A 55,127-nucleotide genomic window follows, 5' to 3' on the forward strand; every position below is an offset into this window, starting at 1 on the left:
ATGACGCCGACCCGTTTGCCGGTGAAGTCGAACCCGTCGCGCGGCCACGCGCTGGTATGGATCGTCTCGCCCTCGTAGGCGTCGAGACCCGCGAAGTCGGGTGTCGATGACGTCGAGAGGCATCCCGCGGCGGTGATCAGGTACTTGGCGGTGACGTATTCACCGGCGTCGGTGCCGACCGTCCACCGTAACGCCTCCTCGTCCCAGACCGCTGATTCGACACGTACTCCGAAACGAAAGTGCTTCTTGACATCGAGTTTCTCGGCGACGAAGTCGATGTAACGCAGGATCTCCGGCTGAGCAGGATAGCGTTCTGTCCACTCCCACTCGTCGATGATGTCCTGGGAGAACGTGAACGCGTATTCCATGCTGATGCAGTCGCATCGTGCGCCGGGATACGTGTTCCAGAACCACGTACCACCGACGGTTTCTGCGGCCTCGTATCCACGGACCGACAGGCCGAGAGACTTGAGCTTGTGCGTCATGTAGACGCCGGAGAAGCCGGCGCCGATGACGACGGCATCGAAATCGCTTGTGCTCACGGAACACTCCTTTCAGGCGACAACGGATGTGAGATGGGCGCGAACGGATTCGCCGACGTACGCGATACCGGCGTCGGCTCCGGGGAGGATGTTGACGAACTGGAAGAAGCCATGCATCTGTCCGTCGAACACTCTCACCTCCACGGGCACGCCCGCGGCGGTGAGTTTCTCGGCATAGGCCTGACCTTCGTCGCGTAGAACATCGTGTTCGGCCAGCAACACCACTGCTGGTGCCACTCCTGACAGGTCCTCTGCGTGCAAGGGTGACACGTCCCAGTTGCGGCGTACTCCGGCATCGGGTGTGTAGAGATCCCAGAACCAGATCATCGACGTCTTGTCGAGCATCAACTGGTTGGCGGGGTCGGCGTACGAGCTGTTGTCGAAATCGTGGTCGGTGACGGGGTAGACCAACACCTGTAGCGAGACGGCCGGGCCGTTCTCTCGCACTGCTCGCTGCGCGACGACGGCTGCAAGGTTGCCGCCGGAACTGTCGCCGCCGACCAGTAGCGGCAACGCAGAATCGGAGCGAGAAGCGGTCCACTGCAGAACATCCCATGCGTCGTCGGCTGCAGTCGGGTAGATGTTTTCGGGAGCGAGTCGGTAGTCGGGAAGCACTACGGTGCACCCGGTCTCGACCGCGAGGCGTCTGGCAAGTGTGTCGAACTGATCCGGTGTGCCGACGACCCAGCCACCGCCATGGAAGTAGACGAACACCCCGCGTGGGCTGTCGTCAGGTGTCAGGACGCGAACCGGAATTGCATGTCCATCCGCCGCCTCCACCGTCAGGTTCTCGACCGACGCCATCTCGGGCCCTGGACCGTAGAGGTCGATGAATGTGTCGTTCATCGAGCGGACCTCGTCGGGGGTCATCTCGTGGAGCGCTTTACCGCCTCCTTCGGCGGCTTGGGCGAGGAACGCGGCGGTGGCGTCGTCGAGTGCCATGACAGGACTCCTTCGGAGTGTTCTAATTACGGACGGCATCCGTTCAGGTGATACACCTCACTCTAAACGCTGATAATCATTCGCCGCAACCATCTGTTGTCACGGCTTTTTCTGCTGCGACTTTGTCCTCAAATGTGATCTGGACAACTGGACGTTTTGGTTCTACTGTGACAGCGATCACGAGTTCATGCGCATCATTGCCATGAAATAGGAGGAGCCATGAAGTTCACCACGGGTCCCGGCAGGCTGGTCCTGTTCGGGCTGACCGGAGCCATGCTGTCGATGGCAGCATGTAGTGGGTCAGGCCCATCCGGTGCAACAGCCTCGGGGGAGATGCCCGCCGAGATCACCGTGCTCTCCACGACGGACAAGACCGGAACGCTCGCGTACGTCGGAGGTTCCCAGCTCGAAGGTATCGAACTCGCCGTCCAAGAGATCAACGAGCAGAAGTTCCTCGGCGACTCCACGCTGAAGCTCGACAGTCGCGACACCGCAGGCGACGCCCAGACAGCCGCGAGTCAGGTGACCGAAGGGATTGCGAACCCGAACGTCGCCGCCATCCTCGGCACCGTGTCCGGTGCGCAGTCCGTGGCGGTGGCGCCGATAGCAGAGTCGTCGAAGACTCCTGTCGTGTTCACCCAGTCCGGTAGTGCCGGTGTCGTCATCGGCGACTACACGTTCCGATCGACCGCACCCCAGGAGACATACTTCCCCAAGGCGATCGATCATCTGAAGACCCTCGGCGCCAAGCGAATCAGCGTGCTCTACAACGCAGGCCAGCCGACACTGGCGGAGATCGCCGAGAATCAACTCCCCGCGTTGCAGGAGAGTGAGGATCTCGAGATCCTCTCGAGCACCAGCGTGCAGTCGACCACCCAGGACTTCGCGTCGACCATCACCAAGATCGTCGGCGAAAAGCCGGATGCCGTGGTGTTCCTCCTCGTCGGTGCGCAGAATTCCACCGCGATGTCGCAGCTGCGCCAAGCAGGCTTCGACGGCCCAGCCGTCGGAAATCCCGCCGCAGGCGCCGGAAACCTCGCGCCCGCAGGGCCTGCAGGCGCGGGAATGTTCTGGGCGACGGACTTCAACTACCTTCAGACCGCACCGTCTTCGGTCTCCTTCGTCGAGGCTTACAACGCCAAATACGGCAAGAACCCGCTCAACTACGCAGCCGAAGGCTACGACGCGGCATGGATGATCGCCAGGGCCATCAAGGAATCGGGCGGCGCCTCGCGTGAGGACATCAAGAACGGTCTCGACGCCGTGGCCACGGCCGGATTCGACGGCGCCGTCGGACCGGTGACGTTCGAAGGCAACGACCAGCGAGTGGCGGGAGTTGTCGTCGAGTGGGACGGGACCGCAGAAGGGTTGCTGGCGGAATGACGGTCACCGAACGTTCACGGAAGAGGTGATCTGAAACCATGGGCCAGACACTCATCGATGCGGCGATACTCGGATCGATCTACGTACTGTTCTGTCTCGGCATGTCCCTCGTGTGGGGCACCGTCGGCATCCTCAACTTCGCGCACGGCGCGATCTTCATGTTCGCGGGGTTCGTCGGATACCTGGTGGTCAAGGACCAACAGCTGCCGATGATCGGCGTCATTGCGGTGTCGGTGTTCGTGGGTGCGTTGTTGTCCACAGCCATCGAAGTGCTTGCTTTCCAACCGATTCTGCGGAGGGCAAAGACTCATCGGATCGCAGAGCTGCAAATTCTGATCGGCGGCATCGGCGTTGCTGCCATCCCGCTCGCGATCGCCCAGTACGTCACCAAGTCCGAACCGTTCGGATTCTCCAACAGTTCGTATGCAGTGAAGGTGTTCTCGCTCTTCGGTCTTCGCATCTCGAACACCGGTTTGATCATCGTGCTGTCCGCCGTGATTCTCACGGTCGGGATGGCGATATGGCTGCGCAAGTCCATGGCAGGACTTGCGCTCCGTGCCATCGGTGTCGATGCCGAAACGGCAGCGTTGATGGGAGTCGACCGTCGAAAGCTCTCCCTGTCCACAATGGCCTTTGCCGGTGGTCTTGCCGGTCTCGCGGGCGCCTTGCTCACGTTCAATCTCGGCGCCATCACTCCGGAAAGCGGTGAGACACTGCTGATCAAGGCATTTGCGGTCATCATCCTCGGTGGCGTCGGGAGCACGGCCGGTGTCGCTGCCGGCGCCTACATTCTGGCGTTGTCGGAGACTCTGGTGTTGCGATTCACCGGTGGTGGCTGGGTCGACGCCGTGTGCTTCGGCATGATCTTCCTCGTCCTGCTGCTTCGCCCGCAGGGTCTCTTCGGCCGCAAGGAGGTGCGAAGGGTATGAGTCAGTTCTATTTCACGCATATCGTTCTGTTCCAGAGCACGTTCACCGTTCTTCTTCTGGCTCTGAGCATCCAGGTCCAGCTTCGCATGGGCGTGTTCTCGTTCGCAGGCGCCGGGTTCTACGGTCTCGGTTCCTACGGCGCCGCGATCTTCGTGATCCGGTACGGGTTCAGCTCGTTCGCCGCGATTGCTGCCATCATGATCGTCTGCGGAGTGATCGGGTTTCTGCTGGCATTGCTGGTTCAGCGTCTCAACGGTCTCTACCTGGCGATGGCCACGGTCTCCTTCGATCTGATCATCACGGTCGTCGCGCACAACGGTGGCTCGCTCACCGGCGCGTCGGTCGGACTGTTCGGCGCACTGGCGTTCCCCCAGTTGACCATCGGGCACATCATCGCGATCACGGTGCTCGTCGTCGCGCTTCTGGCGCTGAGCGAACGAGGTCGTCTCGGTCGTAGAATCGACGCGGTCCGTGAAGATCCGGAATTGGCCGCATCCATGGGTGTCAACGTTTCTCGCTATCGAATCAGCTCCTTCGTGATCAGTGGATTGATCGGCGCACTTGGTGGCGCGATCAACGTATTACTGCGCACGACCGTGGCGCCGGAGAGCATCGGATTCCCCTTGGTGGTTCTCGGGTTGACGATCATCATCGTCGGCGGCGGGCGCTCGTGGCTCGGCATCGTCCTCGGCGCGATCATCTTCACATGGCTGCCGTACTACCTCGAGATCGTCGGGCAGTACCAGGCCATCGTCTACGGCATCATCGTCGCGATCGCTGCCGTCTACGTACCGGGCGGGATCTACGGAACCGCCCTTGATCTGGTTCGGAAGTCCAAGGCCAAAAGACTCGCAGGGGTTGCTCGTAAGAAGGAACCCGACGACACGGTCGAGGAACTCGCTCTAGCCGAGATAGGGGATAAACCGTGACTACCGACGCAGTGTCACGAGAGACTGTCGCTCGCCACGCCACAACCGAGGTGGTGCTCGGAATAGACGACGTCGCAGTCCACTACGGCGGCATCAAGGCTGTCGACGGTATTTCCTTCGACATCACCCGAGGAAAGATATTCGGCATCCTCGGACCGAACGGATCCGGCAAGAGCACCCTGTTGGCGGCGATCACTCGATTGACGCCCCTGACACGCGGTGCCTTGACGTTCGAAGGCGAACCGTTTGCGAAGGTGTCTTCGCAGAAGGTCGCCAAGCTCGGCATTGCCCGCACATTTCAGACGGTACGACTACTGCCGGACCTGACCGTTCGCGAGAACGTCGCTCTGGGGGCGGACCTCGGCTCCGAGGAAGGTGGCCTTCGCGAGTTGTTGCTCGGGCGCAAGGCCTTGCTGAAGCGCTCGAAAGATGCGGTCGCGGAGGCGCTGGAGCGGACTGGGCTCTCGGGCTTGGAGGACATCAGGCCAGGGGAGCTGTCCTATGGGTTGCAGCGCCGGGTGGAGATCGCCCGCGCAATTGCCATGTCGCCCACACTTCTTCTGCTCGATGAGCCGACAGCGGGCATGAACAAGACCGAACGCGAGGATGTATCGGAGCTGTTGAAGAAGTTGCGCGAAGAAGGCCTGACGCAACTTCTCGTCGAACACGACGTGCAGATGATGGTCGATACCTGCGACACGCTGATCGCAATGAATTTCGGCGTACTGATCGCGCAAGGGAAGCCGCAGGACGTCGTGCGCGAACCAAGTGTTCAGGAAGCCTATCTCGGGAAGCGAGGAGCGCAGGATGCTCGAAGTCAGTGACCTCCACGTCCAGTACGGCAAGGTCAGCGCGGTCACGAACATCGGCCTGACGGTCGAACCCGGCCGAATTACGCTGGTTCTCGGGGCGAACGGAGCAGGTAAGAGTACGACGCTGCGAACCATCGCCGGCTTGGTGGAACCGACGTCGGGCACCATCGTTCTCGATGATGTTTCCCTCGTCGGAGTCAAGGCCCACAAAGTGGTGCGACGCGGAATCTCACTCGTACCGGAGGGTCGTCAAGTCTTCGCGTCGTTGTCCGTGGCGGAGAACCTGCGTATCGGTGGATACACCTCGACCAGGGAGAAGCGCGAGAAGAACACCGAACTCGCGTATGAACTGTTTCCGATTCTTCGTGAGCGAAAGGACGGGCCTGCAGGACTGTTGAGCGGTGGTGAGCAGCAGATGCTTGCCTTCGGACGTGGACTGATGTCCGATCCGAAGTACATCATGATGGACGAGCCGTCGATGGGTCTTGCGCCCGCCGTGGTCGACACCGTCATGGCAAGTGTCCGCGAGATCGCCGACCGCGGGCTCGGTGTGCTGATGGTCGAGCAGAACGCCGAAGCGGGGCTCAGGGTTGCCGACGATGTCGTCGTGGTCAATCGTGGCGACTCCGTGTACTCCGGTGGTGCCGAGGAAGCCCGCTCGCACTCCTCGGTGGTGCTGGCGTTCCTGGGTGAAGCGGCTTTGGGCGCATGAGCAGGTTCAGCGGCAAAGTAGTCCTCATCACCGGTGCTGCCCGCGGACAAGGTCGTAACCACGCACTGCGTTTCGCCGCCGAAGGCGCCGACATCATCGCAGTGGACGCATGCGAGGACGTCGACACCGTCGGATACGACCTTGCGACGGAGGACGACCTGGCGGAGACGGTGCGGGCGGTCGAGAAGCTCGACCGTCGGATCGTGGCGTCGAAGACGAATGTCCGCGACCTCGAGGCGCTACGTGCAGCCGTCGATTCCGCAGTAGGCGAACTCGGCCGACTCGACGTAGTGGTAGCCAATGCGGGAATTGCGGGTAGCGGTGTGACGCACGAGTTGTCCGCCGAGAATTGGCACAACATGATCGACACCAACCTGACCGGCGTGTGGAACACGACGACGGTCGCCACTCCGCACATCCTGAAAGGCGGCGAGGGCGGTTCGATGGTGCTCATCAGCTCCGTCGCGGGAACGAAAGGTCTGCCGTACAACGCCCATTACACCGCAGCCAAGCACGGTGTCCTCGGGTTGATGAAGAGCCTCGCGAACGAGCTCGGCCCGCAGAACATCCGTGTCAACACGGTGAACCCGACCAACGTCGAGACTCGGATGCTGTTGAACGACGCGATCTACAGGCTGTTCCTTCCCGACGAGGAAGCACCCACTCGGGAACAGGTGGTTCCGCTCCTGCACGACATGCACGTACTCGACATTCCGTGTGTCGAGCCGGACGATGTCAGCAACGCGGTGCTCTTCCTGGCGGGCGACGAATCACGCTACGTAACCGGTATTTCCATCCCCGTCGATGCGGGAGTCCTCATCAAATAGTGGCAGAGTCAGGGTTGTGCGCCCAGTTCCCAAGTGAACTCGTCGACCAGCGCGTCGATTCGTTCGCAGAACTGGATAAGCAACGGGGATTCTGGAAGTTCGGCCACCAACTGCGTTACGGCGTCGAGATGAGCCCGGGCACGGCCCAATTCTTGCTCGATCGAGTCGGTCATCGCACTGCCCTTCGGTCGGTCCAGCGTCGGGACTTAAAGTGCTGTTCGTCCAGTGTCCCGGTGGGTAGCACAGAGATCGACATCGAGATTCCGACAGTGCGCTTGATCGTCTCCGCGATATCCGCCATCAGGTTCGGGTCGACGTCGGCAGCCGCGTCGATCTCCAGCTGCAAGTCGACGGACTCGCTGCCGTTATCGGCAGTGTGAACAATCGCTCTGTAGTCGAGTACGGGCCCACGGAGCACCGCCGCATCCACAGCGCTCGGCCAGATATTCATACCCTTGATCTTGATCATGTCGTCGATGCGACCGATCGATCCTGCCTCGAACTCCGGAAAGAAGCCGTCGCGCAGCAACCGGATGCTGTCGCCCATCCCGAATCGTATGCTCGGCAACCCACGGGTCCGAAGGGTCGTGACCACGATCTCGCCGCGCTCACCAGGAGCTACGGAGACCCCGTCTGGATCGAGGACCTCGATGAGACAACGGTGTCCGATGCCGTGGAGGACGCCGCGTCCGTGTTCCTCGATCGCACCGGTTCTGGTCGCCATCACCACTCCGAGGGTCTGAGTTGCACCCCACCCTTCGTGGACTGTGGCGCTCCAGAACTCCTGCATCGACTCCGCCCACTCGATCCCGTAAGGCTCACCGGAGAGAAAGATTGCTCGTAGCGCAGAACCAGAGCGCTTCGGCTCGATCCCGAGACGCTTGGCCTCGGCTGTCATGCGGTGTAGGTAGGAGGGCGTGATGGACATGCCGGCGCAGCCGAAACGTTGCAGCATGTCGATGCGCTCGGCCGTCGATCCGGTGAATGCGTTGACCGGAACGAGACCGGCAGCGAGAGCGGATGCCTGGAAGTACGGCCCGGCCATGGTCTGCGAGTACGGAATGGTGAGCATGATCTTCTCGCCTGCGGCAAGCCCGGCCCAGAAGTACTGATAGGCACCGCCGGTACCCAACGCGGCGAGGTCGTGTGCCGTTCGAGGATGTACCTCCCTGCCCACCCCGCTGGTCCCGCTCGTCAGGTGTAATTGGCGAACGTCGTCCCGCACAGTGCCAGGATGCAGTTCCTGGTAGCGGAGATAGTCGGCCTTGCGGGCAACCGGGATGTGCCGGGCGAAGGACCGCTGGTCGACTACGGAATCGACATCGACGGCGTGGTCTCCATAGAACCATCGGTGGAAGGGGGACTCTTCTCGGGCGAGCCGGAGCGCACGGACCAGTGCAGTGTCGCGGAAGCGGGTCGCCGCGATGCCGGTCATCGATTCGGTCAGCGCATTCGCGGTAGTCATCTCATACCATCCCGGACCATGATTGCCGTTGCAGTGGCAGCTTGGCGCTCGTTGTCCTGCAGCAGAATCAGGTCGACGGTTACCGATGTTTCGGACTCGTCGGCGATGACGCCGCGTACGACGGCATCCTGGCCGGTCAGCACGAAATCGTGCAAGGTGACGGCCCGTAACGATTCGAGCGAGGCGCGCGTACCAGCCCACTCGCCGACGCACCGTTCGAACATCGCGAGCACGAACATGACGTCTGCGTAGGCGCCAGGCGCACCGCCGGCTCGTGCAGCCTCGTGGTCGATGTGTGCCGGAGCGAAATCTCGACTGGCAGCGGCAGACATCACGAGCCGTTGGAACGTCAGAGGCAGCCGGATCTCCGGTAGAGGTGCGTTCATCGTCGGGACTCGAACGGGAAGTACCGATAGACGCTGCACCGCTCGCGTGCGACGACAGTGCCATCCTGGCGTAGGAAGGTCAGCTCGAAATCCACGAAGTTGCCGTCGCCCACGCTTGTTCGTTTCGGCGTCACGCCAGTGACCCGGTATTCGGTAGTGATCACGTCTCCGGGTCGTAGTGGGTGAAAGTAATCGAATTCCATCCTGTTGGTGACGGATTCGGCAGCGGGCACGCCGCACGCATCCCACGGCAACGGAGGGAGGGCGCCGTCGCTCAATGACGGGTCTCCTGGCGTCCAGTACGCAGGCATGGAGAACGAGGACAGCATTGCCCATGGAGCGATGGGGTCGACTGGGTCGACGAAGCGTGGGTCGGCCATCTCGTGCGCCTCGACGAACCGTCGGATCGCCTCGCGAGTCACCGGCTCCGCGCCGACGGTGACGGCAACGGGATCGTTCATGCTTCCGTGTCCGGCGAGGCCGGGCGGTGGTCGAGTAGAACCTCGTCGAACACGGCGTCGACGTAGGGCCCGAGATCGATGGCGTCGGTGTCGTAGAAGTCGGCGAACTCCGGGTAGGTCATCGTCTCGTCGTAACCGAGATCTCGGACGAGGGTGCTCCACCGCGAGGCGGTTGCGGCCCATTCGGTCATCGAGGTGGCCGCGTCGTCCAGCGCTGGGGACTGCTTCAGTAGTTCGAGTTGCTGGTCGTTGACGCTCTGTAGTCGCTCTCGTGCATCCGGTGCGAATTCGGTAATTGTCCCGCCTGCGTCCTGGATGTCGTGCACTCCTTGCACCATTGCATCCCACGACGTGCGGATATTGGTTTCGAGGAAGACGTCGAGTCGATCGAACAGCAACTGCTGAACGAGAAGCGGCATGCTGTTCCAACGGTTCTCATTGAGCGCTACCGACCCGAAGGTCAAAGCGAAGCCAGCGGCCGGATCGATGACTACCTCCGGTGTCAGACCGAGGTACCCGCCCAGCACTGCGTTCTGCACCGAGGTCGCGGTGCAGTCGACCACGCCGCGTTGCAGGCTCTCGTACAGCTCCGAATACGACGCACTCACGGGTATGGCGCCCAACCCGCTGATCTGTGCGCCTTGAGTCCGGCCTGCAGCAGAGATCTGACGTCCCCGTAGTTGGTCGAGGGTCTGCGCCTCCTCGGTGCACAGTAGCGCCATGCCGCCCCCGTTGTACGACGGCATCAACAGGTGCATGTCGTTGTCCGCGAATTCCTGCGCGACTTCTTCTGTTGCGTAGGCGGACTCGAGCAACCACGCGTGCGACTGGAGAATGCCTGCGATAGGAGACATATCGCCGAGGAAGGACGCGTTGACCAACGTGTTGACCGCCGGGTACTCGGCCGGTTGGTTCGCGACGGCGAAGCCGTCGATGTCCGTTCGGCCGTCACCCAATGCGTCGTCGATCTCACTGGCTCCCGCGATGGCGTTGGCGTAGAAGATATCGAAGGTCACCTTCCCGCCCGACCACTCGGTGACTGCGTCGTAGTAGATCTCCATCTTGTCGCTGACGAACGAGCCCTGAGGTCCGGGTGTTTGTGCGTACAGGTGAACGGGTTCGATGTCGCCGAAGGCAGCCTGGTACTGATCCAGGGTGGCGCCGTACTCGATGCCGGGGCCACCACTGTTCGATTCGGTCGTTGTGGTGCAAGAGGTCACCACGACCACGGTGGCGGCAATGGCCATGCAGGACAGTGCTTTGGGTAAACCGAACACGTTCAACCTCTATCCACCCATCTGGCTCGGAAGAAATGTTGCGACTTGCGGGAACGCGATCAGCAGGACGACGAAGACGAGCGCGATCGGCATCACCCATGCAACGCTGGCGAAGACGTCGCGCAGACTGATCTTGTTGCCGAGGTTCACTTCTGGGTCCTGCGCTACGCCGTGAATGATGTAGGACAGGATGCCGACGGGCGGAGTGATGACGGCGAGCTCGCCCATGAAGACGACGAAGACACCGAACCACAGCAGCGAAATGTCGAGGTAGGCGAGCGTAGGGATGAGCAGGGGCACCGTCAGGAGCATCATCGCGAGGGCGTCGAGGAACATCCCCATCACGAGGTAGACCACAGTCATCAACGCGAGGAACTGCCACGCCGTCAAACCGAGGTTGGTTGTCCAGTCGGTGAACCCGGTCGTCAGTCCGGTCAATGGAAGCATTCTGGACAATGCCGTTGCGCCGAGAAGCATCAGGAAGATCGATCCGGTGCTTGCTACGGCACTCACTGCCGCCTCGCTGACTGCGGCGAATGGGCGGTCGCGGCGACGTGCGAACAGTGCGACGAACAGCGCAACCATCGCAGCAGCGGCGCCGGCCTCGGTAGCGGTGAAGACGCCGGAGAACATGCCGACCACGACCACCAGCACGAGGACCGGGACCGGCCACACCGAAACCAGTGCACGCCACTTGGCACCCGTGGATTCCGGGGCGACGTCCACCTTCTCAGGTGTCCTCGGTTTGACAATCGATGCAGCAATCATCAGGGCGACGCTGAACAAGACCGCCACTGCCACACCGGGTCCGACTCCGGCCAAGAGTTGTTCTCCGACCGGGACTTCAGCGATCCCGGCGAACACTACGAGGGTGATCGAGGGTGGTATGAGCTGGCCGGGCAATCCGGCTGCCATGACGGATCCGATGGCCAGACGCTTGTCGTAACCCGCTCGGAGCATCTCGGGGATGCCGATACGTGCCAACGCATAGGTAGTCCCGACTGTCGAACCGCTGACCGAGGCGAGGCCAGCTCCCGCGAGGTTGGTGCCGACTGCCAGCCCGCCGGGCATCCACCCTAGCCAGGTCCGTGCGACGTCGTAGAGCTTCTCGGTCACTCCGGATCGCCACAGCAGCAGACCCATGAACACGAACATCGGGACGACGCTCAACGTCCATTGCGCAACATTGTGATACGGCAGTTTGCTGACGGTGCTTGTGACGACACCGAAGTCGCGCAGAGCCCACATTCCCATGAGCGCGGACACCAAGAGCGCGAAACCGATGTGCATCCGCAGGAAGATCAGGCTCAGCAGCAGGATGATCGACAGGACACCGATGGTCTCTTTCGATCCGCCGAGGAACATGCCTACGGTGGACCCGACGGCCGCCGCGACGAATACTGCAAGGGTGACGCTCCCGCTCGGGAGGCGGCCTGCTCGAACTCGACCTGGCATCGGTTTCGAGGGTTCGCGCGTGGCTACGGCGGTCATCGTGCCTTCTCTGTGTCAGCAGCTTGGTCGGATTCGGGGGAGACGGCGAAGGTGGATCCGGAATCGTCGATATCTTTGTCGTGCAATTGTTTCCATCCGAGACGTACGTACTGTACGGCGAAGAGCGCGAACGTGATCGGGACGAGGTACGTCAATGGCCACGCTGCGATGTCGGTCAGTCCAGCCGTCAGTTCGATGTCGCGATTGTGTTGCGCGTGATCGAACGAGTAGGCGACGGTAAGGATGCAGACCGCGGCGCACACGATGCTTGCGCTTGCGGCAACGTACCGCTTGGCGGCCGCAGGGAACCGTGTGAAGAACATATCGGCCCACACGTGTTCGCCACGATGCATCGCGATCACGAAGCCCAGTAGGACGACCAAGGGCATGTACCAGTACTGGACTCGTTCGAGAGTGCCAGATATGGGATCCCCGAACACAGTGCGAGAGAATGCATTTGCGACGGTATGAACCATCATTGCGAGGAGTCCCACTACCGCAGGTATCTCGACCAGCGTGAACAGGCGATTGCCTACAGGATTCGTCAAAACAGATGCTCCGCTCGAAAGAGTGTGATGCAAGCAACTCTATCTATACGAATGATGCGAAGCAATAGAATCGGACATTCAGTACTGCCCCGATGCACCACCGTCGACGGAAATAGCCGACCCCGTGAGGAACGGGACGTCGTCTCGTAAAAGGAAAGCTGCTGTGCGCGCGACCTCTTGGGCACTTGCCATACCGCGACCCCCGACACCGAGGGCCGGGATTGCTTGACCGTCGCGAGCGAGAAGCGCTCTGAACTTGCCGATGATGGGCGTGTCGGTCGACCCGGGACAGATGCAGTTCACAGCTATTCCGTGGTCACGGACCTCGGCTGCAGCAGTTCTCGTCAGTCCGAGAATCGCGTGTTTCGCGGCTACGTAATCCGCGCGCTTGGCTGCTCCTTGCAGGCTCGCGATGGATCCTGTGTTGACGATCTGTCCCCTGCCCGCCGTGATCATGTGTGGAAGAACATACTTCAGTCCGTAGAACATGCTGTTCAGGTTGACCGATATCGTGGTCGACCACTCGCCTGGAGTCATGTCCACGATCGCTCGGTTGGCTCCTGCTATCCCGGCATTGTTGAAGAACTGATCCGGAATGCCGAGTGTGTCGACCGCAGCGGCCACGTATTGCTCGACCTCAGCTGGATTCGACACGTCAGCGCGGTGCGCGACGACGGTGCCGTCCGACATCCGACTGGTCTCTTCGGCGCCTGCGAGATCGATGTCGACGGCGAGTACCTGCGTACCTGCCTGCGCGAGTTCGAGGCAGACGGCTCTGCCTATCCCGCTTCCGGCACCGGTGACGATCGCGACCACCTCAGCGCCCTCGCCAGACCGGAGTCCGTTTCTCCTTGAACGCCGATGCCCCCTCGCGGGCGTCTTCCGAGCTTCGGACTGGCTCGTAGATCTTCCACATCTCCGCGAACTGCTCGTCGTTGGACCAGTCGCGCGCCTTGGTGATGATTTCTTTGGTCGCCCGCACAGCCATCGGGCCGTTCTTCGCGATCTTCTTCGCCAGCTCCAGCGCGACCTCCAGTGCCTCTCCCGCTGGGGTGAGCCGGTTGATCAGGCCGGCGTCCTTGGCTTCCTGTGCGCTGATGAAATCGCCGGTGAGGCACCATTCGACGGCGAGTGCGCGCGGGACCCGGTCGGGCAGCCGGAGTAACCCGCCGCCGCCGGCGAGCAGACCTCGCTTGACTTCGGGGAGGCCGAAAATTGCTGTCTCCGACGCCACGACGAGATCACAGGCAAGCACGATCTCGAAACCTCCGGCGATGGCGTGGCCCTCGACGGCAGCGATCAGCGGTTTTGCCGGGGGAGTCTCGGCGACTCCCGCGAATCCTCGCCCCGGAATCGACGGCTTCTCACCGGCGAGGAAGGCCTTCAAATCCATTCCGGTGCAGAAACTCTTGCCCTCACCGGCGATGACACCCGCGACGAGATCGTCGCGGACATCCAGCTCGTCCATGGCGTCGGCGATGGCCTGCGCGGTGGCGGTGTCGATCGCGTTACGCACTTCGGGCCGGGCGATCGTGACTACCTGCACCCCGTCGACCTGCTTCACAAGGACCGTCATCGCGGTGCCATCCGGATCGCCCCGTCGAGGCGTATGACTTCGCCGTTGATCATCGCGTTGTCGACGATGTGCAGGGCGAGCTTGGCGTACTCGTCGGCGTCGCCGAGGCGCGCGGGGTGGGGGATCTGGGCGGCCAAGCCGTCGCGAATTTCTTGGGAGAACCGGGACAGAATCGGGGTGTCGAAGATTCCGGGCGCAATGCTGTTGACGCGAACCAACTTACGAGACAGATCGCGAGCCGCAACCAACGTCATGCCGACAACACCGGCTTTGGCCGACGCGTACGGAATCTGACCGATCTGACCTTCCCACGCTGCGACGGATGCCGTCATGATGACGACGCCGCGCTCACCGTCGACCGGTTCGTTGCGGACCATCCGAGCTGCTGCGAGCCTGAGGACATTGAAGCTGCCGATCAGATTCGTCTGGATCAGTGAAGTGTAGAGCTCCAGAGAGCCTGGTGTTCCGTCTTTTTCGACGACCCGAACGGTTCCGCCGCGGCCTGCGCAGTGCACGACCGACCGAATGGGAGCCCGAGCTTCGGCGAGATCCAACGCCGCATCGACGGCGTCGGGATCGGCGACGTCGGCGGGACCGAACTGCACGAAGTCGCCGAGCTCCTGCGCCACGTCCTTGCCGGCGGACTGCGGCAGATCGACGATGACAGTGTTGACGCCTGCGGCGACGAACCGCTTGACCGTCGCGAGTCCGAGGCCGGACGCCCCGCCCGTGACGACCGCGGAAGAATTGGTGAGATCCATGAACCGACTCCTTACTTCAGTATCTCGATGATGGTTGCGTTGGCCATTCCGCCTGCTTCACACATGGTCTGCAATCCGTAACGGCCACCGGTACGTTCGAGGTGATTGATCAACGTGGTCATGATGCGGGCGCCCGACGCACCCAATGGATGCCCTAGTGCAATGGCGCCACCGACGGGATTCAGCACGTCCTGATCGACGCCGAGTTCCTTCGCCCATGCCAGCGGTACCGAGGCAAATGCTTCGTTGACCTCGAAAGCGGAGATGTCGGCCAGCGTCAAACCCGCCTTTTTCAACACCTTTTCGGTCGCCGGGATCGGGCCGGTGAGCATCAGTAGAGGATCGTCGCCGATCACCGCGGAGGCGACGATTCTGGCCCGGGGCCGCAGACCCAACTGCGAGGCCCGCTCCTCGCTCATCACCAACAGGGCCGCCGCACCATCGGTGATCTGCGACGCGTTCCCGGCGGTGACGGTCCAGTCGAGGTCAGGGAACTGCGCTCGACGCTCGTCGGTGCCGAACACGGCTTTCAGTCCGCCGAGCTTCTCGGCCGTTGTGCCCGTTCGGATGGTTTCGTCGGCGACGAGGCCACCGACCGGCACGATCTCGCCGGCAAAGTCCGCCTCCGAGGCTCGTGCGTGGGAGCGAGCGGAGTATTCGTCGAGTTCCGACCTGGAGATTCCCCACTTCTGTGCGACGAGTTCCGCGGCGACTCCCTGCGGCACCAGCACTGGGAACCGCTCTCGAACACCCTCGCCGAACGGATCGGCGTCGCCGCGTGCACTGCCCATGGGGACCCGGCTCATCGATTCGACCCCGCCTGCGATCGCGATGTCGTACGCACCGGCCACGACGCCGTGGACGGCGAAATCCAGTGCCTGCTGGCCGGAGCCGCATTTGCGTTCGACCGTCACCGACGGCACGTGTACCGGGAAACCCGCGGACAGTACTGCTTGACGGCCGGGTGTTCCCGATTGCTCACCGTTGCCTCCGACGCACCCGATGATGACGTCGTCCAGCAGACCCGCGTCGAGCGAGGATCTGTCCACCAATTGCCTCAGCACCTGACCGAGAAGATCGGCGGGATGAAGGTGCGACAGTCCACCTCCGATTTTGCCCTTGGCCATGGGCGACCGAACGGCGTCGACGATGACTGCTCGTGTCATGAAAACCCTCCTGAAGCAGGTTTCTGGAAAGCTCGCGAACTATTCATGATTATGTTTAGCATGAACCTAGCGGCCGACGGGTGAGATCTTGTACCGTAGGTCACACCGGATTAGTATAATCATGAGCATGAAAGAGGTGGCCATGTCTGCCAGCACACTCACCGACGACGAGCGCGCCATCAAAGAGGTGGCCGCCAAGGTCGCCACTGAGCGGTACGCTCCCAAAGCTGCGCAGTGGGATGCGGAGAGAACTGCATTCCCGCTCGAAGAACGGAAGTTCCTCGGGTCGCTCGGCTTCCTCGGGATCGCACTCCCTGAGCGCTTCGGTGGAGGAGGTGCCCCACTTCAGCAGGCGCTCAACGTCATCGAGGAGTTCGCCTACCACTGCAGGCCCGCCGCATTCCAGATCTTCGAGGCGAACACCGGCCCAGCCCAGGTGATCGCTCGGATCGGAACGGATGAACAGCGTGAGCGATTCCTCCCGGGAATCATCGCCGGCGACTTGACCATGGCCGTGGCGATCTCCGAACCCGACGCGGGCTCTGCTGCCACGGACCTGACCACCAAAGCAACGGTAGACGGAGATACCGTCCGAGTCAGTGGAAACAAGCGCTGGATCTCCAACGGATCCGAGGCCGACGTGTACCTCGTCTACTCGCGCATGAGCGATGCCCCGGGCGCGAAGGGGATCGGCGCTGTTCTCGTCGAAGCCGACCGGGAAGGCGTCAGTTACGGCGCCCGTGAAAAGCTCATGGGCTTCCGCGGCATCCCTTCGGCAGACATCTACTTCGACGACGTCGCCGTCCCGAAGGAGAACATCGTCGTCGAACCCGGTGGCTTCCGCACGCTCTTCACCGCGTTCTCGATCGAGCGACTCGGCAATTCGACGATGAGTCTTGCGCTCGGCCAGGCTGCACTCGACCAGTCGATCCGCTACGTGCAGGAGCGGACGCAGTTCGGTAAGCCGTTGATCGAGTTCCAGGCCGTACAGATGACGATCGCGGACATGGCGCTTCAGGTCGATGCCGCGAGGCTGCTGCTGCAGCGTGCCGCTGCATCGGTGATCGACGGGGAACAGCTTCCCAACTCGCTGCACGTCTCCCTTGCCAAGTGCACTGCCAACGAGATGGCGAAGAAGGTTACCGATCTCGCGATGCAGCTTCACGGCGGCAACGGCTACACCGAGGAATTCGGCATCGAGCGCATGCACCGTGACGCGCACGGCTGGGCGCTCGCCGGTGGAACGCCGACCATGCAGCGAACCCGAATAGTTTCCGAATTACTGGGACGTTCGTTCGACCAACGCGCTTGAATAACGAAGTAACTTGAGAAGGAGTACAAGAAATGCAGCGTTATGAAGGTCGCATCGCCGCCGTCATCGGCGGAGGATCCGGCATGGGCCGTGCCATCAGCCACCGTCTCGCCTCCGAGGGGGCGTTCGTCTACGTGACCGACCTCAGTGAGGAAGCTGCACTGAAAGTAGCCGCGGAAATCGAAGCCGACGGCGGACAGGCGACAGCAGTGACCGTCGACGCCACGAACAACGACGACCTGAAGTCGCTCTTCGCCAAGATCGACGCCGAGAAGGGCGTATTGCATGCACTTCACGCTCAGGTCGGCATGCCGGGTCCGGGCGGACTCGAAGTCGACGATGCAACGTGGGACAAGAACATCGACGTCAACGTCAAGAGCGCTTACTACTCGACGACACTCGGATTCGAACTGCTCAAGAAAGCAGGCGGCAAGGGCTCGGTCACGCTGACCTCCTCGACGTCGGCTCTCATCGGATCGCCGTTCAGCCCCATCTACTCGATGACCAAGGGAGCGCTCGTACCGTTCGGTCGCGCGCTCGCGCTCAACGGCGCGAAAGACGGAATCCGCGTCAACGTCATCTGCCCGGGTCAGGTCAAGACGCCGATGCTTGCGCAGTTCTTCGGCCGCGAGCCCGGATCCGACGTGTCGGCGCTGACGGCCGATTTCGTCGCGACGATTCCGCTCGGCCGCGGCGCCGAGCCCGAGGAGATCGCCTCGGTCATCGCGTTCCTCAACAGCGACGACGCCAGCTACATCACTGGCGTCACCATCCCCGTCGACGGCGGCCTCACCGCGCAATAAGCGCGCCACATCAGAAGGGACTCTCATGGTTCAGGTCGGCTTACTGCTCAGCGACGTGCCGAAGTCGGTGACGCCGGCGCAGCAGTTCAAGGACATCCTCCGCATCGTCGAGACCGCGGAGGACAACGGATTCAACTACATCGCCATCGGGCAGCACTTCCTCTACGGCGATCTGCGCTGGCTCCAGCCGGTGCCGCTGCTCGCTCGCCTTGCGGCGCACGTCGCTCCGACGACCAAGCTCGTCACGCAGATCATGATCGCCCCGCTGTATCACCCGGTCATGCTTGCCGAGGAGATCGCGACCCTCGACGTCGTCACCGAAGGCCGGTTGATCTTCGGCGCCGGATTGGGTTACCGACCAGAGGAGTTCGACTATCTCCAGGTTCCGTACAAGGAGCGCGCCGGGCGGTTCGACGAATCTCTCCAGGTCATGAAGCAGCTGTGGACGCAGGACGAGGTCACCTTCGAGGGCAAGTACTTCCAGCTCGACGGCGTCAAACCGCACCTGCATCCCGTTCAGCAACCGCATGTCCCGATCTGGATCGGCGCGCACGCCATGGGCGGTGTGCGTCGAGCAGGAAAGTACGGTGACGCCTACGCCGTGCCGCCCGAGACCCCGAAGCACGAGGTCGAGGAGCGCTACCGCGTCGTCAAGGATCTGTTCGAGGCGCGCGGCAAGGAATTCGGCCTCCAGCCGCTTCGGCGCAACGTCCTTGTGGCAGACAGCAAGGAAGAGGCGATGGTCGAGTACGCCCGTGTCGCTCAGGGCCGGTATCTCACCTACGCGGCCAAGGGGCTCGACGTCATGGCCGGCCGCGATCTCGCCGGTCAGTTCGCCGAGTCGGTTTCCGACCACGTCATCGTCGGTACCCCGGACGACGTCGTCGGCAAGCTCACCGATCTGGTGACCACCCTGCCGGTCGACCCTCTGCTGTTACGCCCCCAGTGGCCGACGATGGATGGTGACGAGACCATCGCCGCGATCGAGCGTCTCGGCAAGGATGTCGTTCCGTCGATGCTGGCCCTCGAGCCGTTCCGGGACTTCAAGTGAGCCAGACATACACCGATCTGCACCCGGGCTTCGTGGACCCCGAAGGGTGGACGCTCGACAACGTGCTGCGCACCCACGCCGCGGCCACGCCCGACGCCACCTTCCTGGTGACGCCCGAGGAGAAACTGGAGTTCACCTACTCCGAGATTCTCGGCGCTGCCGAGCGAATCGCGGGCTCGTGGCATGCCGCGGGAGCGCAGCAGGGTGACCGCGTCGTCATCATGGCAATGAATTCGTCACGGCTGGTACGTAGTTGGTTCGCTGCCGCCGTCGGCGGGACCGTCGAGGTCCCGATCAACACCAACTACGAAGGCGAATTCCTGCGCCATCAGATCGTCACGGTCGGTGCTCGCTGGGCCGTCATCGACGACACGTTCGCCGAGCGATTCGTTGCCATCGCCGAGCACAGCCACGGCATCGAGAAGTTCTGGGTGATCGACACCGGTACCGCGGACAGGGCAATCGCGCTGCTGCGCGCGCACGGCTGGCAGGCCGATGCCTGGGACGAATTGGAGAAGGGCACACCCGTCACCGTTCCCGCGCCGCGCGCGCAGGACCTCGGGGCGATCTTTTTCACCTCGGGCACGACGGGGCCGTCCAAGGGCGTCGCGATGCCGCACTCGCAGCTGTACTTCTTCGCGCAGGAAGTCGTGTCGCTGACGCGGCTCACTCCATCCGATCGCTACATGACGACGACGCCGTTGTTCCACGGCAACGCCCAGTTCATGGCCGTCTATCCGGCGCTCGTCGCGGGCGCCAGTGCCGTGGTCCACCCCAAGTTCAGTGCGAGCCGATGGATCGACATGGTCCGCGACTCCGGCGTCACCGTCACCAATTTCGTCGGCGTCATGATGGACTTCGCGTGGAAACAGGCTCCGCGGGGCAACGATCGCGACAATCAACTGCGCGCCGTGTACGCAGCCCCGATCGCGGACACCGTCGTCGAGCAGTTCAAAGATCGCTACGGCATAGAGGCTTTCGTCAACGCTTTCGGACTCACCGAGACGTGTGCACCGATCCTCACTCCGTACGGCGAGAAGATTCCGCCCGGCGCGGCAGGCAAGGTGGCGTCGGACTGGTTCGACATCAGGCTCGTCGACCCCGAGACCGACCGTGAAGTACCTGTCGGTGCAGTCGGAGAGCTCGTCGTACGCCCGGTCCAGCCGTGGACTTGCAGCATGGGTTACTACGGTATGCCGGAGAAGACGCTCGAAGCGTGGCGCAATCTCTGGTTCCATACCGGCGACGCATTGCGCAAGGACGAGGACGGCTGGTTCTACTTCGTCGACCGCTACAAGGACGCGTTGCGGCGGCGCGGGGAGAACATCAGCTCCTACGAGGTGGAGCAGGCCGTACTCGCACACCCGGCCGTCGTCGAATGCGCCGTCATCGGTGTACCCGCCGATGTCGAGGCCGGCGAGGACGAGGTGCTCGCTGCCGTTGTGGTCAGCGAAAAAGCCGATCCAGCAGAGATTCTCGACTGGTGCAAGGGCCGAATCCCGGCCTTCGCCACACCGCGCTACGTCCGTTTCCTGGACGCACTTCCCAAAACTCCGTCCGAGAAGGTCCGCAAGGCAGTTCTGCGCGACGAGGGCATCACCGCCGACACGTTCGATCGCACTGCGGTGCCGGTCGCCTAGCGCAGGAGATACACATGGACTACTCTTCCGACCCCACACACGAGGACATCCGTGCCGCGGTCAAGACGCTCTGCAAGGCGTTCCCCGACGATTATTGGATGGAACACGACGACAGCCACGAGTTTCCGTGGGACTTCTACAACGCTGTTGCCGAGGGTGGTTGGCTCGGGCTGACCGTTCCCGAGGAGTACGGCGGCGGTGGACTCGGCGTCACCGAAGCGGCCATCGTCGAGCGTGAGATCTCCGCGTCCGGAGCGGGAATGGGCGGATGCAGTGCCGTCCATATCGGCATCTTCGGATTCGAGCCGATCATCAATCACGGCAGTGAGGCGATGAAGAAGAAGTACCTTCCGCGTGTTGTCACCGGCGAACTGCACACCTCGTTCGCCGTCACCGAGCCCGATGCGGGTACCGACACCACCAACATCAAGACGTTCGCAAAGAAGGTCGACGGCGGATTCCTGGTGTCGGGCAAGAAAGTGTGGATCACCAAGGCACAGGAAGCGGAGAAGATGCTGCTTCTGGTGCGTACGAGCCCGCGCATCGAGGGCGAGAAGCGCACCGCAGGAATGACATTGCTGTTCGCGGACATGGACCGCAGCAAAGTCCAGATTCGTCCGATCCCGAAGATGGGTCGTAATGCCGTCGACACCAACGAACTGTTCATCGACGAACTGTTCGTCGCCGACGAGGACGTCGTCGGCGAGGTAGGCCACGGGTTCCGCACCATCCTCGGTGGTCTGAACGCCGAGCGCGTCATCTCGGCCAACGCCGCTCTCGGCATCGGTGAAGCGGCGCTGCGCCGCGGCACCCAGTACGCCAAGGAACGAGAAGTGTTCGGCAGGCCCATCGGCAAGAACCAGGGCATCGCGTTCCAGCTCGCCGAATCGCGTATCCGACTCGACGCTGCGACCGCCGTCGTCGACAAGGCCGCGTGGATGGTCGACGCCGGGCTCCCGTGTGGACGAGAGGCCAACGCCGCCAAGTACTTGTGCGCCGAGGCAGGCTTCTTCGCCGCCGACGCCGCGCTTCAGGTGCACGGCGGATTCGGTTTCGGCAAGGAGTTCCACGTCGAACGGTACTTCCGCGAATCCCGTCTGATGCGGATCGCGCCGATCAGCCAGGAGATGGTCCTCAACTACACCGCCGAGCATGTTCTCGGCCTGCCGCGTAGCTACTGAAGGGGAGTGACATGCAGCCTTACCGTTCGATCCTGTTCGTGCCTGGTCACCGCCCGCGCTGGGTGGACAAGGCCGTCGCGTCCGGCGCGGATTGCGTCGTACTCGATCTGGAGGACTCGGTGCCCTTGGCAGAGAAGGAGTCGGCGCGTGACACGGTCGCCGAGTCGATCGCGCGGGTCCGCGAGACCAATCCCGATGTGGGACTGTTCGTTCGCGTCAACCCACTTGCGACGAGGCTCACCGGCGCCGATTTCGAAGCCGTCGTCGTTCCCGGCCTCACCGGAGTGTTCGCGCCGAAGATCGAAAAGGCAGTCGACGTCCTGCAGTACGACGCGTTGCTTGACCACTTCGAGGCACGCAACGGTGTCGACGGCCTCGAGTACATCGTGCCGGTCGAGACCGTGAAGGCGATCCACAACTGCCTGGAAGTCGCGACGGCATCGCCGCGCGTGGGCGCGATGATCGGCCCGTCCGCCGAGCACGCCGATATCGCCCGCGAGGTCGGATACGAATGGACGCCCGAGGGACTCGAAACCCTCTATCTGCGTAGCCGGGTTCTCCTTGCGTGCAGGGAAGCGAAGATCCACGCGCTGACCGGACTGTGGGAAGACCTCGAAAATCTGGACGGTCTTCGGGAATTCGCGGTCAAAGGCCGTCAGCTCGGATTCCGCGGCATGATCGCGATCCACCCGTCGCACGTCGAGACCGTCAACGAAGTGTTCAGCCCGTCGGAGCAGGATATCGAATTCTACCGAGGCTTGGCCGAAGCGTACGAAAAGGCCGAAGCGCAGGGGACCGGCGCGTTGCGCTACCGAGGTCTGCACATCGACAAGGCGCACTACGACAAAGCAGTTCAGTGGCTGGAGCGCGCCGAAGCGATCACCAAGAGAGGCGAGAAGTAAATGCGAGGCTTGTATTTCGAAGAATTCGAGGTCGGCAAGCACTACAAGCATGCGATGACCCGAACCGTGACCGAGATGGACAACGTCATGTTCACTTCGCTGACGATGAACATCCAGCCGCTGCACCTCGACGCCGAGTTCTGCAAGGGCACGATCCACGGCCAGCGACTGTTCAACAGTCTCTTCACCGTTGCGCTGATCGGTGCGTTCCATGTACCCGAGCTGACCATGGGCACCACCCTCGGCAACCTCGGCTACGAGAAGATCACTTTTCCCAATCCGGTGTTCCACGGCGACACCTTGCGCGCCGAGACCACCATCAAGAACAAGCGCGAATCCAAGAGCCGTGACGATTCCGGCATCGTGTGGTTCGAGCACATCGGCTACAACCAGCGCGACGAGATCGTCTGCGTACTCGAGCGCGTCGGCTTGATGGCCAAGTTGCCCGCCAATTTCCAGAATGAAGGTGTGTGAGATGACTGCAGTGGCAGAGATCGACCAGAAGTGGGTACCGGACACCAGGACGCTTCTGATCGGCGACACCGACGCCCAGCCTCAGGGTGAGACGTGGGACGTCTACAACCCCGCTACCGAAGAGGTCATCGCGACCGTCGGGGGAGCGTCGAGCAACCAGGTCGATGACGCAGTAGCCGCAGCGCGGAAAGCATTTCCGGCGTGGTCCGCGTTGAGCGGTGAAGAGCGCTCGAAGCACATCCACCGCTTCGCCGACGCGTTGGAGAAGGCCGCGGACCGGTTGCTGCCCTCGATCGTCAACGAGGTCGGATGCCCGGTATCGCTGGCGTCGTACCTGCAGGTGAAGATGGCCGTCGACGAGCACCTGCGCTGGGCTGCGGAGGCTGCGAAGACCGACCGCACGATCCACCTGGGGGAGTACGACAAGCCGGTTCCGACGATGAGCGACGTCGTGCACCAGCCAGTCGGCGTCGTTGCCGCCATCACCGGATACAACTATCCGCTCAACCTCGCGATCTTCAAGTTCGGTGCCGCGCTGGCTGCGGGCTGTACCGTCGTGCTGCTGCCGTCGCCGCGGACCCCGCTCACCACCCTGTTCCTGGGCGACCTCATCAGGGAATCCGGCCTGCCGCCGGGCGTCATGAACGTCATCATCGGCGGCGCCGATGTGGGACAGCAGCTCTCGTCTCACCGCGGCGTGGATCGGGTCTCGTTCACCGGGTCCGACGGCGTCGGCGCGAAGATCATGGAACAGGCGTCGGCCAACCTGACGGGTGTGACGCTCGAACTCGGCGGCAAGTCCCCGAACATCGTGCTCGAGGGCGTCGACGTCAAGAAGATCGCCGTCGAGATGCACCTTCGCTGGGCACGTAACGGCGGCCAGGGATGTGCAGCGCTCGCTCGGCTTCTGGTACACGACAGCGTGTACGACGAGTTCCTCGAAGCAGGCGCATCGGCGTTCGATCAGATGGTCGTCGGCGACCCGTGGGATCCTGCGACCAACATCGGACCGATGATCCGCCCCGACCATCAGGCTCGCGTCAATGGATTCATCGACGGATCCGTCGCTGAGGGCGGCACCAAGCTGCTACAGGTCACCAAGCCGCTGCCGGAGAAGGGGTGGTTCGTGAATCCGGTTCTGCTGGGCGGACTCCCGCACAGTGCACGGGCAGTGCAGCAGGAGATCTTCGGACCCGTCGCGGTGATCGTGCCGTTCTCCGACACCGAGGAAGCGATCCGTCTCGCCAACGACACCGACTACGGTCTCGCGGCGAACGTCTGGTGCGACGATCCAATCGAGGCCAGGCGGGTCGCGGAGCAGGTCCGGGCCGGAACGGTGTGGATTAACGGAGGCGGCTCGATGCGCCCCGACGCCCCGTTCGGCGGCTACGGCAAGTCCGGAGTCGGCCGTGAGCTCGGCGAGTGGGGCATGAAGGAATACCTAGAGGTCAAGCACGTCCAGTGGAGGATCTGATGGGCGCTACCGGTCCGCTCGCGGGCATCAAGGTCGTCGAGCTCGGCACGATGTACGCCGCGCCGACGGCAGGGCGCATGCTGCGTGACTTCGGCGCGGAGGTCATCAAGGTCGAGGACCCGGCGTCGGGTGATTATGCACGGCAGTGGATTCCGCAGAAGGAAGGTTTGTCTCTCGGGTTCTCGCGTCTCAACGCAGGAAAGCGCTCGGTGGGAATCGATTTGCGCGACGCCGAAGGGCGAGCGTTGGTCAAGCGTCTCATCGCCGGCGCGGACGTCGTGATCGAGTCCTTCAGACCTGGACGCCTTGAGGCGTGGGGTCTCGGCTTCGAGGAACTGTCGAAGGACAACCCCGGGCTCGTTCTGGCTCGGGTGTCCGGTTTCGGCCAGACCGGACCGAATCGCCTTCTACCGGGCTTCGGCACTGTCGCCGAGACAGCCAGTGGATTCGCAAACGTCAACGGCTGGCCGGACTCGCCTCCCACCTCGCCGCCGTTCGGTTTCGCCGACTCCATCGCGGGCTTGTCGGCAGCGATGGGCGTCGCGATGTCGTTGTTCAAGAGGGAAAAGACCGGTATCGGTGAGGAAGTCGACGTCGCGCTGTACGAACCGCTGATGTTCATCGTCGGCGACATGTTCCTCAAGTACACCGCGACGGGCGAGATCCAGCAGCGTATCGGCAACTCGACCGGAGCCGCGTCCCCTCGCGGCATCTACGAGGCCGAGGACGGCAAGTTCCTGTCCATCGCTGCGTCGAATCAGGCCATCGCCAAGCGGTTGTTCGCTGCGATGGGCAAAGCGGAGGTCATCGACGACCCTCGTTACGCCACCAATGCCGATCGCCTACGGAACAACGACGACGTGCAGAAGATGGTCATCGACTGGTGTAAGAGCATGCCGCGTGCCGAGGTGCTCGAAGTGCTCGAGAAGTTCGAGGTGGTGAGCGCCGCTGTGAACGACGCCTCCGATGTGGTGCAGGACCCGCACTTCTTGGAGCGGACATTGGTGGAGATCACCGGCAACGACGTTCTGGGGAAGGTCCTGATGCCGGGTCCGGTCCTGCACATGAAGAGCTACGACGGCCCGGTGTACGACGGCGTGCCCGGAATCGGGGAGCATACGGCCGAGATCTTGACGGCTGAATTGTCCTTGAGCGCAGACGAGCTCACCGACCTCGCGGCGCGCGGGATCGTCAGCGCGTAGTTCGCAGTACATGGTCGACCAAGTTGCGGGCGTACTCCTCGGAGTGCGCCCGCACTGCGTCGTCCAGCTCTTTCGGTGTACTGAGGGTGTGCAGAATGATTGCGCCGAGCAAGGTTTCGAGCAGCAGCGTCACCGAGGTGTCGGCGGGGAGCTCGCCGCGGGCGATGGCTTTGCGGACCATCTCGCGTGCCGCGAGGGTTTGCGAGTCACGAAAGAGCGCGAACTGATCGGTGACGCCGGGGATGGAATCCCCCTCGATGGCCATGCGAAAAATCGCTCGTCCTGCTCCGCCGAGGTAGAGCCGCATGGTCTGACGGGCGAGTTCGAGGAGGTCGGCTTTGATGTCACCGGAATCCTGAGTGGCGACGACGGTAATGCGGTCCTCGATGGCGTCCTGCAGCAGGGTGTTCTTGTTCGGCCACCGAAGGTAGATCGACGCCTTTCCGACGGAGGCCTGACGCGCGACGGCTTCGATGGAGAACTTGGCCCATCCCTGGGTTCCGAAGATGTCGACGGCGGCATCGAACACGCGTCGTTCCAGGTCGGGGTCGCGTGGGCGCCCCGTCTTGGAGGTGTCCGGCACAGCCGTCTCCTTCTCGTTCGAAAGATTTGTGACCTGAACCACTGAAAACCATTGATTCGCGTCAAGAGGGAGTGTACTTTCCTAGTTACAGACGAAGAACGTTCAGAAACGTTCCGCCTTCCTGCTGCTTCGGAAGGTGTTCTCCCTTTTCATGATTGGTGGGCGCAATGGCGCTGTTGGAGCGGTACCGCGTGCTCGACTTCACCGATGATCGTGGCTTGCTCGCAGGCCGAATGCTTGCCGATCTCGGAGCCGACGTAGTCCAGGTCGAGCCGCTCGGTGGATCCTCGGCGCGGGCAGCCGAGCCGCTCGGACCTCGTGGATCGTATTTCTGGGACACCTATGCGGCCAACAAGCGCGGCATCGCGATCGACTTCGAGGATCCAGCGGGGCTCCATGACTTGATCACTCAGGCCGACGTCGTGATCGAATCGGCCGGACCCGGCGTGATGGACAGCCTGGGGCTCGGATTCGAAAAGTTACACACCCTGTACCCGCGCCTGGTCTACGTCTCGATCTCGGCGTTCGGATCCACCGGACCGAAGGCGCGATACGCGGCCAGTGACCTTGTGGTCTGGGCTGCGGGAGGACCGCTCGACCCGCATCGGGAGGCAGATCGGCCACCGGTCAGGATCTCGATTCCGCAGGCTTTTCTCCATGCCGCCGCCGATGCCGCCGACGGCGCATTGTTCGCGTTGCTGGCACGGACACGCACCGGTCGCGGTCAGCATGTCGATGTCTCCGCGCAGGCATGTCTCGGAACAGCGACGTTGGGAAGGGTTCTCGCCCACACCGCAGGTGATGTAGCCCCGGAGTGGGAAAGACTCGTAGATGGTCCGGTGAAGAAGATCGATCAGTCCGGTAGCGGTTCCGGTACCGATCCCGCCAAGAAGAAGTGGCGCTGCGCCGACGGTCTCATCGAATTCCATCTCACTGTCGGACGCGCCTCCGGTGCGTTCACCACCGCGTTCTTCGGGTGGATGGCGTCGGAAAATCCTGCGTACGAGCGATTCGCGTCGATCGACTGGCGCGAAATTCCGGACACGGTGGCACGCGGGGAATTCGATGACGCTCGATTCGACGAGGCCCGCGGCGCCGTCGCCGAGTTCTTGGCCGGCAAGACGAAGAACGCTGTGCTGGAAGCGGCACGCGAACACCGTCTGCTGTGCGTGCCGATCTACGACACCGGGGACGTTGCTGCGAGCCCACAACTGGAAGCACGGAGCTTCTACTCGACCGTCGTCGACGACGCAGGTCGCGAGGTCAGAATGCCGGGTGCATTCGCGAAGGTCAGTGGACAGAGCCTCCAGGTCCGATCACCTGCACCGTCCATCGGGCAACACACCGAGGAAGTTCTCACCGACTGGGTAGGCACGCGCGTCATGGAGAACGCGTCATGAGCAAGCCACTCGACGGAGTGAAGGTCCTCGACATGTCCTGGGTGGTAGCCGGCCCACTCGTCGGGCGAGCACTGGCCGACGCAGGCGCAACCGTCGTGCGCGTGGAATCCGGCACCAAGGTCGAGACCGCGCGCCTGATGCCTCCCTTCGAAGGTGGTGTTGCAGGACATGAGAATTCGGCGCTGTACGGAAATGTGAATGCAGGCAAACTCGGTGTGTCGTTGGATCTTCGGCTCCCGGCCGCACGTGCCGTCGCCAGATCTCTTGCCGACTGGGCCGACATCGTCCTCGAGTCGTACGCACCCGGGCGAATGAAGAAGTGGGGGCTCGACTACGAGAGCCTGAGCGCGACGAATCCGGGCCTGATCATGGTGAGCAGTTCCATCAACGGACAGGACGGGCCCTACAGCGGCCTCGCCGGTTACGGAAATGTCGGTGCCGCGCTGTCGGGATTCCAATCTGCGGTGGGATGGGAGGATCGGCTTCCGCTCGGACCGTTCGGCCCGTACACCGACTACGTGGCTCCGCGGTTCGGTCTGGCGGCGTTGCTCGCTGCCCTGCTCGAGCGTGAGCAGAGCGGCGTCGGTGCGTACATCGACATCTCGCAGGTCGAGTGCGGTGCCTACCTGCAATCGCCGTATCTGGCCCAGTATTCGGCCGAGGGAACGGTCGTCGCGCGGCGTGGCAACAGCGACGCAGCGTTCGCTCCCAACGGCGTCTACCCCTGCGTCGACGGACGGTTCGTGGCCATCACCGTCGGCGACGACGACCAGTGGCGGATGCTCGCCACGGTCATGAATCTTCCCGACGCCTCAACCGATTTCCGCACGCTCGATGTCCGTCTGAGGCGAAGCGAGGAACTCGATGATCTTGTGGCTGGATGGACCGTGCGGCATCGCTCGCAGGACCTCGAAGATCTCCTGCAACGCGTCGGTATTGCCGCACACGTCTCGGCCGACAGCCGGTCCTTCAGCGAGGACACGCAGCTCCGACACCGCGGCCACCTCGTCGAACTCGACCATCCGTTGCATGGACGCGTGACCGTCGAGGCCCCGAGGTACCAGCTCAGCGACACGCCGTTGTCCGTCGACCGAGCGGCCCCGGTGTGCGGTCAGGACAACACATACGTACTCAGCGACATCCTCGGCCTCACCGCCGAGCAGATCGAGACATTGGAAAGTGAAGGTGCGCTGGCATGACCGCAGAACTGACGGACGTCAGGCCGTCCTGGGTGGCGGAGTGGGACGTTCTTCTGGGCCGGGTAGGCGAGGACTTCTCCGACGGCAGCATCCGCTGGGGCGGTGATCCTGTCGAATCGGGAACCGTCCGCAGGTATCTCGAACCGCTCGAGTTGGACAGCGCGATCCACTACGACGAGCATGCGGCCCGCGCAGCTGGATTCGACGGCGTGATCGCGCCGTCGACCGGTCTGCTGTCCTGGGCGATCGCAGCGATGCGTAACCCCGGTGAAGAGACGCTGTACGGCAGTGCCGATCGCGACGCGCAGCCGACGCGAAGCCCGATCAACAACGAGGACCCATACCCCGGACCCGATACGAGCGGGTTCCTCACGGCCAGCATGGAACTCGACTTCGTCAGGCCCGTCCTACTCGGCGAGCGGCTGGGAAACCGAGGACGACGGCTGATCTCGTGCAGTCCCAAGCAAACATCGCTGGGCCGAGGCGCGTTCCTGTCCTGGGAGAACGACATCGTCAGCGACCGCGGCGACGTCGTTGCGCGTGTACGCAACGTCGTCTACGCCTACAACCCCGTAACCGAGGACTCCGAATCATGAGATTTTTCGAAGACGTCACCGAAGGCGAACAGCTCCCGGTGCCCGAATACCCGCTGTCGATGTACCGACTCGTGATGGCCGCAGGATCGAACCGCGACTTCAACTCCATCCACCACAACTCCGAGTACGCCAAGGGTTCCGGCGCGCCCGAGGCCTACGCCAACGTGCTGTTCCTGATGGGCATGTGGGAGAGGGCAGTTCGAGACTGGGCAGGACCGACCGGTGTCATCGGATCGGTGAAGGGCTTCGCAATGAAGAAGTTCAATCTCGTCGGGACCACCACGACCGTGCACGGCACCGTCGTCGGCAAGGAGATTCGAGGCGACAAAGGCGTCGTGACGGTCGAACTGGTCAGCCGTAACGAAGGCGTCGTCACCGTTGGACCCGGAACGATGGAAATCGAGCTGCCTCTTCAGAAAGCGCTTGTATGAAAGCCTCGATCGCCGGCCTCGGTGTGACCGAGATGGGCCGGATCTACGGTAAGACCGCAACGAACTTCGGCGCCGACGCGGTCCGCCGGGCAGCGGCCGATGCGCACCTCGAGCTGAGCGAGATCGACGGTCTTCTCATCAGCGGGGGAGTCACCGGGGAACTCGGTTTGCCGCTGGCACAGGAACTCGGTCTCGAAGACCTCTCGCTGCTGTCGGTAATGCAGTCCTACGGCTCGACGGCAGGCGCGATGGTTCAGTTCGCAGCACTGGCCATCGAATCCGGGCAGGCCACCGCGGTGGCGTGTGTATTCGCGGACGCGCCGTTGAAGGAGCGCGTCGCGACGGGCGCGTCGTACGCGCAGGCCAACTCGGGCGGGGTCGGTTGGGAGGGAATCCTCGGATCGACGGGCGTCAACAGTGCCAACTCGCTCTACGCACTCGCGGCCAACCGACACATGCAGACCTATGGCACCACCTCCGAGCAGCTCGGTGCCGTTGCGGTCGCACAGCGAGCCTGGGCTGCTTTGAATCCGCTTGCACAGATGCGTGATCCGATCACCCTCGCCGATCATCAGGATTCGCGGATGATCAGCTCACCCTTCCACCTCCTCGACTGCTGCCTGGTATCCAACGGAGGGGTGGCCGTCATCGTGACGAGCGCCGAACGTGCCAGAGATCTGGCACAACCGCCCGTGGACATCCTCGCGTCGGCTCAGTCGCATCCCGGCCACTACATGCGGCGCAGCGAGGACTTCGGACTAGTCAGCGGTGCAGCGCAATCGGGACCGAAGGCGTTCGCTGCTGCCGGGCTCGCGCCGTCCGACATCGATCTCGTCGAACTCTACGACTGCTACACCTACACGCTGATGATCTCACTCGAGGACTACGGATTCTGTGAGAAAGGAGCGGGTGGCGAATTCGTCTCGACGCCAGGTCTTCTCGGGCCCGCGGGTTCACTGAAGGTCAACACCGGAGGCGGTCAGCTGTCGTCGTACTACATGTGGGGAATGACGCCGTTGTCCGAAGCGGTCATCCAGCTTCGCGGTCAGGCAGGGGAGCGTCAGGTCGAGAAACACCACACGGCCCTCGTCTCCGGCAACGGCGGCGTCCTCGACCACCATTCCACCCTCTTGTTGGGAGCCGGCCGATGACCGCGATCCTGTCCATTCCCCTCGTACCCGTCCGCCGCGACGCACAGACTGCCGAGTTCTTCGACGGTACTGCGCGTGGCGAGTTCCTGTTGCGCGAGAACATCCGCACCGGCGAACTTCTCGCTCCACAGACCGCAGTAGCGAACGACGCCGACTACCGCTGGACACCTGCCGGCGGCCGCGGCCGAATCATTTCGTGGACCACCGTGTACGGCCGCAATGCCGATCGCGATGTGGTCCCGCAACACATTCTTGCCGTCGTCGAACTCGACGAAGGCCCATGGTGGTGGACCCGACTGGTCACAGACGGCACAGAACCTCTGACCGGTGCGTCCGTCCACGCCGAATTCCACAAATCCGGTGAAGCCGACGAGCACGAATACGTGCCCGTCTTCGTACTCGACTGAACCCCTTACCTTTCGGAATGGAACCAACGATGGACGTTTCGACCGCGATCAAGACATCGCCGATCTCCCGCTATCAGTACAAAGTGCTGGCCGCCTGTCTGCTGGTCATCACCATCGACGGATTCGATGTGTTCGTGATGGGATTCGTGCTCCCACACCTACCCGACGGATTCTTCGACAGCACCGCCGAGAAGGGCTACCTGCTCAGCGCGGGCCTGGCCGGCATGGCGGCGGGATCGATATTCCTTGCACCCCTTGCCGACAGGATCGGGCGTCGACGCCTCATCCTGTGGGGCCTCGTCCTCAACCTGATCGGCCTGGCCGCGTCGGCGATGTCGCCCAACGTGGAGGCCCTCATCGCAGCCCGCTTCCTCACCGGCATCGGTATCGGCGGCATGGCCGCCAGCCTCATCGTGCTCGTCCAGGAGTTGTCCTCGGAGAAGCGTCGAAACACGATCATGGGTGTGTACTCGATCGGCTTCCCTCTCGGTAGCCTCGTCGGGGGCGGTATCGGCGCGCTGCTCGTAGCTGCCTTCGACGGCGCGTGGCAGGTCATGTTCATCTTCGGCGCCGTCATCACTGCAGCCGCAGTTGCAGTCACACTCGCCATGATTCCAGAGTCGGTCGACTTCCTGATCAGCAAGAACACGCCGGAAGCCGACGCGCAGATTCGCAGCTTCATCGCCAAACTGAACAACCCCGCCATCGACCCGAATGCCCGACCCGCGCTGGCGCCCGCCGTCGAGGACAACACCTCCGTTCGCGGATTGTTCGCGAACGGTATGTACTACCGAACGCTGCTGACGTGGCTGATGTACTCGTGCTTGATGTCGGCGTTCTACTTCGCGAACACCTGGACGCCGCAGCTGGTGAAGGAGTCCAGTGGCAGTGCAGAACTCGGAACCACCGCCGGACTGATCCTCTCCCTCGGCGGACTCGTCGGAGCACTGGTGTTCGGTGTGTGGACTTTGAAGATCTCGGCGGGTCGGTTGCTGTGGACGGCAATGGCGATCGCCTCGGTCTCGATTCTTGCGTTCGCAGCGTTCTTCGGGCACCCAGGAATTGCCATTGCGCTCACCGTCGCGGTTGGACTGTTCACCTACATCGCGATCACCGCGGCTGCTGCCGTCGTCCCTCCGCTGTACCCCGTTCGGGCCCGCTCGACCGCCATCGGGTGGATGCTGGGTATCGGCCGGTTGTTCTCCATCTCGGCGCCCATCGCCGTCGGCTACGCGTTGGCAGTGTTCGCTCCGCAGACGCTGTACTACTTCGCCGCAATCCCGATGGTGGTCGGCGCTCTGGCCACCTACGCGCTGTGGAAGCACACGCGCGACGAAACTCCGCCGATGGACATCGTGGCGGAGCCGGTGCCCGGTTATCCACCACTCGTGAAAGAAGGCTGAACCATGCAGGACAAGCGCGTATTGGTGACGGGCGGAGGCTCGGGAATCGGCCGGGCCATTGCCGTCGAGGCAGCTGCTCAGGGAGCGGAAACGGTTGTCGTCGCCGACATCTCAGCGGAGTTGCTGGCCGAGACCGAGGCCCTTATCGCGGCGGCAGGGGCCAAGAGCGTCGCGCTGCGGGTGGATGTGTCCGACGGTGCACAGGTCCGGCAGATGATCGACGATGCCGTCAGCGCAGCAGGTGGGCTGGACACGCTCGTCAACAACGTGGGCGTCATCGATACCGGTTTCGTGCCGGGGGAGCAGGCCAACATCGTCGACCTCCCCGAGGACGTCTGGGATGCGGTCATGAACATCAACGTCAAGTCGATGTGGCTGGCGACGAAATACGCTGCACCGCATCTGCGTGCGTCCGATCGCGGGCCGTCTATCGTCAACGCCGCCTCGGTGTCCGGGATGATGGGGTACAAGACCCCGGCGTACTCCGTCAGCAAAGCCGCGGTGATCCAGCTGACCCGTACGACGGCGATCTCACTGGCGAACGAGGTTCGGTGCAATAGTTTCTCGCCGGGAAGTTTCCGAACGACCATGGCGCAGAAACACATCGATGCAGCCGAAGACCCGGTGGTGCAGGAACGCTTCATGAGTGGGGCGCACTTGATCCCGCGGCTCGGCGATCCCGTCGAGGTGGCCCGGGTTGCGTGCTTCCTTGCCTCGGATGCAGCGTCGTTCATGACCGGCACCAACGTCCCTGTCGACGGCGGCACCATGGCCTGGCGAGGTCTTCGGTCGTAGACGGTGCTCCGCACCAGTGGCACGGTTATGTACCTTCCCGGGTACATAACCGTGCCACTGGCGGCGGAGCCGCTTCGAACGCACTGGCGGCGGAGCCGCCCTACATTCCGCCGTCCACGGTGATGATGGACCCCGTGGTGTAGCTCGACGCATCACTGGCGAGATACAGGGCGGCGCCGACGATTTCGTTGGGGTCGCCTCCGCGTTCGGCAGCGAAGGTGTCGGCACGCTTGGCGAATGCCTCCATGTCCCAGGCGTTGGAGACGTCGGTGAGGAAGGTTCCCGCCATGATCGCGTTGGTGCGCACGGTGGGACCGAAAGTCTTGGCCAGTCCGATGGTGATGGCGTTCAGGCCTGCCTTCGCGGCGGCGTACGGCAGCACATCCGGCCGCGGCTTGGTCGACGCCGCACTCGAGATATTGATGATCGAGCCGCCGTCACCTTGGGCCATTCTGGTTCCGATCAGGGCCGCGAGGCGGAACGGACCCTTCAGATTCACCCCCAGGACCTTGTCGAACAACGTCTCGGAGATCGAGTCGACCGAGTCGTACAGCGGCGACATGCCCGCGTTGTTGACCAGCACGTCTACCTTGCCGAAGTGCTCGTAGGACTTGTCGACCAGCTCGTCGAGCGCGTCCCACTTCCCGACGTGAGCGGCGATAGGGAATGCCCGACGCCCGGTCGCGTCTTCGATCTCCTTGGCTGTCACCTGGCACGATTCGAAATCGCGACTGGCGATGATCACGTCCGCACCTGCCTGGGCCAGCCCGAAGGCCATCGCTTTGCCGAGACCTCGGCTGCCTCCGGTGATCAGGGCGACGCGGCCGCTGAGATCGAACTGGGAGGGGGCGTCGAACTGGGGCATCGTTTTTTCTCCTGGATCCGGACCGCTGTAGGCAATTCCTTAGTATGGTAATCATAGATTGACGAATGGAGGCATGGTGTCTGAATCAGCGGGACTGTTCGAACTCCCAAGTAAGTATGTCGAACTGCAGGTAGAAGCGCGGGCGCTTGCGGAATCTGTCCGCGATATCGCCGATCGGGCCGACGAGTCGGACAGCATCGACGTGGACGTACGCAAGCGTCTGCAGGCCACCGGTTTGGCCGGCGTGACGGTCCCGAAGCAGTTCGGAGGCCGGTTCGACACGGTCGATTCGCTTGCGGTCACCGTCGTACGCGAGCGCCTTGCGGCCGAATGTGCACACCTCGACTCGCTCTTCGCGATGCAGGGCATCGGCAGCTACGGACTGTCGGTCGGTGGCACGCCCGCGATGCAGGAGTACTGGCTGCCCCGGGTGGCAAACCTCGATGCCATCGCCGCGCTCGGACTCACCGAGCCGCACGTGGGATCGGACCTCAAGGCCCTGACGACGTCGATCGAGGAAGTAGACGGCCAGCTCGTGGTCAACGGGCACAAGTCCTTCATCACCAACGGCGGTGACGCGGACTTCTACAGCATTCTCGGTCGCGAGGGCGACGGGTACTCGTTGGTGCTGATTCCGGCCGATGCAGCGGGTGTCACCACCGAGCGCCCGCATCAGATCATCGCACCGCACGTCCTGTCGGACGTGATCCTGAACGACGTTCGGGTACCCCTCGATCACCGCATCGGTGAGCCAGGGAAGGGCTTCTCGCTCGTGCTCGCTACGCTCGCCACGTTCCGTGTGTCGGTCGCGGGCGCAGCAGTCGGCCTGGCGGAGGCGGCGCTGAAAGAGGCTGTCCGCCATGCAAACAGCCGTGAACAGTTCGGCGTCAGTCTGTCGAGGCTCGGCTCGGTGCCCGAGCATCTGGCGACGTGCTGGACCGATATCGAAATGGCACGCTCGCTGACGTACCGAGCCGCAGCGGCGTCGGCGCGCGACGCCAGGGCGAATCTGCACCTGTCGTCGATGGCGAAGGTTGCTGCTACCGAGGTGGCCGGCCGAGTGGTCGATCGCGCTGTTCAGGTCATGGGCCGCTACGGAATCACCCGTGGCAGCGTCATCGAACGCTTGTATCGCGAAGCTCGCCCGATGCGAATCTACGAGGGCTCCACCGAAGTGATTCTGGATTCGCTTGCCAAACAACTGATCAAGGGCGATTTGCTGTAGTACCAGCCCGGCATGCCCGTCCGAGAATGCTCCGTACTCGGGCGGGCACAGGCATGTCCACGATCTTATGCATGTCACCAAATCGCCCTTGACGCAACATGATTGATGATTATGATTGGCCTTGATGTGACCACCGTCACGACCATCTCGAGGAGCCCGCCATGTCGTCCCGTTCAGGTATCGAGAACACTCTCAGTCGCTATGCGCTCGGTTACGACGATCATCATCCCGAGATGATCGAAGCATCGTTCACTAAGGACGCCGTTCTGACGATGAAGATCGCCGACGGCGACCTCATCGGGCCGTTCGACGGACTCGACGCGATCATGGAACTCATGAACGGCTCTGCCCATTCGCAGTCGGATCAGCGCCGCCATCTGACGACGAACATCTTGATCGACGACGTCGACGCCACCCATGCGAAAGTCGTTGCTTATCTCGTGATCATCTCGGTTGCCGAAGGAAAACTGACGGTTCTGTCCAGCGGCAAGTACGAGGACGAGTTCACCGAGGTCGACGGCACTTGGTTGATCTCCAAGCGTCACATCGCACTCGACCTCCCGTACTGAGGGCGCTGACATGCTGAATCAGGGACTGATCCCCGCCAAGTGGGCCGCGCTGACGCCGAACCGTCAGGCCGTGTTCGACGTCCCGAACGATCGCCGCATCACCTTCTCCGAGCTCGACGAACGTGTCCGACGGCTTGCCAACGGACTGCGCGGGCTCGGCCTGGAGAAGGGCGATCGCGTCGCGGTCCTGACCCGAAACAGTGTCGAGTTCCAGGAGCTGTACTTCGCTGCTGGACGTGCGGGATTGGTTCTGCAGCCACTCAATTGGCGCCTCGGGGTCAAGCAGCTCATCGGACTGATCGCCGACGCTGCGCCGAAGGTGATCATCACCGCCGCGGAATGGTCCGAGACCAAGCTCGAGCTGCAACGCTCGGTGAACGTCGAAAACTGGCTCGAGTTCGGCACAGATTCGGATGGTTCCTACGACGAACTACTTGCACGCTCGAGCGCGGCCGAACCAATCTGGACACCGTCGGTCGGAGGTGACGATCCGTTCTTCATCCTCTACACGGGCGGAACCACCGGCGAATCCAAAGGTGCCATCCATACCCACACCAGCGCGGCGAACGGGATGCTCAATCAGACTGTGGCAGAACGGGTCGTACCCACCGACGTCTACATGCTCACCGGCCAGATGTACCACATTCCTGTCGTTCTCTCGATGAACTACATGAAGCACGGTTGTCCGGTGGTGCTGGTCAACTTCGAAGCGCAGCAAGCACTCGAGATCATCGAGGCCGAGAAGGTATCCGCTTTCCTCGGCATCACCACGATGCTCAACTGGATGATGGCAGTCCCGAACTTCGCGTCCTACGACCTGAGCAGCCTCCGCAACATCCAATACGGCGGCGGTCCGATGCCGTCGACTATCGTGCGTGCGGCGCTCGAATCCTTCCCGTGCACCCTGATTCAGGGATACGGGCAGACCGAGGGTACGACGATGTCCTTCCTGTCGCAGGAAGACCACCTCGCCGCGGTCAAGGGTCACGACGTGCACCGTCTGAAGTCCTGCGGCCGAGAAGGGTTCGTCACCACCATTCGGATCGTCGACGCTTTCGGAGAGGACGTCCCGCGTGACGGCAAGACCCCCGGTGAGATCGTCGTCCGGTCGGAGTCGAACATGATCGGCTACCTGAACCGTCCGGAATTGACCAAGGACACGCTGCGTGACGGTTGGATGTGGACCGGTGACATCGCGACCTGGGACGAGGATCGCTACATCTACATCGTGGACCGAGCCAAGGACATGATCATCTCCGGTGGAGAGAACATCTTCAGCGTGCAGGTCGAAGAAGCCATCGGAGCGCACCCGTCCGTGCTCGAATGCGCTGTCATCGGCATCCCCGACGACGAGTGGGGCGAGGCTGTCAAAGCTGTCGTCGTACTCAAACCAGGAACGACGGCCACCGAACAGGACATCATCGACGTGGCCAAGAAGAACCTGGCGTCGTACCAGAAGCCGCGGTCGGTGGACTTCGTCGCCGCGCTGCCCAAGGCGCCCACCGGCAAGATCATGAAGCGTGACTTGCGGGCGCCCTACTGGGAGGCGACGGGTCGCAGCGTATGACCGAGGACGAACTGGCAGCTCTCGTCGGAACCCGAATGCCCGGCGGCACCAGGACGCTGGAGAAATGGTGGGTCACCCTGGTCCTCGACGCCATGGAGTGCTCAGCGGACGACGGAGCCTCGCATCCTACGTTCGTGTTTCTCGTAGCCACCGGATCGATGGGGTGGACGTGGAACGAATTGTTCGACATCTTCGCCGCAACCGAAGCAGACGGTCCGATGTTCGGCGAAACGAATACAAGCGTCCACACCCCACTGCAGACGGGGGAGACCTACACGGTCCGTGGAGAGATCGTGTCGGCTGCCCGCAAGACAGGTAAGAAGACAGGAGTGTTCGACATCGTCGGTTACCGCTTGGATGTGCTCGACGCACAGGCCGAGCTCGTCGCGTCGACGACCAACTCCATCGTCTTCCCGCGTCGAGTGGAGAATGTATGAGTATCGAGGAGGGCCAGTCGCTTCCGAGTCGGATCGTGGAGAGAGTCGACCCGGAGAAGATGAAGCTCCTGTCGGCGCTGATGCGCGACCCCAACCCGATTCATTTCGATCGCGGAGCCGTCGCCCAACTCGGCATGGGTGACAAGACCGTCAATCAAGGTCCGAGCAACATGGCGTACGTGCTGTCGATGCTCGGCCAGTGGGCGGGGGGCTCCGATCGGATCATCCACTATCGATTCCGGTTTCTGGGCAATGTGTTCGAAGGCGACCGGCTGGAGGCGTCCGGAATCGTCATTTCTGTCCGCGAACGCAACGACGGTCTCGAAGTCGACTGTTCGCTGTCTCTGTCCGTCGTCGGAGGGACCGAGGTCCTCGCGGGAACCGGCACCGTACTACTACCGAAGGACTTTGCATGACCGGAAGACTCGAAGGCAAAGTAGCATTCATCACCGGCGCGGCACGCGGCCAAGGTCGCTCGCATGCAGTCAGATTGGCGCAGGAAGGCGCCGACATCATCGCCGTCGACATCTGCGAGAACATCGATACGGTCACCCCGTTCTACCCGCTTGCCACCGAGGAAGAACTGGCCGAGACGGTCAAGCAGGTCGAGGCCCTCGATCGCCGCATCTTTGCCCGGCGAGCCGACGTCCGTGACCTCGATCAGCTGCAGGCAGTGTTCGACGAGGGTGTCGCTGACTTGGGCCGCGTCGACATCGTCGTCGCCAATGCAGGTATCGCTACCTACGGGCTCTCGTGGGAACTGACGTCCGAACAGTGGAGGGACATGATCGACGTCAATCTCACCGGCGTCTTCCACACGGCAAAGGTCGCCATTCCTTCTCTGATCAAGGCGGGCAACGGTGGGTCCATCGTGTTCACCAGTTCGATCGGTGGGCTCAAAGGCATTCAGCACGTTGCCCATTACGTTGCCGCAAAGCACGGCATCGTCGGGCTGATGCGGACAATGGCCAACGAGCTCGGTCAGTACAAGATCCGCGTCAACACCGTGCATCCGACCAACGTCGACACCATCATGATCCAGAACCCGGGGACCTACTCGATGTTCGCTCCGGGAGATCCGGAGCCGACCCAGGACAAGGCCATGGCTGGGTTCATGTCCCTCAACACGTTGCCGGTGCCGTGGATCGACCCTGTCGACATCAGCAACGCCGTGCTCTATCTCTCCAGTGACGAAGGCAGATACGTCACCGGTGTCACCCTGCCCGTGGATGCGGGCGCGTACGTCAAGTGAAAGGACCATCATGACAACAACTCTCGTCGACCAGGACCTCGCCTACCGCGCGCAGACGACGTTGACGGCTTATGCCTGGGCAGCCGACTCCGGTGATCTCGACAGGTTGCGTGATCTCGCGCTCGAGGACATAGCCGTCACACAGACGACCCAGGAGAAGCACGGGATAGAGAACTTTCTCGACATCTACCGTGCGTTCGCGGCGTCCGAGACCGAGGTGTCGCGTCACGTTGTCACCAACACACTGGTGACGCCCGAGGGCGACGGTGTTCGCATCGATGCCTACTTCGAGGCGACATTGTTCAACCCCGGCGGCACTTCCCGGATCTTCGGTCGCTACTCCGACTCATTGGTAGAGGTCGACGGTGATCTCAAGATCAAGCACAAGAGAATCTTCGTCGACCGAGTCATGGCTCTGCCGACTGCGACCGCAGCGTTCGTGCCGTACGGATCCTCCGACTCGTGAGCCGGGTGGGAATCGACGACAACGAGAACCTCTCGTCGGTGCGCGCATCGATGGAAGGGCGCTCGGAGTTGATCGCGACCCAGACCGAGTGCACCTTCGCGTTCACCACCGAAGCAGGCTGGCCCGCGGGCGTCGTCATGAGTTACCTGTTCACGAGAGACAGGTTCTGGTTGACGGCGGCCGCCGGCCGGGCGCACGTTCGCGCCGCGGTGCGCGATCCCCGCGTGAGCTTGGTGATCTCCAATGCCGGCACGTCGTTGCCGGGCCGCCGGATGGTCTCGATTAGAGGTAAGGCCACTGTGCACGACGAGACCTCGGTGAAAACGTGGTTCTATCCGGAGTTTTCGCGGCATCTCGCACCAGGGGATCCCGACGCCTTCGCGCGACTACTGGACAGCCCGGAACGCGTCGTTCTCGAAGTCGAGCCGGTTCGCATCGCCGTCAGCCATGATTCGACGAAGATGCCCGGTGACGGACGTGGTGGTCGGATCAGCGCTTGATCAGGCGCGGTAGGTGCTCCAGGTGGGCGCGGACTCGGGATAATCCGCTTCGGCATATCGAGTCTGCGGCCACCTGATCCGCTTGCCCGTGCGGAAGCTTGCGCTCATGGCTTCGAACGGTACCGCGTACATGAAGGTGACCTCGCGGTGCTGGAACCGCCACTCACCGTCGAAGGCGTACAGGTCCGAGTAGCGAAACGCCGTTAGCATCAGCGTGTCTCGGACGGCGAGTTCGGCATGCCCGGTCATCCGGCCCGTTGCGGTGGTTGCGCTTTCGACGGTGATCAGGTGGATCTCCGGGGTGTGCAGCATGGTGGTGTAGCGATCCATGCTGCCGACGTAGAACTCTCGGAGCTCGTCTTGGCCACGCAGAGTACTGCCGGCCACCGCGAACGTGGCTTCGGGCGTGTACATCCCGAGGACCGCGTCGATGTCGTGGTCGTCCACCGCCATCGAGTAGGCGCCTGCCAGGTCGCGGATCGCGTCCTTGGCGATCAGTACGTCGAGTCGGTCCATGAGTCTCCTTCCCACGCCCGTCAGCGGCGTGTGCACGTAGCTCACGCACACACGCCGCTGATCGAGAAGCTGTCAGGCCTCGAACCCCTCCATCTGGGGCGGGGTGAGAGGCGAGATGACGCGGGAAGCGATTTTCCACCCGTCGTCGGTGCGGACGTACGTGTCTTCGTTCAGCGCAATGGCTTTGAACGCCGCGCCACCGTTGGTGTGGCCCTCGGAGAACACGTAATTGGTGCCGTGCGCGGTGGTGTCGGAATCGAAGTGCACGATGTGATTGGTGATGATGTGGAACTGATCCTTCACCTGCTCGGCATCACGCTCGAAGAAGTCGAGGATCGCCTCGTGACCCTCGTACTTCGCCAGGCCCACCGGCGTCGCATCCCACACGGCGTCGACGGCGAACGCACTCAGAGCCAGTTTGGGATCGAACTTGTCCAATCCCAACGCGTAGGTATGTGTTGCGGAAATGATCTCACTGACACTCATTCGAGCCTCCTACTCGTCGTACATGATGACGCCGCGGATGTTCTTGCCGTCGCGCATGTCCTGGATGGCCTCGTTGATCTGTTCGAGCTTGTAGGTCTTGGTGACCAGCTCGTCGAGCATGAATTCGCCGCGGCGGTACATGTCGGCGATCAACGGGATGTCGCGGCGGGCCGTCGTGGTTCCGTACAACGTGCCTTGCAGGCGCTTTCCGGACATCGCGAAGGTGAACAAATCGAATGGCACGTCGCGCTGGGTGACCGGGGCCGCAGAGGTGAGCACTAGGGTGCCGCCGCGTCGCGTCATTTCCTGTGCTGGGTTGAGGAGGTGACCGTAGGCGATGTCGACAGTGATGAGCACCTTGTCTGCACCCTGGCCGTTGGAGAGCGTATCGACGAGTTCCTTGGCCTGATCGAGGTTTTCGACGGTATGCGTTGCGCCGAAGAGCTTCGCCTGATCGCGCTTGTACTCGACGGGATCGACGGCGACGATGTTCTTCGCGCCCTTGTGGCGGGCGCCCTGGACTGCGTTCATGCCGACGCCGCCGGTACCGATGACGACGACGGTTTCACCCAGGGCGACCTCGGCCGCATACACGGAGGATCCCCAGCCGGTCGGCACACCGCAACCGATGAGGGCGGCCTTGTCGAGGGGAATGTCCTTGCCGATCTTCACGCAGGAGTCGATGTTGGCGACGACGTACGGCGAGAAGGTTCCGAGGAACGAGAAGGGGCCGACGCCCTGGCCACGAGCATGTACGCGATGGGTGCCGTCGGGTGCGAAACCAGCGAGCACGCCTGCGCCCATCTCGCACATGTTCGAGCGGCCGATGGTGCACATCTGACAATGCCCACACGAGGGAAGGAACGACAGCACGACGTGGTCGCCGACCTCGAAGCCGGTGACGTCGGGACCGAGCTCCTCGATGACGCCTGCACCCTCGTGACCACCGATGATGGGTGCCCAGTCGAGCGGGATGTCGCCGGTGTCGACGTGGTCGTCGCTGTGGCAGATTCCCGACGCCGCGAGCTTGATGCGCACTTCACGGCTCTTGGGTGGATCGATCTCGATTTCTTCGACACTCCAGCCCGAGCGCGTGCCGGGTTCCCAGATCAAGGCTCCGATGGTTTTCACTTCATGCTCCTTCGACGCGACCGAACGGTGCTGTCCACGTGAGACGTTGGATTGATGCGCACCCGTATATGTGACTCCTGTCACCATAACCATGATAATGATTAGTGTAAAGGGTGGGATGTTAGAAAGTGAGTACAGAAAGAGGTGCCGCAGATGGTCGACCATCCGACTAGCCAGACCTTCACGCTTGCCTACGGAGACTGCGATGCCATCGGTATCTCGTACTTCGCGATGAACTATCCCTGGATGGAACGCACCTACAGCGTGTGGCTGCATTCCTACGGTTTGGACAGTCACACGATGATGGACGCCATCGGGGTCGGTACCGTCGGATTCGGTTCCGAGTGCACCTATCTCACGTCATGCCGCGTGTTCGACGAGATCGATTGCGGCATGGAACTCGATCACCTCGGGACCACCTCCTACATCGTCGGGTTCCCGTTCACGCGCGCCGGCGAGCGCGTTGCCTACGGCAAGATCAAGTACGCCGTGCGAGGGCCCGACGGGCTCAAAGCCCCGATTCCCGACACTCTGCGCGACGCGCTTTCCGCCCTCGAACGTCCGTGACGGCGCACACCGAGTCCGCTGTTCGGGTTGTCGCCCGTCGGCGTCGAATGTTGGGCGCCGCCACCGCAGCAACGTTTGCCGCACTCGTCGTCGGATCGAACGTGCCCGGGCCGCTGCTTCCGATGTATGCAGACCGGATGGCACTCTCGACGTTCACGGTGTCTGCGCTGTTCGCAACCTATCTCGTGGCATTGGTCGTGACGTTCACCGTGATGGCACGCACGCATCTCACTCGCTATGCGTGGCTGCTGTTGCCGGGGTCCGTGGCCGGCGGGATCGTCGCCGATGTCGCACTGATGATGGGCGGCGATTCCGTCGTCGCACTCTTCGTCGGCAGGTATCTGACCGGCACATGTGTCGGGGTGGCCACGGGTGCGGCTGCGACCATCGCCGTGGCGGCGCGCGGCGAAAAGGGGCGGACCATCGCAGCTTCGGGCGCCATTTTCGGGTCGTTCGTCGGCCTCATCCTCGGAGCCGTCGTAGCCGAGTACCTTCCGGGACCGACCACTACTGTGTACCTGATTCACATGGGCTTGCTCGTGACCGTCGTGGCGGTTCTCGTGATCGCTCTCTACCGCTCACGGGAAATCCTGCGCGCTGCGCTGGTCGAACCGGTGGTTGTCGGCGCTGAAGTGAGCACCACCGAGCGCGACGCCCGTGCTCGCGCCGCGGGTTACGGTATCGGACTCGCGGGGTGGGCCATCGGCGGAATCGCCGTCGGGATTCTCCCGACGGCTGTCCGTGAGCAGACCGGTAGCTCGTCGCTGATCGTCGGCGCCCTCGCGCCGGTGGTGCTTCTGTCGATCGCGTGGCTCTCGCCCTTCGTCTTCACCGCTCTGCGGACGGCGCTGCGGCCGATCCAGTCGTTGATTCTCATCGCTGCCGGAGCCATCCTGTGCGCGGCGGGGGTTCTCGCGTCGAACTTGATGCTCGTTCTGGCCGGTTGCGTGTGCTGGGGGCTCGGGCAAGGGTTCGCCTACGCATGCGGGCTCCGGATCCTGACGCGCGGCGCATCTGCCGTCGAGCAGGGGCGTATCGCCTCACGATTCGCCTCGTTCAGTTACGGGCTGACTGCCGTGCTCGCGCTGGTCACCGGTGCAGTGTCGACCGCATGGGGGAGCGCGGCGGGGATGGCAACGGCAGGAGTGGTTTTCGTGGTGCTGTGCTCTGTAGTTGCACTACTCGGTCACGGCCGGTGGGAAGTATCGGCCGAACCGCTAGGACCAGAACTGCTCCAGCCAGGAAGCATCACCCGCGTGCAGTGACTCGGGCCAGTCCGCAGGTCGCCGATCTCCGTAGGCTCGCATGCTGTTCGGGTCACCGAGGCCGGCTGCGTACTCACTCGTGGGTAGGTAGTACATGTAGGACATCAATCGATCCTGGATCCTCCAGGTGCCGTCGACGCGTCGATAGACGTCTCGATATCGCAGTGCCGTCACCATCGGGACGCCGTTGCGCACCAACTCCGCATGCCCGACGGCTATCCCGATGGCGCGGTCGGGGTCACTGCCGTCGAACCGGATGACGTGACCGTGCGTGACGTGGTTCGTCGGTCCGAGCGCGTCGAATCTGCCCTGAAAGACGTCGACGATGGCGTCGATGCCCGACGCCGAGAACACGCCGTCGGCGGACCGCATGGTCGCATCGGCGGTGAACAGGGCTCTGATCCCCGTGGTGTTCCGTTCGTCCATGGCGAGGCAGTAGAGAATAGGGAGTTCGCCGATGGCAGTGCGTGATTCGATTCGCTCGAGGCGTGTTTCGACGTCGGAGGTGGGCATCTCGCGGATCTTCTTCCGATTCCGGTATTTCCTGGACAGGACGCCAGGGGCGGCCCATCATGAACTGCATCAGTATATGCGCATGATTACCAGGAAATGAGTGCAACGATGAAAAGGTTTGCTGTCCCGGCGTTGGCTGCCGCCGCGGTACTCGGCATCGCCGGATGTAGCGGCGGAAGCGGAGGAGGAAGCACCGCCTCGGGAAAAATGCCGTCGGAAATCACGCTCTTCTCCGTCACGGACAAGACCGGAACGTTGTCCTATGCCGGATCCAACCAACTCAAGGGAATCGAGCTGGCGATCGATGAGATCAACGGCGAGAAGTACCTGGGCGAGTCGACGGTGAAGTTGGAGAGCCGCGACACCGCAGGCGAGGCGCAGACCGCCGCGAGCCAGGTCACTGAAGCGACCGTCAACCCCGAAGTCGCCGCGATCCTCGGCACAGTCACCAGCGCGCAGTCCATCGCCGTCGCGCCTCTTGCGCAAGCGGCCAAGGTGCCCATCGTGTTCACCCAGTCCGGCAGCGAAGGCACACTCGTCGGCGAATACACCTACCGTGCAACCGCTCCCATGGCGACCTATTACGACCAGGCCGGTGAGTACCTTCAGCAAGAGGGCGTGAAGACCCTCGGCGTTCTGTACAACAGCGCCAACCCGACCTTGACGCAGCTGTCGCAAACGACCATCCCGGAGATGGCCGACCAATTCGGGTACACCGTGGCATCCACGTCGTCGGTGCAGAACACCACCCAGGATTTCACCGCGCCTATCGCGAAGATCCTCGCCGACAACCCGGACGGGATCGCGATCATGATGAACGGTGCCCAGAACGCGACGGCTGTATCGCAGTTGCGTCAAGCCGGGTACGACGGAACCCTCGTCACCCACACCGGTTCCGGTGCAGGCAATCTCACGCCCGCGGGTCCGGCAGGCGCAGGCATGACCTGGCCCACCGACTTCACCTACCACGGCACCGATCCTGCGACGCAGGAGTTCGTCGCGGCCTACCGCGCCAAGTACAACGGCGAGAACCCGAACAATTACGCAGCCGAGGGATACGACGCTGCGTGGATGATCGCCCACGCCATCGAGAAGTCCGGTGGCGCGTCGCGCGAGGACATCCAGAACGGTCTCCAGCAGGTCGTGGCCGAGGGCTTCACCGGCGCCGAAGGTGACGTCACCTTCGAAGGCAACGACATGCGAGTCAAAGGCGCGGTCGTGCAATGGAACGGCACCGAAGAAGTCCTCCTGTCCGAAAAGTAGCCCTTACTGCGGGTCCGGGAAGACGGCCTTCCTCTTCTGGAGGAAGGCCGTCGCACCCTCGATCATGTCGGGGCTGCCTACCGCCTGGTTGAGCATGCCGAGTCCCGTCGAGAACGAGTCGCGTGCTGCGTTCCACCACACGTTGGAACTGATTTTCGTGATCTCGAGGTAGCGGGGGCTCAACGCAGAAATCTCGTCGCACCATCCCCGGACCGTCTCCTCCAGCTTGTCGTCGTCGACCACCTCGTTGATCAGACCCAGATCCAACGCCTGCTGTGCGGAATAGCGTCGGCAGAGCATCGCCATCTCCTTGGCGCGCTTCTCGCCGATCTGAACGCCCATCACGTTCGTGGCTCCAGTGACCGGGGAGCTTCCGACGCGCGGGCCGGTCTGGCCGAAGGTTGCCGAGCGGGCAGCAACAGCCAGGTCGCACGCAACGATCAGCTCGTTCCCACCGCCTGCGGCGGCGCCGTTGACGGCGGCGATCACCGGCCGTGGGCAGTTGCGGATGGAGTCGAACAGACGCAACGAGCCCCGGTACAGCCTGCGCATCTCCTTCGGCGTCGGCTCGCTGAGCTTGGCCAATGACCCGCCCGCGCAGAAGCTGCCTCCCGATCCGGTGATGACGACCGAGCGATAGCCGGAGGCGTCGTCGAGTGCGTCGGCAATCGCGGCCGACATCTCGGGGTCGAATGCATTGCGCCGCTCGGGCCTGTTGAGGCGGATCCAGAGCGTGGCCGGTGTACTTTCGATGATTACGTCAGGCATGAACGTTCCTGTTCGTCGGCGTGGGGGTTGAAGAAGTTGTAAAGCGGGGAACTGCGGTTTCGCGGTCGAAGACCAGCTCGGGCTTTATTGTTATAATCAATCGCCTTGATTTACGGGGCGTCCGCGGGCAGCGTTGTCGTCCGCGCGAAGCTGGGAGGACACACTCATGACCGTGACCAATCGCGCTCCCAAGGCGGCGATGGTAATCGCTCAACAGATCATCCGTGACACCTTGCGGCAAGGCCTTACGGTGGGCAACCTTCTTCCGCCCGAGAAGGCGATGCTCGAGAAGTATCAGATCGGTCGCGGAACGCTCCGTGAGGCGCTTCGCCTGCTCGAATTCCAAGGAGTCATCGCGCTCAAGCCGGGCCCCAAAGGCGGACCAGTTCTGCTCGACCCCGACGCCTCGCATCTGGCCAGCACTGTCATCCTGCTCATGCAGCTCAAGAACGCGCCTTTCAAGGCCATCGCGGAAGCGCGCGTAGCGATGGAGCCGATGATCAGCAGGTTGGCCGCCGAACGGATCTCCGACGAGTCTCTCGTTCAACTCAACGGCACCATCGAAGCGATGCGCGATTCCCTCGACGACCAGTACATCTTCCTCGAGGCCAACAAGCAGTTCCACGACATCATCGCGTGGTCGTCGGGTAACCCGCTGTTCGGTTATCTCGTCGACTCGCTGCTCGGCATCATGGACGGCACGATTATCGGCATCGACTACCCGGCGCCTCGTCGCGCCGCGATCCTGACAGCTCATCAATCGATCTACGACTCTCTGCTCGTACGGGACCCGGAACTGTCGCAGGACCGAATGGCTCAGCACATCAACGAGTACGTTCGCTACGCCGAGCGGAAGTTCCCGGGTGTGATGAGTTCTGTCATTCAGTGGGATCGGGCTCTGTAGGCGCTTCGCGCATGTGAGCGGAAATACATAGTCCGCTGTGTATTTCCGTTCACATGCGCCGTAGGCGCCTAACTGACGCTGATGGCCCGTTCCGGGCAACTGTCCGCGCCTGCCCTGGCCTCCCCGACGTGGTCGGGCGTCTGTCCTTCGGGCAGCACATAGGCATGTCCATCCTCGTCGCGCAGGGCAAAGACCTGCGGCGACGTCATCTGGCACAGTCCGTGCCCCTGGCACTGGAACTCGTCGACCGATACGTTCACGACTCCTCCTTCGAAGCGCTCTTTGTTTACAGCCATTCCAGTGACTTGAACTATAAGCTGGTCACTGTTGTGATGTTGACAACATCGTAATCTAGTATAACCATTATCAGAACAAGGCCCGAATGGTTGCGCCAGATTTCGCTCGCAGGAGGAAACACAGACATGACGGAAAGCGGCCGTTGCCCGGTCATCCACTTCGACCACAATTCGCAGGAGCACTCCGCGGATCCCGTCGGCTCCTACCGAAAGCTACGTAACGCCGAGAAGCGCGGTTGGTCCGAAGCACATGGCGGTTACTGGGTTCTGTCCGATTACGACGCCGTATTCGACGCTTCCCGCGACGACGACACGTTCTCCTCGGCGCGTAACGAGTACGGCGGCGAGGGCTTGTCGGTTGTCATCCCCAAGACGCCCATGCACTTTCACATCCCGATCGAGCTGGATCCCCCGGAGTTCCGCAAGTACCGCAAGATCGTCAACCCCATCACCTCGCCAGCTGCCGTCGAGAAGATGAAGGATCTGGTCGAGCACCACACCACCGCCTTCATCGACAGCGTCATCGAGGCGGGCGAATGCGATTTCACCTCGGTCATCGGCGTTCCGGCCATCGTCACCGTCGACTGGCTCGGCCTCGGCATCGAAGACTGGAAGACTTATGCCGCAGCCCATCACGAGGCACTCGCCGGGGTGCCGGGGACTCCGCACTACGAGCACGCGATGAAGGTCGACTTCCCGTATCTGTCCGCGAAGATGCGCTCGGTCATCGCCGACCGACGTGAGAACCCCGTCGACGATGTCATCAGCTACCTCGTGCAGCAGGAGGTAGACGGCCGCGTCCTCGACGATTTCGAGGTTTTCGCGATGGTCGAGTTGTTGGTCGCGGGCGGCACGGGGACGACGGCTTCACTGGTCAGCCAGACCCTCGTCTGGCTTGCCGACCACACCGACGTGAGGCAGCGGCTCATCGACGACCCGTCGCTCATGGACCACGCCGTCGAAGAATTCCTACGGTTCTTCTCGCCGACGCAGGCGCTCGCCCGGACGGTCACCGACGACGTCGAATTCAAGGGATGCCCGATGAAGAAGGGCGACCGTGTCCTTCTGTCGTGGGCGTCGGCGAACCGAGACGAAGAGCTGTTCGAGAACCCCGACGAGATCGACATCGATCGCTGGCCCAACCGCCACACCGCATTCGGAATCGGGGTGCACCGTTGCTCCGGTTCGCACCTGGGTCGTTTGATGGCCAAGACGCTGTTGACGCAGATCCTCGACCGCATGCCGGATTACACGATCGAGCGCGACAAGCTGGAGCGTTACCCGCACCAGGGCACAAACATGGGCTGGCAGCGGATCCCGGCCCACTTCACCCCGGGGAAGCGGGTGCTGGCCGAGGGCGAGGCTCTTGCCGCCGCCACCGCACCCGCAGCCCCGATGTACTGATGAGGGTCGTCATCGTCGGCGGTGGTCTCGCCGGAGCGCGGTCCTGTGAAACGTTGCGAGCACGCGGTTTCGAAGGGGAGATCGTGCTTCTTGCTGCCGAGAAGCACCTACCGTACGACCGGCCCCCGCTCACCAAGGCTGCGTTGAAGGGCGAGTTGAACACCCAGTTGCGCACCGACTACGACGCTTTGAGTATCGATGTCCGCACCGCCACTGCCGCAACAGGACTCGACACTTCGGCCAGGAAAGTCCACACGGCAGGCGGACCGGTCGAGTACGACGCGTTGATCATTGCGACGGGCGCCGCACCCATCCGGCTGCCGGGAACCGACCGTCAGTTGGCTGTGCGTACCGTCGACGATTCCTACGCGCTCCGCGAAAAGCTGGTTCCGGGAACGAAAGTCGTTCTCGTCGGCGCAAGTTGGATCGGCGCGGAGGTCGCGACGGCGGCTCTGGCTGCCGGCGCCGAGGTCACGTGTATCGAATTCGGTCCCGCGCCAATCGGAAACGCACTGGGTGAGGAGGTCGGCAAGCGGTTCGTCGACTGGTGGTCGGAGGTGGACCTGCGTCTCGGCGTCGGCGTTCGCGAAGTCACCGACACCGGCGTCTCGCTGACCACCGGTGAGGAGATCCCCGCCGATGTCGTCGTCGCAGGAGTCGGCGTCAGGCCTGACGTGGCGTGGTTGGAGGGATCGGGATTGGAAATCGAACGCGGGATTGTCGTCGACGAGAACCTGCGAACGTCTGATCCTCACGTGTTCGCAGTCGGTGACGTCGCGGTGCGCTGGTCTCCGCGCTCGAGCCAGCCTCTGCTCGTGGAACATTGGGACGACGCAAGAACCGGTCCGGACGCGATCGCCCAGACCCTGACTGGCGGCGAACCCGTAGCCCACGATCCTGTCCCGTACTTCTGGAGTGATCAATTCGGTCACAAGCTCCAGTACGTCGGCCACCACGCAGCCACCGACACCGTTGTCGTTCGTGACGGCGTGGACGGCAAGTGGGCTGTGGCGTGGATCGACGAAGCAGGCTTGCTCACAGCACATCTCAGTATCGACACGCCCAAGCTCATGATCGGCGCACGCGCCGCTATCGCAGCATGTTCTCGACCCGACGCGGCAGCACTACGCGATATCACCCAACCGCTCAGCTAAATCCGTTAGGCAACAACAGGAGTGATGTACCGATGACCGCTACAGTCCCCACCACACTCAAGAGTTACGACAAACTGTTCATCGGAGGAAAGTGGGTCGAGCCGTCCAGCGACGAAGTGATCGAAGTCGTCTCCCCGATCACCGAGGAATTGCTCGCGACCGTTCCCGAAGCGCAGCCAGCCGACATCGACAAAGCCGTCGCTGCCGCACGGAAGGCGTTCGACGAAGGCCCATGGCCGCGTCTCACCGCCGCCGAACGGTCGAAGTACCTCATCCGTATCCAAGAAGAGGTGGAGAAGCGATTCGACGCCATGGCGACAGCTTTCACCGCCGAGATCGGCGCACCGGCGGGCGCGAGCGTCGCATTCCACAACAACGCACTCAAGATGTGGGGCGACGCCTCCACCCTTCACGAACGATTCGAATTCGAAGAAGAGCGCAGCTGGCCCGAAGGCCACGGCAAGCTCGTCCGCGAGCCCATCGGCGTCGTCGCGACGATCATCCCGTGGAACGGCCCGGTCGCCACGGCCTCGCTGAAGATCGCGCCTGCACTCGCCGCCGGTTGCACGGTCGTGCTCAAGCCTGCACCCGAAGGCCCGGTCAGTACCATGCTGCTCGCCGAAGCACTCGAAGCAGCCGGTCTGCCCGAGGGCGTCATCTCCCTGCTGCCAGGTGGCCGTGAGACCGGTGAATATCTGGTGCGGCACAAAGACGTCGACAAGATTTCGTTCACCGGATCGACCATCGCCGGACGCAAGATCATGAGTATCTGCGGTGAGCGCATCGCACGGGTCACGCTGGAACTGGGCGGAAAATCTGCAGGCATCATCGCCGACGACATCGCCCTCGACAAGGTGTTCCCCGGCCTTGCGTTCGCAGGTATCGGCCACAGCGGTCAGGTCTGCGCGGCCATCACCCGCATCGTCGTCCCGCGTCACCGTCAGGACGAGGTGGTGGAGACCGTCAAGGCGATCTTCGAATCGGTGTCCGTGGGCGATCCACGTGAGGACGGCACCGTGATCGGACCGCTCGCCGCCGAGCGACAGCGCACCCGCGTACTCGACTACATCGAGGTCGGCAAGGCCGAGGGCGCCAGGCTCGTGACCGGTGGTGGACGCCCGGCCGGGTTGGACAAGGGCTGGTACGTCGAGCCGACGCTCTTCGCCGACGTCACCAACGACATGCGCATCGCACAAGAAGAAATCTTCGGTCCGGTCGTCGTGGTGATCCCGTTCGACGATGTCGAGGAGGCCATCGCCATCGCCAACGATTCCGATTACGGACTCTCCGGAGCCGTGTACGCCGAGGATACTGCGCTCGCGGAGAGCATCGCCCGACGCGTCCGCACGGGACAGATCTCGATCAACGGCTGGGACATGTGCGTCACGCAGCCTTTCGGTGGATACAAGCAGTCCGGCCTGGGGCGTGAAGGCAACGTCGAAGGCCTTAGTTCGTTCCTCGAGACCAAGCTGATTCAGTTCGCGAACTAGCTTTTCCCACGAAGAAGGGCCCCTCTTACGTAAGAGGGGCCCTTCTTCTTCGGGTTACGCCGGTATGTCGACCCTGACCGAGAGTAGGCTCGCGTCCCGGGTGTCCTGGCGTGCGTGCTCCGAGGACGACGGTGCAGCGCAGGCAAACAGGGTCCTGCCGTCCTGCCCGCCGAGCATGCAGGCGAACACACCTGTCGGGAAGACTTTCTCTTCGACGATCTCCCCGCCTTCGATGACACGGATCAATCTCTGATGCAGGGCATCTGCAACCCAGATTGCACCTTCGGAGTCGAGGCTGATGCCGTCCGGTGCGACCTGTGCTGCGCTCATCGCGTCCTTGACCGTGGTGCGGGGAACCTCGGGACCGAACGCCGCCCAGGTGCGACGGTTCGACAAGCCACCATCGTCGGCGATGTCGAATGCGGTCAATCGGTTGCCCATGGACTCGGCGACGACCAGGGTGCGGTCCTTCGTGATGACGGATCCGTTGGGGAACAGTAGATCTCCCGCTGCTATGTCGGCGTCTCCGTTGAGAGCTACATGGATGAGTACTGCGGATTCGACGTACGACCTGCTGCGAAACTCGAATCCGAACGTGCTGATGTAGGCATGCCCGCGTTCGTCGACGACCATGTCGTTCAACTTGCCGGTGGCAAGGTGGGACACGTCGGCGTGGGTGACGAGCGTGCCGTCGTTCTCGCGTCGAAGCACGAGCCCGTCGACCATGGAGACGATCAGCAGACGTCCGTCGGGCAGCCAACCGAGACCGGAGGGGCGATCGGTCAGATTCGCTTCGACGCGAACATCACCGTCGTCTCCGATCGAAAGTACCTCGTGGGCATAGAGATCCGAGATCCAGATCCGTCCGTCGTGCCAGCGCGGGCATTCCAGGAACGCTCTGTCGGTGACGACGGTGCTGATGTCGGTGGTGCTGGTCATTGTTCCAATCCTTTGCGTGTCGATCTCTATGGTGTCAAAAATCCGCCGTCGACGGCGATGGTTTGTCCGGTGACGAACGAGGCTGCGTCCGAGCACAGCCACAGTGAGGTTCGAGCCACCTCGTCCGCTGTGCCGAGTCGGCCCAACGGGGTACGAGTCTTGGTGTCGGACTCTGCCGTTTCTCCGCGGCGTGCGCGCGCCTGCCGCAGCATCGGTGTGTCGATCGGACCAGGGCAGACCGTGTTGACGCGGATGCCGGCAGAGGCGTACTCGAGTGCCGCGGTGTTGCTCAGGCCCACGACTGCGTGTTTGGTTGCGGTGTATCCCGGTGAACCTGCCAGCGCTCGAAGAGAACGAACCGAACCGATATTGACGACGGAACCACCGCGGTCGGCGTCGAGCATTGCTCTGATCTGGAATTTCATGCACAGCAGGACTGAAGTGAGATTGACCGTCAGCATCCGTGCGAACTCGGCCTCGTCGACATCGACGATACGCAGACGATCGGGAGCAATGGCTGCATTGTTGACGGCGAAGTCGAGCCGGCCGAAGCTGCTGATGGTGGCGTCGACCATATCGTGAATCTGCCCGGAGTCTGCGACGTCTACCTTGACGAACTCGGCTCGTGCACCAAGAAATTCGATCTCGTCAACCGTATTCTTCCCTGCAGTTTCATCGATGTCGGCGGCGACGACGTCTGCGCCCTCCCTCGCGAAGGCGAGGGCCGTGGCCTTGCCCATCCCTGCGCCTGCACCAGTGACCAGTGCGGTTCTACCCTTCACGCGGACATCGAGCGACGAACGCCTGGCGTGAACGTTGCAGGGAGCGAACGGAATCCCACGTTGACGCCCTGCCGGATGTAGCGCTGCATCTTGGACTCGTCGATGGCGAAGTCCGGCATGCGTTCGAGAATCTGGCCGATGAGTGAACACGCCATCGCCCGGCCCAGATGCGAACCGGCGCAACGATGTACCCCCAACCCGAAAGCCGTGTGCCGGTTGGGCCAGCGCTCGATGTCCAGTTCGTCGGGGTTCTCGAATCCGGCGGCCTCGTCGCGGTTTGCCGACGCCCAGGACAGAAGAACACGGTCGCCCTCACGCATCGGGCACCCCTTGAACTCGATGTCCTGGGTGACGGTGCGGGCAAGTGCCTGAGTGGGGGAGAAATACCGAAGAAACTCCTCGACCGCGTGGTCGAGCAGGGACGGATCGTCGATCAGCTTCTGCCGAGCGTCATGATGCTGATGCAGCCAGACGAGAGCCTGGCTCACCAGTGATGCGGTAGTCCCGACGCCGCCGGAGATGAGCAACTCGACGATGGAGAAGACCTCGTCGTCGGT

At 62.7% G+C, this 55,127-nt stretch carries 62 protein-coding genes (2 of these 62 only partly in view); 38 read left to right on the forward strand and 24 right to left on the reverse strand.

Features of this window, described 5'->3' with window-relative positions:
- Both CH293_RS14515 and CH293_RS14520 read right to left on the reverse strand, forming a co-directional pair.
- Window positions 1-542, reverse strand: partial view of an NAD(P)/FAD-dependent oxidoreductase gene (locus CH293_RS14515; RefSeq protein WP_094720614.1) — the start only. The gene continues 1,060 nt to the left of window position 1, outside the view; only the first 542 of its 1,602 coding nucleotides appear in the window; its start codon is at window positions 540-542; the stop codon falls past the left edge of the window.
- 12 nt (window positions 543-554) lie between these two features.
- Window positions 555-1,484, reverse strand: a complete 930-nt coding sequence (locus tag CH293_RS14520; RefSeq protein WP_019663126.1) for an alpha/beta hydrolase — start codon at window positions 1,482-1,484, stop codon at window positions 555-557.
- Window positions 1,485-1,703: 219 nt separating this feature from the next.
- On the opposite strand from CH293_RS14520, the gene CH293_RS14525 reads away from it, so the two are divergent.
- The 6 genes from CH293_RS14525 to CH293_RS14550 are packed head-to-tail and all read left to right on the forward strand — an operon-like array spanning window position 1,704 to window position 7,076.
- Window positions 1,704-2,867, forward strand: a complete 1,164-nt coding sequence (locus CH293_RS14525) for an ABC transporter substrate-binding protein (protein ID WP_094627791.1) — start codon at window positions 1,704-1,706, stop codon at window positions 2,865-2,867.
- A gap of 38 nt (window positions 2,868-2,905) precedes the next feature.
- Entirely contained in the window at window positions 2,906-3,796 is an 891-nt protein-coding gene (locus CH293_RS14530) for a branched-chain amino acid ABC transporter permease (RefSeq protein WP_019663128.1), read from the forward strand.
- A complete protein-coding gene (locus CH293_RS14535) occupies window positions 3,793-4,725 on the forward strand; it encodes a branched-chain amino acid ABC transporter permease (RefSeq protein ID WP_019663129.1) in 933 nt (310 codons plus the stop codon). Before CH293_RS14530 ends, CH293_RS14535 begins: the two co-directional genes overlap by 4 nt.
- Window positions 4,722-5,549, forward strand: a complete 828-nt coding sequence (locus tag CH293_RS14540) for an ABC transporter ATP-binding protein (protein WP_019663130.1) — start codon at window positions 4,722-4,724, stop codon at window positions 5,547-5,549. The genes CH293_RS14535 and CH293_RS14540 overlap by 4 nt, the downstream gene beginning before the upstream one ends.
- The gene (locus tag CH293_RS14545; protein ID WP_094720615.1) at window positions 5,533-6,249 is read left to right on the forward strand and encodes an ABC transporter ATP-binding protein; all 717 of its coding nucleotides are present in this window, start codon (window positions 5,533-5,535) and stop codon (window positions 6,247-6,249) included. The genes CH293_RS14540 and CH293_RS14545 overlap by 17 nt, the downstream gene beginning before the upstream one ends.
- On the forward strand, window positions 6,246-7,076 hold the full coding sequence (locus CH293_RS14550; protein ID WP_094720616.1) for a mycofactocin-coupled SDR family oxidoreductase: 831 nt from the start codon (window positions 6,246-6,248) through the stop codon (window positions 7,074-7,076). Before CH293_RS14545 ends, CH293_RS14550 begins: the two co-directional genes overlap by 4 nt.
- Before the next feature lie 8 nt (window positions 7,077-7,084).
- On the opposite strand, the gene CH293_RS28210 is transcribed toward CH293_RS14550, so the two are convergent.
- From CH293_RS28210 to CH293_RS14600, 11 genes are all read right to left on the reverse strand, one after another.
- Entirely contained in the window at window positions 7,085-7,249 is a 165-nt protein-coding gene (locus tag CH293_RS28210) for a hypothetical protein (protein ID WP_019663133.1), read from the reverse strand.
- Window positions 7,246-8,541 (reverse strand): phenylacetate--CoA ligase family protein, encoded by a 1,296-nt coding sequence (locus CH293_RS14555; protein WP_094627789.1) that lies wholly within the window; start codon window positions 8,539-8,541, stop codon window positions 7,246-7,248. The genes CH293_RS28210 and CH293_RS14555 overlap by 4 nt, the downstream gene beginning before the upstream one ends.
- Entirely contained in the window at window positions 8,538-8,927 is a 390-nt protein-coding gene (locus CH293_RS14560) for a MaoC/PaaZ C-terminal domain-containing protein (protein WP_094627788.1), read from the reverse strand. The genes CH293_RS14555 and CH293_RS14560 overlap by 4 nt, the downstream gene beginning before the upstream one ends.
- Window positions 8,924-9,388, reverse strand: a complete 465-nt coding sequence (locus tag CH293_RS14565) for a MaoC family dehydratase N-terminal domain-containing protein (RefSeq protein WP_094654295.1) — start codon at window positions 9,386-9,388, stop codon at window positions 8,924-8,926. Before CH293_RS14565 ends, CH293_RS14560 begins: the two co-directional genes overlap by 4 nt.
- Window positions 9,385-10,665, reverse strand: a complete 1,281-nt coding sequence (gene dctP / locus CH293_RS14570; RefSeq protein WP_255122878.1) for a TRAP transporter substrate-binding protein DctP — start codon at window positions 10,663-10,665, stop codon at window positions 9,385-9,387. The genes CH293_RS14565 and dctP overlap by 4 nt, the downstream gene beginning before the upstream one ends.
- A gap of 9 nt (window positions 10,666-10,674) precedes the next feature.
- On the reverse strand, window positions 10,675-12,120 hold the full coding sequence (locus CH293_RS14575) for a TRAP transporter large permease (protein WP_094654445.1): 1,446 nt from the start codon (window positions 12,118-12,120) through the stop codon (window positions 10,675-10,677).
- A gap of 32 nt (window positions 12,121-12,152) precedes the next feature.
- Window positions 12,153-12,635: a TRAP transporter small permease gene (locus tag CH293_RS14580; protein WP_369597566.1), complete on the reverse strand. Its 483-nt coding sequence runs from the start codon at window positions 12,633-12,635 to the stop codon at window positions 12,153-12,155.
- 147 nt (window positions 12,636-12,782) lie between these two features.
- The gene (locus tag CH293_RS14585) at window positions 12,783-13,520 is read right to left on the reverse strand and encodes an SDR family NAD(P)-dependent oxidoreductase (protein WP_094720619.1); all 738 of its coding nucleotides are present in this window, start codon (window positions 13,518-13,520) and stop codon (window positions 12,783-12,785) included.
- Window position 13,521: 1 nt separating this feature from the next.
- Window positions 13,522-14,280 carry a crotonase/enoyl-CoA hydratase family protein gene (locus tag CH293_RS14590; protein ID WP_094654302.1) on the reverse strand — a complete coding sequence of 253 codons (759 nt, stop codon included), beginning with the start codon at window positions 14,278-14,280 and terminating at the stop codon, window positions 13,522-13,524.
- Window positions 14,277-15,041: an SDR family NAD(P)-dependent oxidoreductase gene (locus CH293_RS14595; RefSeq protein ID WP_094654304.1), complete on the reverse strand. Its 765-nt coding sequence runs from the start codon at window positions 15,039-15,041 to the stop codon at window positions 14,277-14,279. The genes CH293_RS14590 and CH293_RS14595 overlap by 4 nt, the downstream gene beginning before the upstream one ends.
- 11 nt (window positions 15,042-15,052) lie before the next feature.
- Entirely contained in the window at window positions 15,053-16,207 is a 1,155-nt protein-coding gene (locus CH293_RS14600) for a thiolase family protein (protein ID WP_094720620.1), read from the reverse strand.
- Window positions 16,208-16,349: 142 nt separating this feature from the next.
- On the opposite strand from CH293_RS14600, the gene CH293_RS14605 reads away from it, so the two are divergent.
- Genes CH293_RS14605 through CH293_RS14645 form a run of 9 tightly spaced genes read left to right on the forward strand, consistent with a single transcriptional unit; the run spans window position 16,350 to window position 26,246 of the window.
- The gene (locus CH293_RS14605; protein WP_176460012.1) at window positions 16,350-17,519 is read left to right on the forward strand and encodes an acyl-CoA dehydrogenase family protein; all 1,170 of its coding nucleotides are present in this window, start codon (window positions 16,350-16,352) and stop codon (window positions 17,517-17,519) included.
- 32 nt (window positions 17,520-17,551) lie between these two features.
- Window positions 17,552-18,322: an SDR family NAD(P)-dependent oxidoreductase gene (locus tag CH293_RS14610; protein WP_094720622.1), complete on the forward strand. Its 771-nt coding sequence runs from the start codon at window positions 17,552-17,554 to the stop codon at window positions 18,320-18,322.
- Between the two features lie 25 nt (window positions 18,323-18,347).
- Window positions 18,348-19,373, forward strand: a complete 1,026-nt coding sequence (locus CH293_RS14615; RefSeq protein ID WP_094654312.1) for an LLM class flavin-dependent oxidoreductase — start codon at window positions 18,348-18,350, stop codon at window positions 19,371-19,373.
- Window positions 19,370-21,013, forward strand: a complete 1,644-nt coding sequence (locus CH293_RS14620) for an AMP-binding protein (protein ID WP_094720623.1) — start codon at window positions 19,370-19,372, stop codon at window positions 21,011-21,013. The genes CH293_RS14615 and CH293_RS14620 overlap by 4 nt, the downstream gene beginning before the upstream one ends.
- A gap of 14 nt (window positions 21,014-21,027) precedes the next feature.
- The gene (locus tag CH293_RS14625) at window positions 21,028-22,194 is read left to right on the forward strand and encodes an acyl-CoA dehydrogenase family protein (RefSeq protein WP_094720624.1); all 1,167 of its coding nucleotides are present in this window, start codon (window positions 21,028-21,030) and stop codon (window positions 22,192-22,194) included.
- 11 nt (window positions 22,195-22,205) lie between these two features.
- Window positions 22,206-23,096 (forward strand): CoA ester lyase, encoded by an 891-nt coding sequence (locus tag CH293_RS14630; protein WP_094720625.1) that lies wholly within the window; start codon window positions 22,206-22,208, stop codon window positions 23,094-23,096.
- Window positions 23,097-23,570 (forward strand): MaoC family dehydratase, encoded by a 474-nt coding sequence (locus tag CH293_RS14635; protein ID WP_094654319.1) that lies wholly within the window; start codon window positions 23,097-23,099, stop codon window positions 23,568-23,570.
- A gap of 1 nt (window position 23,571) precedes the next feature.
- Window positions 23,572-25,044 (forward strand): aldehyde dehydrogenase family protein, encoded by a 1,473-nt coding sequence (locus CH293_RS14640; protein ID WP_094720765.1) that lies wholly within the window; start codon window positions 23,572-23,574, stop codon window positions 25,042-25,044.
- The gene (locus CH293_RS14645; protein WP_176460013.1) at window positions 25,044-26,246 is read left to right on the forward strand and encodes a CaiB/BaiF CoA-transferase family protein; all 1,203 of its coding nucleotides are present in this window, start codon (window positions 25,044-25,046) and stop codon (window positions 26,244-26,246) included. Before CH293_RS14640 ends, CH293_RS14645 begins: the two co-directional genes overlap by 1 nt.
- On the opposite strand, the gene CH293_RS14650 is transcribed toward CH293_RS14645, so the two are convergent.
- Window positions 26,236-26,829, reverse strand: coding sequence for a TetR/AcrR family transcriptional regulator (locus tag CH293_RS14650; RefSeq protein ID WP_094654322.1), 594 nt, complete (start codon window positions 26,827-26,829; stop codon window positions 26,236-26,238). The two genes, CH293_RS14645 and CH293_RS14650, sit on opposite strands and share 11 nt — an antisense overlap.
- Window positions 26,830-26,996: 167 nt before the next feature.
- On the opposite strand from CH293_RS14650, the gene CH293_RS14655 reads away from it, so the two are divergent.
- From CH293_RS14655 to CH293_RS14690, 8 genes are read left to right on the forward strand one after another with little or no spacing between them, the layout of a single operon-like run.
- On the forward strand, window positions 26,997-28,229 hold the full coding sequence (locus tag CH293_RS14655) for a CaiB/BaiF CoA-transferase family protein (RefSeq protein WP_094720627.1): 1,233 nt from the start codon (window positions 26,997-26,999) through the stop codon (window positions 28,227-28,229).
- A complete protein-coding gene (locus CH293_RS14660; protein WP_094720628.1) occupies window positions 28,226-29,428 on the forward strand; it encodes a CaiB/BaiF CoA-transferase family protein in 1,203 nt (400 codons plus the stop codon). The genes CH293_RS14655 and CH293_RS14660 overlap by 4 nt, the downstream gene beginning before the upstream one ends.
- Complete coding sequence (locus CH293_RS14665; RefSeq protein WP_037164065.1) at window positions 29,425-30,024, forward strand: MaoC family dehydratase N-terminal domain-containing protein; 600 nt, start codon at window positions 29,425-29,427, stop codon at window positions 30,022-30,024. The genes CH293_RS14660 and CH293_RS14665 overlap by 4 nt, the downstream gene beginning before the upstream one ends.
- Window positions 30,021-30,455, forward strand: coding sequence for a MaoC/PaaZ C-terminal domain-containing protein (locus CH293_RS14670; protein WP_094720629.1), 435 nt, complete (start codon window positions 30,021-30,023; stop codon window positions 30,453-30,455). The genes CH293_RS14665 and CH293_RS14670 overlap by 4 nt, the downstream gene beginning before the upstream one ends.
- Complete coding sequence (locus CH293_RS14675; protein ID WP_094720630.1) at window positions 30,452-31,606, forward strand: sterol carrier protein; 1,155 nt, start codon at window positions 30,452-30,454, stop codon at window positions 31,604-31,606. Before CH293_RS14670 ends, CH293_RS14675 begins: the two co-directional genes overlap by 4 nt.
- Window positions 31,603-32,013 carry a Zn-ribbon domain-containing OB-fold protein gene (locus CH293_RS14680; protein ID WP_094720631.1) on the forward strand — a complete coding sequence of 137 codons (411 nt, stop codon included), beginning with the start codon at window positions 31,603-31,605 and terminating at the stop codon, window positions 32,011-32,013. Before CH293_RS14675 ends, CH293_RS14680 begins: the two co-directional genes overlap by 4 nt.
- Window positions 32,014-32,042: 29 nt before the next feature.
- Window positions 32,043-33,416, forward strand: a complete 1,374-nt coding sequence (locus tag CH293_RS14685; protein WP_094720766.1) for an MFS transporter — start codon at window positions 32,043-32,045, stop codon at window positions 33,414-33,416.
- 3 nt (window positions 33,417-33,419) lie between these two features.
- Window positions 33,420-34,211: an SDR family NAD(P)-dependent oxidoreductase gene (locus tag CH293_RS14690; RefSeq protein ID WP_094654333.1), complete on the forward strand. Its 792-nt coding sequence runs from the start codon at window positions 33,420-33,422 to the stop codon at window positions 34,209-34,211.
- Window positions 34,212-34,311: 100 nt separating this feature from the next.
- Here CH293_RS14690 and CH293_RS14695 read toward each other — a convergent pair whose 3' ends face one another.
- Window positions 34,312-35,076, reverse strand: coding sequence for an SDR family NAD(P)-dependent oxidoreductase (locus CH293_RS14695; RefSeq protein WP_094720632.1), 765 nt, complete (start codon window positions 35,074-35,076; stop codon window positions 34,312-34,314).
- A gap of 76 nt (window positions 35,077-35,152) precedes the next feature.
- On the opposite strand from CH293_RS14695, the gene CH293_RS14700 reads away from it, so the two are divergent.
- From CH293_RS14700 to CH293_RS14735, 8 genes are all read left to right on the forward strand, one after another.
- Entirely contained in the window at window positions 35,153-36,301 is a 1,149-nt protein-coding gene (locus tag CH293_RS14700; RefSeq protein WP_255122862.1) for an acyl-CoA dehydrogenase family protein, read from the forward strand.
- Window positions 36,302-36,462: 161 nt separating this feature from the next.
- The gene (locus CH293_RS14705; protein ID WP_094654337.1) at window positions 36,463-36,870 is read left to right on the forward strand and encodes a nuclear transport factor 2 family protein; all 408 of its coding nucleotides are present in this window, start codon (window positions 36,463-36,465) and stop codon (window positions 36,868-36,870) included.
- A gap of 10 nt (window positions 36,871-36,880) precedes the next feature.
- Entirely contained in the window at window positions 36,881-38,437 is a 1,557-nt protein-coding gene (locus tag CH293_RS14710) for a class I adenylate-forming enzyme family protein (RefSeq protein ID WP_094720634.1), read from the forward strand.
- Entirely contained in the window at window positions 38,434-38,874 is a 441-nt protein-coding gene (locus CH293_RS14715) for a hypothetical protein (protein ID WP_094720635.1), read from the forward strand. The genes CH293_RS14710 and CH293_RS14715 overlap by 4 nt, the downstream gene beginning before the upstream one ends.
- Window positions 38,871-39,290 (forward strand): MaoC family dehydratase, encoded by a 420-nt coding sequence (locus CH293_RS14720; RefSeq protein WP_094720636.1) that lies wholly within the window; start codon window positions 38,871-38,873, stop codon window positions 39,288-39,290. Before CH293_RS14715 ends, CH293_RS14720 begins: the two co-directional genes overlap by 4 nt.
- Window positions 39,287-40,126: a mycofactocin-coupled SDR family oxidoreductase gene (locus CH293_RS14725; protein WP_094720637.1), complete on the forward strand. Its 840-nt coding sequence runs from the start codon at window positions 39,287-39,289 to the stop codon at window positions 40,124-40,126. Before CH293_RS14720 ends, CH293_RS14725 begins: the two co-directional genes overlap by 4 nt.
- A 10-nt stretch (window positions 40,127-40,136) precedes the next feature.
- Window positions 40,137-40,592, forward strand: coding sequence for a nuclear transport factor 2 family protein (locus CH293_RS14730; RefSeq protein ID WP_094720638.1), 456 nt, complete (start codon window positions 40,137-40,139; stop codon window positions 40,590-40,592).
- Window positions 40,589-41,092 (forward strand): pyridoxamine 5'-phosphate oxidase family protein, encoded by a 504-nt coding sequence (locus tag CH293_RS14735; RefSeq protein WP_094720639.1) that lies wholly within the window; start codon window positions 40,589-40,591, stop codon window positions 41,090-41,092. Before CH293_RS14730 ends, CH293_RS14735 begins: the two co-directional genes overlap by 4 nt.
- Here the strand turns inward: CH293_RS14735 and CH293_RS14740 are convergent, their stop codons facing one another.
- The 3 genes from CH293_RS14740 to CH293_RS14750 form a co-directional block, all read right to left on the reverse strand.
- Window positions 41,093-41,608 carry a nuclear transport factor 2 family protein gene (locus tag CH293_RS14740; RefSeq protein WP_094720767.1) on the reverse strand — a complete coding sequence of 172 codons (516 nt, stop codon included), beginning with the start codon at window positions 41,606-41,608 and terminating at the stop codon, window positions 41,093-41,095.
- Between the two features lie 72 nt (window positions 41,609-41,680).
- A complete protein-coding gene (locus tag CH293_RS14745) occupies window positions 41,681-42,094 on the reverse strand; it encodes a nuclear transport factor 2 family protein (protein WP_094627780.1) in 414 nt (137 codons plus the stop codon).
- 9 nt (window positions 42,095-42,103) lie between these two features.
- Complete coding sequence (locus CH293_RS14750) at window positions 42,104-43,225, reverse strand: NDMA-dependent alcohol dehydrogenase (protein WP_094720640.1); 1,122 nt, start codon at window positions 43,223-43,225, stop codon at window positions 42,104-42,106.
- A 153-nt stretch (window positions 43,226-43,378) separates the two neighbouring features.
- Between CH293_RS14750 and CH293_RS14755 the strand changes: the two genes are divergently transcribed.
- Window positions 43,379-43,792 carry a thioesterase family protein gene (locus CH293_RS14755; RefSeq protein WP_094720641.1) on the forward strand — a complete coding sequence of 138 codons (414 nt, stop codon included), beginning with the start codon at window positions 43,379-43,381 and terminating at the stop codon, window positions 43,790-43,792.
- Window positions 43,789-45,057: an MFS transporter gene (locus CH293_RS14760; protein WP_255122863.1), complete on the forward strand. Its 1,269-nt coding sequence runs from the start codon at window positions 43,789-43,791 to the stop codon at window positions 45,055-45,057. Before CH293_RS14755 ends, CH293_RS14760 begins: the two co-directional genes overlap by 4 nt.
- Here the strand turns inward: CH293_RS14760 and CH293_RS14765 are convergent.
- A complete protein-coding gene (locus CH293_RS14765; protein WP_094720642.1) occupies window positions 45,010-45,570 on the reverse strand; it encodes a nuclear transport factor 2 family protein in 561 nt (186 codons plus the stop codon). The two genes, CH293_RS14760 and CH293_RS14765, sit on opposite strands and share 48 nt — an antisense overlap.
- A gap of 108 nt (window positions 45,571-45,678) precedes the next feature.
- Here CH293_RS14765 and CH293_RS14770 point away from each other — a divergent pair, with 108 nt between their 5' ends.
- Window positions 45,679-46,833 (forward strand): ABC transporter substrate-binding protein, encoded by a 1,155-nt coding sequence (locus tag CH293_RS14770; RefSeq protein WP_176460014.1) that lies wholly within the window; start codon window positions 45,679-45,681, stop codon window positions 46,831-46,833.
- Between the two features lie 3 nt (window positions 46,834-46,836).
- Here CH293_RS14770 and CH293_RS14775 read toward each other — a convergent pair whose 3' ends face one another.
- Entirely contained in the window at window positions 46,837-47,601 is a 765-nt protein-coding gene (locus tag CH293_RS14775; protein ID WP_094720644.1) for an enoyl-CoA hydratase/isomerase family protein, read from the reverse strand.
- Between the two features lie 166 nt (window positions 47,602-47,767).
- Between CH293_RS14775 and CH293_RS14780 the strand changes: the two genes are divergently transcribed.
- Entirely contained in the window at window positions 47,768-48,505 is a 738-nt protein-coding gene (locus CH293_RS14780; RefSeq protein ID WP_094627775.1) for a FadR/GntR family transcriptional regulator, read from the forward strand.
- Window positions 48,506-48,573: 68 nt separating this feature from the next.
- Here CH293_RS14780 and CH293_RS14785 read toward each other — a convergent pair whose 3' ends face one another.
- A complete protein-coding gene (locus CH293_RS14785; RefSeq protein WP_094627774.1) occupies window positions 48,574-48,765 on the reverse strand; it encodes a ferredoxin in 192 nt (63 codons plus the stop codon).
- A 162-nt stretch (window positions 48,766-48,927) separates the two neighbouring features.
- Between CH293_RS14785 and CH293_RS14790 the strand changes: the two genes are divergently transcribed.
- Genes CH293_RS14790 through CH293_RS14800 form a run of 3 tightly spaced genes read left to right on the forward strand, consistent with a single transcriptional unit; the run spans window position 48,928 to window position 52,849 of the window.
- A complete protein-coding gene (locus CH293_RS14790) occupies window positions 48,928-50,205 on the forward strand; it encodes a cytochrome P450 (protein WP_094627773.1) in 1,278 nt (425 codons plus the stop codon).
- Window positions 50,205-51,359, forward strand: a complete 1,155-nt coding sequence (locus CH293_RS14795) for an NAD(P)/FAD-dependent oxidoreductase (RefSeq protein WP_176460015.1) — start codon at window positions 50,205-50,207, stop codon at window positions 51,357-51,359. The genes CH293_RS14790 and CH293_RS14795 overlap by 1 nt, the downstream gene beginning before the upstream one ends.
- A 32-nt stretch (window positions 51,360-51,391) precedes the next feature.
- Window positions 51,392-52,849 carry an aldehyde dehydrogenase gene (locus CH293_RS14800; RefSeq protein ID WP_094720645.1) on the forward strand — a complete coding sequence of 486 codons (1,458 nt, stop codon included), beginning with the start codon at window positions 51,392-51,394 and terminating at the stop codon, window positions 52,847-52,849.
- 54 nt (window positions 52,850-52,903) lie between these two features.
- Here CH293_RS14800 and CH293_RS14805 read toward each other — a convergent pair whose 3' ends face one another.
- The 3 genes in view from CH293_RS14805 to CH293_RS14815 are tightly spaced (at most 26 nt apart) and all read right to left on the reverse strand, a layout consistent with a single transcriptional unit that may run on beyond the window.
- A complete protein-coding gene (locus CH293_RS14805; protein WP_094720646.1) occupies window positions 52,904-53,788 on the reverse strand; it encodes an SMP-30/gluconolactonase/LRE family protein in 885 nt (294 codons plus the stop codon).
- A 26-nt stretch (window positions 53,789-53,814) separates the two neighbouring features.
- Window positions 53,815-54,570, reverse strand: coding sequence for an SDR family NAD(P)-dependent oxidoreductase (locus tag CH293_RS14810; protein ID WP_094720647.1), 756 nt, complete (start codon window positions 54,568-54,570; stop codon window positions 53,815-53,817).
- A protein-coding gene (locus CH293_RS14815) for a cytochrome P450 (RefSeq protein ID WP_094720648.1) crosses the window boundary here: on the reverse strand, window positions 54,567-55,127 show its final stretch. Its footprint extends 678 nt past the window's final position; only the last 561 of its 1,239 coding nucleotides appear in the window; its start codon lies beyond the right edge, outside the window; it ends in the stop codon at window positions 54,567-54,569. Before CH293_RS14815 ends, CH293_RS14810 begins: the two co-directional genes overlap by 4 nt.

The organism is Rhodococcus sp. 14-2470-1b (assembly GCF_002259415.1).
GTDB lineage: Bacteria > Actinomycetota > Actinomycetes > Mycobacteriales > Mycobacteriaceae > Rhodococcoides.

Bases quoted from the DNA above. Each gene is read 5' to 3' on its own strand.
- CH293_RS14520 (WP_019663126.1), bottom strand. From the start codon at position 1,484: ATGGCACTCGACGACGCCACCGCCGCGTTCCTCGCCCAAGCCGCCGAA.
- CH293_RS14525 (WP_094627791.1), top strand. From the start codon at position 1,704: ATGAAGTTCACCACGGGTCCCGGCAGGCTGGTCCTGTTCGGGCTGACC.
- CH293_RS14530 (WP_019663128.1), top strand. From the start codon at position 2,906: ATGGGCCAGACACTCATCGATGCGGCGATACTCGGATCGATCTACGTA.
- CH293_RS14535 (WP_019663129.1), top strand. From the start codon at position 3,793: ATGAGTCAGTTCTATTTCACGCATATCGTTCTGTTCCAGAGCACGTTC.
- CH293_RS14545 (WP_094720615.1), top strand. From the start codon at position 5,533: ATGCTCGAAGTCAGTGACCTCCACGTCCAGTACGGCAAGGTCAGCGCG.
- CH293_RS14550 (WP_094720616.1), top strand. From the start codon at position 6,246: ATGAGCAGGTTCAGCGGCAAAGTAGTCCTCATCACCGGTGCTGCCCGC.
- CH293_RS28210 (WP_019663133.1), bottom strand. From the start codon at position 7,249: ATGACCGACTCGATCGAGCAAGAATTGGGCCGTGCCCGGGCTCATCTC.
- CH293_RS14555 (WP_094627789.1), bottom strand. From the start codon at position 8,541: ATGACTACCGCGAATGCGCTGACCGAATCGATGACCGGCATCGCGGCG.
- CH293_RS14560 (WP_094627788.1), bottom strand. From the start codon at position 8,927: ATGAACGCACCTCTACCGGAGATCCGGCTGCCTCTGACGTTCCAACGG.
- CH293_RS14565 (WP_094654295.1), bottom strand. From the start codon at position 9,388: ATGAACGATCCCGTTGCCGTCACCGTCGGCGCGGAGCCGGTGACTCGC.
- CH293_RS14575 (WP_094654445.1), bottom strand. From the start codon at position 12,120: ATGCCAGGTCGAGTTCGAGCAGGCCGCCTCCCGAGCGGGAGCGTCACC.
- CH293_RS14580 (WP_369597566.1), bottom strand. From the start codon at position 12,635: ATGATGGTTCATACCGTCGCAAATGCATTCTCTCGCACTGTGTTCGGG.
- CH293_RS14590 (WP_094654302.1), bottom strand. From the start codon at position 14,280: ATGACGGTCCTTGTGAAGCAGGTCGACGGGGTGCAGGTAGTCACGATC.
- CH293_RS14595 (WP_094654304.1), bottom strand. From the start codon at position 15,041: ATGGATCTCACCAATTCTTCCGCGGTCGTCACGGGCGGGGCGTCCGGC.
- CH293_RS14600 (WP_094720620.1), bottom strand. From the start codon at position 16,207: ATGACACGAGCAGTCATCGTCGACGCCGTTCGGTCGCCCATGGCCAAG.
- CH293_RS14605 (WP_176460012.1), top strand. From the start codon at position 16,350: ATGTCTGCCAGCACACTCACCGACGACGAGCGCGCCATCAAAGAGGTG.
- CH293_RS14610 (WP_094720622.1), top strand. From the start codon at position 17,552: ATGCAGCGTTATGAAGGTCGCATCGCCGCCGTCATCGGCGGAGGATCC.
- CH293_RS14615 (WP_094654312.1), top strand. From the start codon at position 18,348: ATGGTTCAGGTCGGCTTACTGCTCAGCGACGTGCCGAAGTCGGTGACG.
- CH293_RS14625 (WP_094720624.1), top strand. From the start codon at position 21,028: ATGGACTACTCTTCCGACCCCACACACGAGGACATCCGTGCCGCGGTC.
- CH293_RS14630 (WP_094720625.1), top strand. From the start codon at position 22,206: ATGCAGCCTTACCGTTCGATCCTGTTCGTGCCTGGTCACCGCCCGCGC.
- CH293_RS14635 (WP_094654319.1), top strand. From the start codon at position 23,097: ATGCGAGGCTTGTATTTCGAAGAATTCGAGGTCGGCAAGCACTACAAG.
- CH293_RS14640 (WP_094720765.1), top strand. From the start codon at position 23,572: ATGACTGCAGTGGCAGAGATCGACCAGAAGTGGGTACCGGACACCAGG.
- CH293_RS14645 (WP_176460013.1), top strand. From the start codon at position 25,044: ATGGGCGCTACCGGTCCGCTCGCGGGCATCAAGGTCGTCGAGCTCGGC.
- CH293_RS14655 (WP_094720627.1), top strand. From the start codon at position 26,997: ATGGCGCTGTTGGAGCGGTACCGCGTGCTCGACTTCACCGATGATCGT.
- CH293_RS14660 (WP_094720628.1), top strand. From the start codon at position 28,226: ATGAGCAAGCCACTCGACGGAGTGAAGGTCCTCGACATGTCCTGGGTG.
- CH293_RS14665 (WP_037164065.1), top strand. From the start codon at position 29,425: ATGACCGCAGAACTGACGGACGTCAGGCCGTCCTGGGTGGCGGAGTGG.
- CH293_RS14670 (WP_094720629.1), top strand. From the start codon at position 30,021: ATGAGATTTTTCGAAGACGTCACCGAAGGCGAACAGCTCCCGGTGCCC.
- CH293_RS14675 (WP_094720630.1), top strand. From the start codon at position 30,452: ATGAAAGCCTCGATCGCCGGCCTCGGTGTGACCGAGATGGGCCGGATC.
- CH293_RS14680 (WP_094720631.1), top strand. From the start codon at position 31,603: ATGACCGCGATCCTGTCCATTCCCCTCGTACCCGTCCGCCGCGACGCA.
- CH293_RS14685 (WP_094720766.1), top strand. From the start codon at position 32,043: ATGGACGTTTCGACCGCGATCAAGACATCGCCGATCTCCCGCTATCAG.
- CH293_RS14690 (WP_094654333.1), top strand. From the start codon at position 33,420: ATGCAGGACAAGCGCGTATTGGTGACGGGCGGAGGCTCGGGAATCGGC.
- CH293_RS14695 (WP_094720632.1), bottom strand. From the start codon at position 35,076: ATGCCCCAGTTCGACGCCCCCTCCCAGTTCGATCTCAGCGGCCGCGTC.
- CH293_RS14705 (WP_094654337.1), top strand. From the start codon at position 36,463: ATGTCGTCCCGTTCAGGTATCGAGAACACTCTCAGTCGCTATGCGCTC.
- CH293_RS14710 (WP_094720634.1), top strand. From the start codon at position 36,881: ATGCTGAATCAGGGACTGATCCCCGCCAAGTGGGCCGCGCTGACGCCG.
- CH293_RS14715 (WP_094720635.1), top strand. From the start codon at position 38,434: ATGACCGAGGACGAACTGGCAGCTCTCGTCGGAACCCGAATGCCCGGC.
- CH293_RS14720 (WP_094720636.1), top strand. From the start codon at position 38,871: ATGAGTATCGAGGAGGGCCAGTCGCTTCCGAGTCGGATCGTGGAGAGA.
- CH293_RS14725 (WP_094720637.1), top strand. From the start codon at position 39,287: ATGACCGGAAGACTCGAAGGCAAAGTAGCATTCATCACCGGCGCGGCA.
- CH293_RS14730 (WP_094720638.1), top strand. From the start codon at position 40,137: ATGACAACAACTCTCGTCGACCAGGACCTCGCCTACCGCGCGCAGACG.
- CH293_RS14740 (WP_094720767.1), bottom strand. From the start codon at position 41,608: ATGGACCGACTCGACGTACTGATCGCCAAGGACGCGATCCGCGACCTG.
- CH293_RS14745 (WP_094627780.1), bottom strand. From the start codon at position 42,094: ATGAGTGTCAGTGAGATCATTTCCGCAACACATACCTACGCGTTGGGA.
- CH293_RS14755 (WP_094720641.1), top strand. From the start codon at position 43,379: ATGGTCGACCATCCGACTAGCCAGACCTTCACGCTTGCCTACGGAGAC.
- CH293_RS14765 (WP_094720642.1), bottom strand. From the start codon at position 45,570: ATGCCCACCTCCGACGTCGAAACACGCCTCGAGCGAATCGAATCACGC.
- CH293_RS14770 (WP_176460014.1), top strand. From the start codon at position 45,679: ATGAAAAGGTTTGCTGTCCCGGCGTTGGCTGCCGCCGCGGTACTCGGC.
- CH293_RS14775 (WP_094720644.1), bottom strand. From the start codon at position 47,601: ATGCCTGACGTAATCATCGAAAGTACACCGGCCACGCTCTGGATCCGC.
- CH293_RS14780 (WP_094627775.1), top strand. From the start codon at position 47,768: ATGACCGTGACCAATCGCGCTCCCAAGGCGGCGATGGTAATCGCTCAA.
- CH293_RS14790 (WP_094627773.1), top strand. From the start codon at position 48,928: ATGACGGAAAGCGGCCGTTGCCCGGTCATCCACTTCGACCACAATTCG.
- CH293_RS14795 (WP_176460015.1), top strand. From the start codon at position 50,205: ATGAGGGTCGTCATCGTCGGCGGTGGTCTCGCCGGAGCGCGGTCCTGT.
- CH293_RS14800 (WP_094720645.1), top strand. From the start codon at position 51,392: ATGACCGCTACAGTCCCCACCACACTCAAGAGTTACGACAAACTGTTC.
- CH293_RS14805 (WP_094720646.1), bottom strand. From the start codon at position 53,788: ATGACCAGCACCACCGACATCAGCACCGTCGTCACCGACAGAGCGTTC.